This window comes from Stenotrophomonas ginsengisoli, assembly GCF_001431485.1.
GTDB classification, from domain to species: domain Bacteria; phylum Pseudomonadota; class Gammaproteobacteria; order Xanthomonadales; family Xanthomonadaceae; genus Stenotrophomonas; species Stenotrophomonas ginsengisoli.
Genome location: NZ_LDJM01000009.1, coordinates 1 through 48,924, shown reverse-complemented (window position 1 = coordinate 48,924; position 48,924 = coordinate 1). Strand labels below are relative to the sequence as shown.

Sequence of the window (48,924 nt, the reverse complement as noted above, 5' to 3'; positions counted from 1 at the left end):
CGGCATGCCGGCATGCAGCGTCGCGCGCAGGGCCATCTGCCGCAACTGGCCGCCACCGGGCGCTGCGGCGACAATGGGCCGCTACCCATGAACCGGCTCCCGCCATGTCCGATCTGCGCAAGACCCTGCGTACCCAACTGCGCCAGGCCCGCCGCGCCCTGGATGTCCCGACCCGCCTGGCCGCGGCCGATGCCCTGGCCGCGCAGCTGCTGGCCCTGCCCGTTGTCCCGGCGCAGGGTCTGGTGGCCGGCTACTGGGCCGGTGATGGCGAGATTGCCCTGCACCGCTGGCAGACCAGCCTGCCCCCCGGGCTGACCTACTGCCTGCCGATGCTGGCCGGCGAGCAGCTGCGCTTTGCCCCCTGGCGTCCCGGCCAGGCCCTGACCACCAACCGTTACGGCATTCCCGAGCCGGACATCGCCATTGAAGACGCACTGCCGCCGCAGGCCATGGCCCTGGTCATCACCCCGCTGGTCGGCTTTGATGCCCGGTGCCGGCGGCTGGGCATGGGAGGCGGCTGGTATGATCGCAGCTTCGCTTTCCGCCTCGGCCAACCGGCCCCGCCGTATCTGGTGGGTGCCGCCTTTGACTGCCAGCAGGTCGATGCCCTGCCCGGCGCCGACTGGGACGTTCCCCTGGACGCGGTCTGCACCCCTACTGCCACTCATCTTGCGAAGCCCCATCCATGAGTCACCGTACCCGCTACTGGCTGATGAAGTCCGAACCGGACGTGTTTTCCATCGACGACCTGCAGCGCGTCGGCACCGAGCCGTGGAACGGCGTGCGCAACTACCAGGCGCGCAACTTCATGCGCGATGGCATGCAGGTCGGCGACGGCATCCTGTTCTACCACTCCAATGCCAAGGTGCCCGGTGTGGTCGGCATTGCCCGGGTGGCCAGCGAGGCCTATCCCGATGACACCCAGTTCGACCCGGAATCGGAGTACTTCGACCCCAAGGCCACGCGCGAGAACCCGCGCTGGATGCTGGTGGACGTGGGCTTTGAGCGCAAGTTGAACGATGTGATCCCGCTGGAGCTGATCAAGCAGCATGCGCAGGATTTCGGTGAAGGCTTCCCGCTGACCGCCCGCGGCAGCCGCCTGTCGGTGTTCCCGGTCACCGCGGCGCAATGGAAAACCATGCTCGCACTGGAAAAATGATCCCCCGGCCCGGCCGCTTCCAGCGCCGGGCCTTTCACTTTTTGCAATCCTCAACTGTGTGGTGAAGTGATGTCTGAAGCCAAGCGTCTGGCCGCTGAAAAAGCCCTGGAATACGTGCAACGCGACATGGTCATCGGTGTCGGCACCGGCTCCACCGTGGCCTATTTCATTGATGGCCTGGCCAAGCTGCCGTTCCCGATCAAGGCGGCCGTCTCCAGTTCCGAGCAGAGCACCGCGCAGCTGAAAAAGCACGGCATCGAGGTGATGGAACTCAACCACGCCGGCACCCTGGAGCTGTATGTGGATGGTGCCGACGAGTGCGACGGCAACAACAACCTGATCAAGGGCGGCGGCGCGGCCTTGACCCGCGAGAAGATCATCGCCGAGGCCTCCAAGCAGTTTGTCTGCATCATCGATCCGTCCAAGCAGGTGCCGGTGCTGGGCACCTTCCCGCTGCCGGTGGAAGTGATCCCGATGGCCCGCTCGCTGGTGGCCCGCGAGATCCTGCAGCGCACCGGCGGCCAGCCGGTCTGGCGCATGGGCACCACCACCGACAACGGCAACCAGATCCTGGACGTGCACAACCTGGCCATCACCGACCCGGTGGCGCTGGAGCGTGAACTGAACCAGATCCCGGGCGTGGTCGCGGTCGGCCTGTTCGCCCGCCGCAAGGCCGACGTGGTGATCGTCGGCGGCACCCCGCCGCAGGTGATCTGACCCCGGCCCCGGCAGGTCGTCTCCATTGCTGAGACGGCCTGCGCGCACACTGGCCGTGCCTGCTGCCTGCCGCACCGCCATGACCCTGCGCTACCTGTTCGTCGACTTCAATTCCTACTTCGCCTCGGTCGAGCAGTTCGACGACCCGGCCCTGCGCGGGCGCCCGGTGGCGGTGGTGCCGGTGGCCAGCGAAGGCACCTGCTGCATTGCCGCCAGCTACCAGGCCAAGGCCTTCGGGGTGAAGACCGGCACCGGCGTGCGCGAGGCGCGCCAGCGCTGTCCGGACATCGTCTTCCGCCTGGCCCGGCCCGAACGCTACGTGGCCCTGCACCACGCGCTGATGGACCTGATCGGCCGCTGCATCCCGCACGAAACCCCTGCCTCGATCGACGAGGTGGCCTGCGTCCTGATGCTCAACGAGCAGTCCGAGGACGCTGCACGCGCGATTGCCGGGCAGATCAAGGCCGCCCTGCGCCGTGACTACGGCGATGCCATCACCTGCTCCATCGGCATCGCGCCCAACCGCTTCCTGGCCAAGACCGCCGCGGACATGCGCAAGCCGGACGGGCTGACCGTGCTGCACGCCGCCGACCTGCCGCAGGCCCTGCATGGCCTGCAGCCCAACGAGCTGTGTGGCGTCGGGCCCTCGATGCAGCAACGCCTGCTGGCCGCCGGCATCCACACCACCGCCCAGCTGTGCGCAGCCAGCCCGCGCCAGCTCAAGGCAATCTGGGGCGGCATCGGCGGCGAACGCTTCTGGGCCGACCTGCACGGCGTGGATACCCCGCCCCGGCGCAGCAACACCAGCTCGATCGGCCACTCGCACGTGCTCGGCCCGGAGCTGCGCAGCCTGCACGGGGCCCGCGCGGTGGCCGGCAAGCTGCTGACCAAGGCCGCCATGCGCCTGCGCCGTGGCGGCTGGAAGGCCACCAGCCTGCATCTGAACGTGCGTCTGCTCGGGCGCGAGGAACGCCTGGAAAACAGCTGCCGGTTTGCCGCCATCGATGACAGCCAGCAACTGCTGCACCTGCTCTGGCAGCTGCTGGCGCCCCTGCCGGGCATGGCCAGCCGCGCCCATCCGCCACTGGCCATCTCGGTGGCATTGACCGGCCTGCAGGCCAACAGCGGACACAGCCAGGACCTGTTCGAGGACCGCCAGCAACGCCGTCGCCGCGCGCTCAACCAGGTACTGGATGCGGTCAACCAGCGCTACGGCAACAACACCCTGTACTTCGGCGCCCTGCAGCCGGCCATCAGCGCCGGGGCCGCACCGATGCGCATTCCCTTCAGCGTGATTCCGGATGTGGCCGCCGAAGCCGATGCCCACCAGCACCCGCTGTGGCTGCAAGCCCACAACCGTTTCAATGTGATTGCCCAGGCGCAGCACCAGCGCCGTCTTGACGGATGAGCCGGCTCTGGCCGATGGTGTTGCCGCCCCCGTTGCCATGAGCCTGCCGATGAAAGCTGCCTTTGTCTCCGCCATGTTGCTGGCCCTGCTGCCGGCCTGCGCCAGTGCCGGCAGCAGCCCGGCCAGCAACACTGGGCTGCCGTGGGTGGAGCTGGCCGGCCAGCGTTACGAAGTGGAACTGGCCACCGATGACCACAGCCGCGCCCAGGGCCTGATGTACCGTACCCAGCTGCCGGCCGGGCGCGGCATGTTGTTCATCCATGACCGCCAGGAATGGCAGGCCTACTGGATGAAGAACACCCGCATCCCCCTGGACATCCTGTATTTCGACAGCCAGCTGCGTCTGGTCAGCCAGCAGCGCAACGTGCCGCCATGCCCGCCGCGCAGTGACTGCCCGCCCTATCCCAGCGAGGGCCCGGCCCGTTATGTGCTTGAACTCAACGCCGGGCATGCCGCCCGTCTACAACTCCAGAACGGCCAGCGCCTGATACTGGGCCCGGGAATCCCCCCGGCCAACTGATCTGCTGATGATGTTGTCCCTGCCGGACTGGCGCACCCTGGCCGATACCGATGACGAGCAGTGGCCGTTGCTGGCCGCGGTGCTGCGGGTGGCCGCCGATGAAGACCCGCAGCTGGATGTGGCGGCCTGCCAGGCCCAGCTGCAGGGCCATGCCGAGGCCCTGGCCACCGAGGTGGCTTCCATCACCTCGCTGCCGCTGAAGATGGCCGCGATCAACCGCCACCTGTTCCAGGAACAGGGCTACGGCCCGGCCGAGGACTACTACGCGGCCGACAACAACCACCTGCAGCGGGTGCTGGCGCAGCGGCGCGGCAACCCGATCGCCCTGGCCATCGTGCAGATCGAGGTGGCCAACCGGCTCGGCCTGCCGGTGCACGGCATTTCCTTTCCCGGCCATTTCCTCACCGCGCTGGACCTGGGCGATGACGCCATCCTGGCCATGGATCCGTACCACGGCGGCCATCCGCTGGGGCTTGAGCAGATCGAGGCGCTGGCCGCCCAGCACCTGGGCGGGCAGGTGCCGGAGGCCGAACTGCTGGTGCGCCTGCTGATGCCCACCCCGGTGCGTGGCATCGTGCTGCGCCTGCTGCGCAACCTGCAGCGCAGCTGGGGCATGGCCGGGCACTGGGACAAGGTGGCACGCTGTGCCGACCGCCAGCTGTTGCTGGCCCCGGAAAACACCGAGGCCCGGCGCGACCGTGGCCTGGCCTACCTGCAACTGGGCCATACCGCCGCCGCCCGACGCGACCTGGAGCGTTACCTGCGCCAGGAACCGGAGGCCAGCGACAGCCATAAGATCAACGAGCTGCTGCGCAATGTGCCGATCAGCAGCGGGCGCCTGCACTGACCCGGCACGCGGCCCTTCAGTCCAGCCGCTCCATCGCAAAATCGGCCTTGGCCATGCCGCATTCCGGGCAGGCCCAGTCTTCCGGCACCGCCTCCCATGACGTGCCTGGTGCAATCCCTTCCTCGGGCAGGCCCTGGGCCTGATCGTAGACAAAGCCACAGACCTGGCACATCCAGCGCGCGCCCGGGCCCTCGTCCAGCCCCAGTCCGGGCAAATCCAGTTCGGGCAAGTCCAGCATCAGATAACCACCGTTGGCAGGCAATGAGCGATCATTGTCGCTTTCCTGCCGCCCGGCTCAAGCCATGACTGCCGCCCTGGCCCTGCGTGGGGTGTACCTGATCACCCCCGACCAGCACGATACCGCTGCCCTGCTCACCGCCACCGCGCCCCTGCTGGCCGCCGGCGTGGCCCTGCTGCAGTACCGCAACAAGACCGCCAGCGCCGCTCTGCGCCGGGAACAGGCCTGCGCGCTGCAGCGGCTGTGTCAGGACCATGGCGTGCCGCTGCTGGTCAACGATGACCCCGTTCTGGCCCGCGAGATCGGCGCCGCCGGGGTGCATCTGGGCAGCAACGATGGCGACATCGCTGCCACGCGTCAGCTGCTGGGGCCGCAGGCGATCATCGGCGCCTCCTGCTACAACCAGATCGAGCTTGCCCGCCAGGCCGCCGCGGCCGGTGCCAGCTACGTGGCCTTCGGAGCGTTCTACCCCAGCATCACCAAGCCGCATGCCCCACGCGCGGACAAGCAGCAGCTGCACGATGCCGCCGGCCTGGGCGTGGCCCGGGTGGCCATCGGCGGCCTGACCCCGGACAATGCCCGGCCCCTTGTCGATGCCGGCGCCGACCTGCTGGCCGTGGTCAGCGGCATTTACGCCGCACCTGACCCGGTTGCCGCCCTGCGCGCCTACCAATCCCTGTTTTGAAGGATTTCCCATGAACCACAGCCAGTCCTCCGCCCTGTTCGCCCGCGCCAAGACCCTGCTGCCGGGCGGCGTCAATTCGCCGGTCCGTGCGTTCAAATCCGTCGGCGGCGACCCGTTCTTTGTCGCCCGTGCCGATGGTGCCTACCTGCACGATGTCGATGGCAATGCCTATATCGACTATGTCGGTTCCTGGGGCCCGATGATCGTCGGCCACAACCACCCGGCCGTGCGCAGCGCCGTGGCCGCCGCGATTGAAAACGGCCTGTCCTTCGGTGCGCCCTGCGCCGCCGAGGTGACCATGGCCGAAAAGATCACCTCCCTGGTGCCGTCGTGCGAGATGGTGCGCATGGTCAATTCCGGCACCGAGGCCACCCTGTCGGCGATCCGCCTGGCCCGTGGCGCCACCGGCCGCAACAAGATCGTCAAGTTCGAAGGCTGCTACCACGGCCACGGCGACTCCTTCCTGGTCAAGGCCGGCAGCGGCATGCTGACCCTGGGCGTGCCGACCTCGCCGGGCGTGCCGGCCGGCCTGTCCGAGCTGACCCTGACCCTGCCCTACAACGACGTCGATGCCGCCACTGCCCTGTTCGAGCAGCACGGCACTGACATCGCCGGCCTGATCATCGAGCCGGTGGTGGGCAATGCCAACTGCATCCCGCCGCGCGAGGGCTACCTGCAGCACCTGCGCGCCCTGTGCACCCAGTACGGCGCGCTGCTGATCTTTGATGAAGTGATGACCGGCTTCCGCGTCGCCCTCGGCGGTGCCCAGGCCCATTACGGCATCACCCCGGACCTGACCACCTTCGGCAAGATCATCGGCGGCGGCATGCCGGTGGGTGCCTACGGCGGCCGTGCCGAACTGATGAACCAGATCGCCCCGGCCGGCCCGATCTACCAGGCCGGCACCCTGTCCGGCAACCCGGTGGCCATGGCCGCCGGCCTGGCCATGCTCGAGCTGGTCAGCGAGCCGGGCTTCCACGAGCGCCTGTCGGCCAGAGCCGCGCGCCTGTGCGCCGGCCTGGAAGAGGCCGCGCGCCAAGCCGGCGTGGCACTGACCACCAACCAGGTCGGGGCCATGTTCGGCCTGTTCTTCACCACCGAGAAGGTGGACACCTACGCCCAGGCCACCGCCTGTGACACCGCCGCCTTCAACCGCTTCTTCCACGCCATGCTCGAGCGCGGCGTGTTCCTGGCCCCGAGCGCCTACGAGGCCGGTTTCATCTCCGCCGCCCACACCGACGAAGTGATCGAGGCGACCCTGGCCGCCGCCCGCGAGGCCTTCAAGGTGGTTGCCGCCGGCTGACCCAGCCCGGTTGTGCAGCAACGCAAAAGGCCGGCAATGCCGGCCTTTTGTCTGCCTGCTGGCAGCGCGCGATCAACCGAAGGTGAGCTTGCCCTTCATGATGCCCCAGTGCCCCGGGAAGGAGCAGAAGAAGGTGTAGTCGCCGCCCTTCTTCAGCTTGCTGGTGGCAAAGCGCACGCGGGTGGTGGCACCGCCACCGATCATCGGCGTGGCGGCAATCACCCGTGCATCGTTCTTGGGCAGGTGGTTGTCGGCCAGCGGCGCGCGCATGCCGGCCTGCGCCACCGGGGTGAAATCCTTGGTTTCGGTCAGTACCCAGTTGTGGCCCATCACTGCCACCGGGCGGGTGCCGGTGTGACGCAGGGTCAGATCGACCTGGGTGCAGTCAGCGGGCACGTTCAAGCTGGCCGTGGAGAACTGCATGCGGTCATTGCTGTCGATGCTCAGCGCACAGGTGCGTGCATAAGCCTCTGGCGCCACCGCCAGAGCTGCAAGTACCAGCAGGGAGGAAAGCAGTTTCACAGAACACTCCTGACAACGGGGAACGGATAGTTTAGGCAACCGTACCAACCTGGCCATTGATTGCGCTCAAGCGGTTAATACCTGGGACATCTGCCCGGCCCCGCTCACCGTCAGCGCCGGCAGCGACACGGCCCGCCGGGCTGACCGGTGGCCCACCACCTCCCCGGCCGGCCACGACCGGGGAGGCAGGACACTCAGGGCAGCGGGCCCTGTACCGGGCAGGCCGTCAGCTGACCATCACACTGTCCCGGCTGGGCCGGAAGCAGCCCCAGCGCATTGCCCTGCATGGGAGCTGCGCCACTGCCGTAGCGCAGCTGCAGGCCGATACTGCTGCTGCGCATCGAAGCGCTGCCGCGCTCATGGCCCAGCAGCAGCGAGAACAGCCAGCCACTGTCCAGCTGCAGGTCCATGCCGGCCCCCAGCGAGAGCAGGTCGTCGTTGTAGCTGCGCAGGTCCAGCACGTAGTCGCTGGCCGCCGGCCGCATCACGTAATTGATCGTGGCCTGGCCGCGGTTGTCCAGCGCGCTGCGGTATTCCACGGTCCAGTGCGGACGCAGGCTGCCCCAGTCACGGGTGAGCTGGAAGCTGCCCTGCACGCCCAGCGCCAGTGCGTTGTTGACCACGCGCTGGCGGCCGTAGACCAGGTCGAATGCCCCCAGCCCGCTTTCGCTGTAGCCATCCAGGGTGGCGCGGTGCCAGTCGTAACGGCCGTAGCTGGTCAGTGCCATGCCAGCCGGGTTGTGGCGTTCATGGCCGAAGGTCAACGAACCGAACCACTGCTGACCGCTGCGCTGGCCCTGTGCACTGCCCTGGGCCAGGTCGTTCCAGCGCACGCTGTCAAAGTCCAGCCAGCCATTGGCCAGCATGCCGTCAACGAACAGGTTGCCGCCGACCCGCCACAGGCCATACACCGCCAGCGAGCGCTGGTCGGCATCCAGCCGCGAGGAGCTGCTGTCCAGGTCGGTGTCCTGGCGCGCCCAGCTGCCGGCCATGCCCAGCAGCACCTGCTCGTCCACGGCATGGTCAATGCCCACGGTGAGGCCACGGCTGCTGAAGTCTGCGCCGCCAGCCAGGCCTGTGCGTCCGCTCCTGCCGAAGCTGGCGCTGCCGGCCACCCACATACCCCAGCCCTCGGGCAGACGCGGCATTACCGAATCGGCCGCGGCCTTGGGCAGGGTCAGCCCGGGCACGCCCTGGCCACCGGCCTGGGTGAGCGCAAAGCGGAAGTCGTTGCTGACAGAACCGCCACGCACCTGACGCAGGCGGTCACGGATGTTGCCCGACTGGATCTGGGCGAACTGCATGCTGGCGTCGACCTGCGCCTGCAGGCCACTGGCCACGCGCGGATCAGCGGCCGGGTTCGGGCGGGCACTGACCAGCAGCCGCACCTGGATCGCGGCAGCGGTGTAATTGGCCGTCGCCGCCTGGGTCGCCGTCAGCACGGTGACACCTTCGCCGACCAGGGTGACGGTACGGCCGCTGACCGTGGCCACCGCCGGATCGGAACTGCTGAAGCTGAAGGTCCCCGGGCTACTGCTCTGCGGCTCGGGCAGCTCGAAGGCATCCTCGCCGTAGACCTTGCTGATGTCATCGATCCAGCCCAGTTCCGGGGTTGCCAGCGCGATGGCGACATCCAGCCGCACCTGGGCAGCGGCCTGGTAGGTCGCATTGCCGGCCTGGTCGGCGCTCAGGCTGCACTGCCCGGCCGTCAGCATCGTCACCGTGCTGCCCTGCACCTGGCAGACGGTCGGGGTGAGGCTGGCAAACACCACCGGATTGCCCGAGGCACCACCGCTGGCGCTGAGGGCGAAGGTGCCGCCCGGTGCAAACACCGGTGCCTCCGGGGTGGCCACGAACGCCTGGATCAGCTGGCTGCCGGCATCGACCACCTGGGTGAACGCCTGGGTCGTGGTGAAGCCATTGGCATCGGCGACCTGCAGCGAGAACTCGTAGCTGCCGGCGGCGGTCGGAATGCCGCTGACTTCACCGCTGGCCGACAGCACCAGCCCCGGTGGCAGCGTGCCGGCGCCAACGCTGAAGGCGTAGGGGGCGGCGCCGCCCTGCGCGCTGAGCTGCACCCGATACGCCTGCCCGCCGGTGGCAGCGGGCAAAGGATCCACGGTCAGCACCGGGGCACCCACCACCAGCACGTAGCCCTGGGTGGCAGTGAACGGCCCGGTTCCGGTACTGCTGTCGGTGACGGTGATCGCAAAGGCAAAACTGCCGGCCTGGGTCGGCGTACCGCCGAGCGAGCCATCACTGGCCAGTACCAGCCCCGGCGGCAAGGCACCACTGCTGAGGGCATAGCGGTACGGCGCACTGCCACCGCTGGCCGCCAGCGTCTGCGCATAGGCCGCACTGCCGGTTGCAGCCGGCAAGGTGGACGTGGTCAACGACAGCGACGGCGCACTGACGGTGATGCTCACCGTCGCCGCAGCGGTGGTGGTGTAGGCATCACTGGCGGTGTAGCTGAAGCTGTCCGGGCCGGCATGGCCTGGCGCCGGGGTGTAGGTGATGGTGGTGCCGCTGGCCACTGCACTGCCATGGGCCGGGGCCGAGACCACGGCCACCGAGGAGGCCACCCCGGTGATGGCCAGGCTGACCGGGCTGGGGCCTGCACCGTAACCGATGGTGGCGCTCACCGGCGCCACCGCCAGCAGCGGCGCATCCACCTGCAGGGTGTAGCTGCGGGTTGCCGAGAACGGTCCGGTACCGGTGCTGCTGTCGGTGCTGGTGACATCGAAGGCGAAGGTGCCGGTGGCCATCGGCGTACCCGACAGCGTGCCGCTGGCCGACAGGCTCAGGCCCGCCGGCAGGGCGCCGCTGCTGAGCGCATAGCGGTAAGGCGAGGCACCGCCACTGCTGCTCAGGGTCTGCGTATACGCACTGTCTGCCGTGGCCACGGCCAGGCTGGCGGTATCGATCATCACGGTCGGTGCACTGACGGTGATGCTCACCGTCGCCGCGGCCGTGGTGGTGTAGGCATCACTGGCGGTGTAGCTGAAGCTGTCGCTGCCGGCATAGCCGGGCGCCGGGGTGTAGGTGATGGTGGTGCCGCTGGCCACCGCAGTGCCATGGGCCGGTGCCGTGGCCACCGCCACCGAGGAGGCCGCGCCAGTGATGGCCAGGCTGATCGGGCTGGCCGTCCCATAGGCCACGGTGGCGCTCACCGGCGCCACCGCCAGCGGCGGCACCGGCGTGACCGCATTGGACGGGGCCGAGGCCGCACCGGTGCCGTTGGCATTGGTGGCGGTGACCACAAAGGTATAGCTCGTCCCCGGCGTCAGCCCGGTGACGGTGATCGGCGAGCCAGCGCCGGTGGCGGTGAGGCCGCCCGGGCTGGAAATGACGGTGTAGCCAGTGATGGCCGCACCACCATCGAACAGCGGGGCGCTGAAGCCCACACTCACCGCGCTGGCACCGGCGACCGTGGCCGTACCGATGGTCGGCGCGCCGGGAACCACCCCGTTGACGCTGAAGGTCCGGCTGATCCGGGGGGCAGGCAGGTAGCTGGCATTGCCCGGCTGGTCGGCATGGATGGTGCAGCTGCCGGTACTGGCGAACCCGAGCAGGCCACCACTGGTGATCGTGCACACCGCGGGGGTTGCCGAGGTGAAGCTCACCGGCAGGTTGGAATCAGCGCTGGCCGTCAGGGTCGGCGTGGTGCCGAAGTTCTGCGCGCCGGGGTTGGCGAAGGTGATGACCTGCGGCGCGGCCGGCGTCACCGCGTTGGAAGCAGCCGAGGCCGGACCGGTACCGGCCACATTGGTGGCAGTCACCGTGAAGGTGTAGGCCTGCCCGTTGCTCAGCCCGCTGACCACCAGCGGCGAAGCGGCACCGCTGGCCGTGGCGCCGCCGGGATTGGCGGTAACGGTATAGCCGGTGATGCTGCTGCCACCGGTATTGACCGGCGCGCTGAAGCTCACGCTGGCTTGGGTATTGCCCGCTGTAGCGGTGCCGATCACCGGTGCCCCAGGTGCTACCGCATTGACCAGGAACGATTGGCTGATGGTCGTGGCGGCATTGGTCGCGGCATTGCCGGCCTGGTCGGCATTGATGGTGCAGCTGCCGGCGGTGATGAAGGTCAGGGTGCCGCCGCTGGTGATGGTGCATACCCCGGTGGTGGCCGAGCTGAGGCTGACCGGCAAGCCGGAGGAGGCGGTGGCGCTCAACGTCGGCGTGGTGCCGAAGTTCTGCGCACCGGGGTTGCTGAAGGTGATGGTCTGGTTGGCCTTCGGCGTCACGCTGTTGCTCGCGGCCGACGCCGTACTGGTTCCAACGGCGTTGGTCGCGGTCACCGTGAAGGTGTAGGCGGTGCCATTGCTCAGGCCGCTCAGGGTGATGGGCGAGGTGGTGAAACCGTTGCCGCCAGCGGTGATGCCCCCCGGATTGGAGGTGACCGTATAACCAGTGATCGCCGAGCCGCCATTGCTGGCCGGAGCGCTGAAGCTCACCGAGGCCTGCGCATCACCGGCCGTGGCCGTGCCGATGGTCGGAGCGCCTGGCGCCGTTGCAATGGCTACGGTATGTGTCGTGCCGGCGGTGAAAGCGGCCAGGCCGCTGTTGCCAGCCGTATCGCTGATATTGGTGGAGGCGTTGAGGTTGAGCTTGAGCGTACCATTGCCGGTGATGCCATTGACGGTGACGGTGTAGCTGCTGCCGCTGCCGGAAGCGCTGGCGATGCTGCCTGTTGCGCTGCCGGTCCCGACCAGGGTGAAATCGTCGGTGGAAACACCGGTCACCGCCTCACTGAAGCTGGCCGTGAAATTCACCGTGGTATTGGTGGGTAACGCCCCGGCAGCCGGTGCGATGCTGACAACAGTGGGCACAACGCTGTCCACCGTGGCGTTGCTGGTGTCGGCCCGGGTGGTGCTGCCATTGCTGTTGCTGGCGGTGATACTGACATTGCGGTTGCTGGCGGTGATGCCGGCGGCGACCGCCGAGGTGGCGGTCCAGGTGCCAGCACTGTTGGTTGCCGCCACGGCAGCCCCGCCGCCGAACTGGCTGAAATCCACGCTCACCGCGGTAACGCCGCTGTTGTTGTCGCCGCTGGCGGTGTTGTTCCAGCTGGCCGTGACGCTATCCCCCCGCCGGAAGACACCGCCGTTGCCGGTGGCGCCGGCAATGCTGATCCTGGCGTCGGTGACATTCGGCGGCAGGCCACCGGACACGTTGTTGGTCACAGGCCGCCCGCTGAAGTTGGCCGGCGGATTGCCCGCATAGTCGTACAGGTTGCCGTTATCGACATAGTCCAGGGTCACCGTGGTGCCGGCATTGATCGCCGGGCTCACCGTCAGCGACAACTGCGAGCCGGCATAGCTGGCGGCAGTGATCGTGCGCAGCGTGCCACTCTGGTAAAGGCGGAAGTCCTCGCCGTTGCCGTAATAATCAATCGCCTCCGACCAATTGAGGATGACCTGGCTGCCATTGGTCGAGGTCGCCGCGCTGACCAGCGTCGGCGGCGTGTTGTCGGGCATCGTGCAGGTGATGGTGATATCGATGCTCTGGCCATCGGCCAGGTACTGGAAATTGAAGAAGCTCAGCGGGCTGGTGGTGCAGCCCCGGGCCTGCATCGCCCCGCTGTCCATGTAGGTCACCGTGAACCAGCCCGGCGTGGTACCCAGGTCAACTGGCAGGTTGCTGACATTGCCATTGAGCTCCAGCCAGGCCACCCCGACCGCGTTGTTCTGGTCGCCATTGCCCGGGCTGCGCCGGAACACCAGCGCACCCGGCGCCGAGTTGCCATTGGCCAGATACGCGGCATGGCTCTGGTAGGTGACACGCGCGGTGATCGCCGCCTGCGCCGAGGCCACCACCAGCAGCGGGAACAGGGCAAACGCGAGGATCAGGAACCTGCGGAGGAACGGCATGCGTGAATCTCCGAAAACACGAACAAGAAGGGGTAGAAACCGGTGACCCTGCGGGCAACAGCCAACCCGCAAGGCAGAAAGACAGGCAGCAACAGCACAACACCAGCACCCCACCCGCAGATCCAGACAGGGTTTACCGCGGCAAGACAGGTTCAACCGGGGCTACAGCGCTGGCCCTGACTGATGGAGCCCCTGGCGTATGCAGGCCGCAAAGGAGGGAGGCAGGACGTCAGTGCCTGTACGCTGTGCGCACAGCGGGCCGGCGATTGCCTGGCCTGACGCTTGCCCGGCAACACGCCATCACGCCGCGCTGCGAAAGCGCAACCGGCAGATGAACGAAGTGTGACCCAGCGCGCATTCTAATCGCATCCGGCAAAACCATGCCAGCACAACAGGTAGGCGGCTGTCCGGGAAGCGATCCGTACCCATGGGGCTTGCACCCAGGTCGGCGCTTTCAATGCCCCCGGGAGCTGGCCAGGACGACCGCTTGGCTTACAGTGCCGGCTGCACGTTTCCTTTTCGATGGCAGGCCTGACATTTCCCCTCCCCGTCTGTTGCTGCTGGATTTTGATGGTGTGCTGGCCGACTTCCATCACCCGACCCTGGTGACGCAGCTGGCCCGCCAGCTGGGCCGTGATCCGGCGGTGGTCGAGGCCGCACTGCACCGTGCGGCGGCCAGTCCGTCCACCGCTGGCGCCCTGCCCTGGCAACGGCTGGGTGAACAGCTACAGCAGGCGCTGGGCGCAGAGCAGTGGCTGCAGGCGCGCCTGGCCGCCACCTCGCTACGCCAGGAGTGCCGCTGGCTGCTGCAGCAACTGCGCGGGAACTGCGCGCTGGCCGTGCTCAGCAACAATCCACAGCTGCTGGCCGGACCGATCGCCCAGGCCCTGGCGCTGCCCGGGCTGGATGCCAGCCGGGTACTTACCTCCGGCGCGTTGGGGCTGCGCAAACCCGATCCAGCCTGCTTCCAGCGCGCGCTGCAGCAGCTGGAGGGCGAACCGGCCAGCACGCTGTTCATCGACAACCTGTTTGTCAACGTGCGCGGGGCCCGTGCCGCCGGGCTGATGGCCGACACCGCCCACCACACCCAGTCCTTGCGCAAAGTGCTCAAGCGCCACCAGCTGCTGCGCTGAACAGCACCGGCCCACAAAAAAGGAGGCCAATGGCCTCCTTCTTTTATGCATGCAATGGTGCGATGTGTTGCCTCAGCGCGCGGCGAGGTAAGCGGCAAGTGCCTTGCGTACGCGGGCCAGGCCTTCGGCCAGCTCCTCGTCGGTGATGTTCAACGCCGGCACAAAGCGCAGCACGCTGGCACCGGCCAGCAGGATCAGCACCTGCTGTTCGGCAGCCAGATCCAGCAGCTTGCCGGCATCGGCGGCGTATTCGTCCTTGAGCACGGCGCCCATCATCAGGCCCATGCCGCGCACTTCAGAGAACAGGCCGAACTCGGCATTGATCGCCTCCAGCCCGGCCCGCAGCGCGGCCGACTGGCGCGCCACATTGGCGTGGATTTCGGCGCTGGACAGCTTGGCCAGGGCGACGCGGGCCACGGCGGTGGCCAGCGGGTTGCCGCCGAAGGTGGTGCCGTGCGAGCCCACCCCCATGGCGCTGGCCACCTTCGGGCCGGCCAGCATCGCGCCGATCGGGAAGCCGCAGCCCAGGGCCTTGGCCAGGGTCACGATGTCCGGGGTCACGTTCCAGTTCCAGTGTGCGAACAGCTGGCCACTGCGGCCCATGCCGACCTGGATTTCGTCAAACACCAGCAGCGCGTCGTGCGCATCACACAGTTCACGGGCGCGCGCCATGAATTCCGCGCTGGCCGGGACCACGCCGCCTTCGCCCTGCACCGGCTCGAACATCACCGCGGCCACGTCTCCGCTGGCCATCGCTTCTTCCAGCTGGGCCACGTCGTTGAAATCGATGTAGCGGAAGCCACCCGGCAGCGGCTCGTAGCCGGCTTGGTACTTGGGCTGGGCGGTGGCGGTCACCGTGGCCAGGGTGCGGCCGTGGAAGCTGCCACGGCAGGTCACGATGGTGCGCTTGGCGGCATCACGGCCGGCGTTGGAAGCCCACTTGCGGATCAGCTTGATCGCCACCTCGTTGGCTTCTGCGCCGGAATTGCAGAAGAACACCCGCTCGGCGAACTTCGACGCGCCCACCAGCTCCTCGGCCAGGCGCAGGGCCGGTTCGGTGTAGAACACGTTGGACACGTGCCACAGCTTCTCGGCCTGGGCCAGCAGGGCGGCCTTCAGGTCGGCATCGTTGTGGCCCAGCGAGCACACTGCGATGCCGGCGGCCAGGTCGATGAACTCACGCCCTTCCACGTCCCAGACGCGCGCACCCTGGCCGCGCTCCAGCACCAGCTGGCGCGGTGCATACACCGGCAGGTAGTAGGAAGACTTGGACAGCAGGTCGGCGGTGTCAGCACTCATGGCGGTAACGGGCTTGATGGGAAAGTAGCCATTGTCCTCCATTCCCCGCCCTGCGGCACAATGCCGGCCATGAAACTTTTCACCACCCCCCAGCTGAACCCGGCCAGCGAGACCGGCTGGCGCAAGCGTTGGTTTGACATCATCCACCGCCACGACACCCCGCCCTCGCGCGCCTTCGACGTGGCCCTGGTGCTGACCATCATCGCCAGCGTGGCGGTGATCATGCTCGACAGCGTGCAGGCCATCCACCAGCGCTTCTCCGGCTGGCTGTACGGGGTGGAGTGGTTTTTCACCATCCTGTTCACCGCCGAGTACGTGCTGCGCCTGAAGGTGGTGCTGCGCCCCCACCGCTACGCGCTGAGCAGCTGGGGCATCATCGACCTGGTCTCGATCCTGCCGGCCTACCTGTCGCTGTTCATCCCCGGCGCCCAGGCCCTGCTGGCAGTGCGCTTCTTGCGCGTGCTGCGGGTGTTCCGCATCCTCAAGCTGACCCGCTACATCGACGAGAGCGGCGTGTTGATCGGCGCGTTGTGGCGCAGCCGGCGCAAGATCCTGCTGTTCCTGTTCACCGTGATCACCGTGACCGTGGTCGCCGGCGCCCTGATGTATGTCATCGAAGGCCCGAAAAACGGCTTCACCTCGATCCCGCACAGCATGTACTGGGCGATCGTGACCATGGGCACGGTGGGCTACGGCGACATGGTCCCGCATACCCCGCTGGGGCGCCTGCTGACCTCGGTGCTGATCCTGATCGGCTATTCGATCCTGGCCGTGCCCACCGGCATCTACACCGCCGAACTGGCCAACGACATCCTGCGCCGGCAGCGTGACGACAACCGCCCCGACCACCGCGGCTGCGTGATCTGCGGCAGCGAGGACCATGTCTACAAGGCCCGCTACTGCAACCAGTGCGGGCATGAGCTGCCCCAGCACTTCGGCCAGTAATTGCCGGGCCGGGCGCGCAAAGCGGCGGACCGCAGGTTTATGCGGGGGCGCGTCAGCCACCCTCAGATCTGACAGCTGACGCCGGCCGGCAACGCTGGCTGCAGCAATGGCAGCTGCACCCGCACAAGGCGGGCGGCAAGGGCATCACTGGCGCGGGCCGCGGCCTTCGTTGTCTTCCCAGTGCAGCAGTTTGCGGGTGACAAAGCGGTACACCGGCTTGCCGCTGGCAAACCACAGCTCGCGCAGCCAGGAGCGGCGCTTGAGCACCCGCCGCTCCACTGCGGTGATGGCCTGCGGGCAATAGGTGCGCTTGTGCTTGAGCAGGTGGCGCAGGTCCTCGCGGGCAAGCAGGCGCATCCAGCGCGAACGCGGCTTGCCGAGCATGGCCAGCTGGAAATCGATGATCCCCGGGCTGCCATCGGCCTGCACCAGCCAGTTGGCTTCCTTGGCCAGGTCGTTGTGGACGATGCCGCGCCGGTGCAGCTGCTGCAGCAGCCGCCGGGCCTGGCGGAAATAGGCCTGGTCGCCGTGCGGCGGGCGTTTGAACATCGCCGCCCCGTCCATGAAGCTGCGCTCCAGGTGCACACCGTCCCAGTGCAGCAGGCGCGGCGTGGCCGGCATGTCACCCAGCGCTGCCAGCGCCCGTGCCTCGCGCCGGGCCAGCCACCAGGCCGGCAGACGCAGCCACAGCGGGGTCACACTGAGGTCACGGCGGATGAAGCGACGCGTGTCCTGCTGCACCAGCAGGATGCGGCCGAAGCTGTCGGCCTTGAAGACGGTGATGGAAGGTTCACTGCACATGGCCGGCAGTGTAGACAAGGATCGCCGCTGAATGGGAGTGACGTGCATGCAGGCAATACTGCCTCGCATCGATATACTTTTTCGATGAATGCTTCCTGGATTGATGGGCTGCTGGCGTGGATCGCCGCCAACCCCGTAATGGCCGGTGTGGTCGTCTTCGCCATCGCTTTTTGCGATTCGGTCATTGTGCTGGGCGCCATCGTGCCGGCCCTGCCGCTGTTGATCGCCGTGGGTGTGCTGATCGGCCTGGGTGAGCTGTCCGGCCCGTACACGGTGCTGTGTGCCACCCTGGGTGCACTGGCCGGCGACGGCCTGAGCTATTGGGTCGGGCGCCGCTGGGGCGACCACCTGCGCGGTGTCTGGCCCTTCTCCAAGCATCCGCAACTGCTGGAACGCGGCGAGCTGATGTTCCGCCGCAATGCGTTCAAGTCGATCCTGATCGCCCGCTATGTCGGCGCCATCCGCCCGTTCGTGCCGGCCGTGGCCGGCATGGCCAGGATGCCGCTGGACAAGTACCTGCGCGCCAGCCTGATCGCCGCCGTCTCCTGGGCCGTGCTGTTCCTGTTGCCCGGTTGGGTGCTGGGCCAGGCCTACGAGGCCGTGGCGGCGGTGGCCGGGCGCCTGCTGGTGGTGCTGGCCGCACTGGCGGCAGTGCTCGGCCTGGTCTGGGCAGTGGTGCTGTACACCTATCGCTGGTCGGCCGAACGCCTGGACGGCTGGCTGGCCACCCTGTTGGCCTGGTCCGGGCGCCACCCGCTGCTGGGCCAGTTCACCGTCGGCGTGCTCGACCCCCAGCGGCGCGAGGCCGTGCCACTGGCGGTGCTGGCAGTCATGCTGCTGGCCCTGGGCTGGGGTGGATTTGCCCTGCTGATGACCGTGGTCAGCCACGGCGAGCCGTTGCAGCTGGACCTGGCCGTGCACCAGGCCATGCTCTCCTTGCGCAACCCGCTGGCCGACTACCCGCTGGCCGCGCTGGCCTCGCTGGGTGACTGGCAGGTGCTGCTGCCGGCCATCGCCGCCGGCATGGGCTACCTGGCCTGGCGCCGGCGCTGGATGGCCGTGGTGCACTGGCTGCTGGCCCTGGCCTTCGGCCTGGCCCTGACCGAACTGCTGACCGCCACGGTGGACATGGTGCGCCCGGCCGAGGCCAGCAGCGGTTTCGGCTTCCCGTCCGTGGCGGTGACCATGAGCACGATCACCTTCGGCTTCTTTGCCGTGTTGATCGGCCGCGAGTTGCCCGGGCGCAACCGGGTCTGGCCATATCTGGTGTCCGGGGCGATCGTCACCACGATTGGCTTTGCCCGTCTGTACCTGGGCGCGCACTGGCTCAGCGATGTGTTCGGCGGGATGCTGTTCGGCCTGTTCTGGCTGCTGGTGCTGGGCATCGCCTACCGCCGTCGCTTCAACCGCGGCTTCTGGATCACCCCGGTGTGCTGGCTGTTCTACGGCGCCTTCCTGGCCGCGGCCCTGTTCTATGCCCCGCGCGACCTGGACAGCAAGCTGGCCAAGTTCGAGCCCAACAGCCCGGCGGCCATCAGCCTGCCGCTGGAGGCCTGGCATGACCAGGGCTGGCAGCAGCTGCCGGCGGTGCGCAACGAGTTTGATGATGACCAGCGCTGGCCACTGGATGTCCAGCTGGTTGGCCCGCTGGACCAGGTTGCCCAGCAATTGCAGGCGGCCGGCTGGCACCGCCAGAGCCAAGCCGGCTGGGAACAGGCCCTGCACATGCTCGACAGCGACAGCGCCCCGGACCAGGTGCCGGTATTGCCGGCCACCCTGGATACCCGGGTCGAATCATTGCTGATGCTCAAGGCCGGCGATCAGGCCGACCAGGTTCATGCCCTGCGCCTGTGGCGTTCTGATGTGCGCCTGCAGCCGGGCAACCAGCCGTTGTGGCTGGGTACTGCCCAGACCCTGCAGTTCCAGCGCCACTGGAACCTGGTCGGGCTGTGGCGCCCGGTCCCCGGCCCGGTACCGGCCATCCGTGCGGTGGAACAGGCCCTGCAGCCCTGGCAACCGGTGATCGGCACCCATCCGGGCAGCGGCCTGCCGGTACTGCGCGCGCAGTTGCCGGCCGATGCCGGTATCGGCACTGCCACAAGCACTGAGAACACGGCCAGCACGCCTTGATCCAATGACCGCCCCCCCCGGCCCGGGGCCGCAGGCCTTCAGTCCGGGATCCAGCCCAGCAACAGGTCCAGGCGCTGGTGCACATCATCGGTCTGCAGCAACTGCAGGCGCTGTTCTTCTTCCAGCGGCAGCAGCTCGGCCAGGCGCCAGCCAACCCAGCCGGCCTGGTCGAACAGTTCCGGCCCGGCCTTGGCATACGGGCCGCCGACCTGCTCGATGATGCGCTCCAGCAGCAGTGACAGCAGCGCATGCTGCGGGCGCACCTCGTCATCACTGTCGGCCGCACACCAGCGCACCTGGCCAACCACCAGGCCGTTGTCACGCACCGCTACCTGCTGGACCTGGAAACGCCTGCTGCCACGCAGGCGCAGCAGCAGCATGCCATCGGCGCCGGTATCGAAATCCTCGATCTGCGCCTCCACTCCCCAGGCCGCCGGGGTTGCCGGAGCGCCGACCTCCTCCCCTTCCAGGATCAGGCAGATGCCGAAGGTGCTGTTGTCCCGGCTGCACTGGCGCAGCAGCTCCAGGTAGCGGGGCTCGAACAGGCGCAGGGTGATGCCTGCCCCGGGCAGCAGGTTGCCGTGCAAGGGAAACAACGGCAGGGGCGACAGTGGACTGACCATGACCGGTACATCTGCAGGACACTCAGGTGCCAGCATAACCCCGGCACGTGGTCAGCGCAGCTGAGCCCGGCCAGGCTCAGGCCTGGGCGGCCTGCAGCTGGGCCAGCAGGCGCCGCGGGGCGTTGTCAAAGCCGCCGTTGGACATGAACACCACATGGTCACCGGCGGCCAGCTGGCTGGCCAGGGCTGCGATCAGGGCATCGCTGTCCGGCACCGCCACGGCCTGGCCGCGCACGTTGGCAATCACCGCAGCGGCATCCCAGGCCAGCTCGGGCCGGTGCAGGAACACCACCGCATCGGCCAGGGCCAGCGACGGTGCCAGGGCCTGGGCATGCGCGCCCAGCCGCATCGAGTTGCTGCGCGGCTCCATCGCCACCACGATCCGCGCCTGGCCCACGCGTGCGCGCAGCCCGGCCAGGGTGGTGGCAATGGCCGTGGGGTGATGGGCGAAATCGTCATACAGGGTGATCCCGCCGACCTGCCCCACCACTTCCAGGCGGCGCTTGATGCCACCAAAGCCGGCCAGGCTGTCCAGCACGCTGGCCGGGTCAACGCCCACCGCATGCACCGCCGCCAGCGCGGCCAGTGCATTGAGCACGTTGTGGTTGCCCAGCAGCGACCAGCGCACCTGGCCCAGTTCCACGCCGTTGTGGAGCACGCTGAAGACACTGCCGTCGGCCTGCTCCAGGCGGGCCTGCCAGGTCAGCCTGGCCTCGAAGCCGAAGGTGTCCACCGGGGTCCAGCAGCCCATCGCCAGCACCCGGGCCAGGTTGGCATCGGCGGCATTGACGATCAGCCGGCCCTTGCCCGGCACGGTACGCACCAGGTGGTGGAACTGGCGCTCGATCGCGGCCAGGTCCGGGAAGATGTCGGCGTGGTCATATTCCAGATTGTTGAGGATGGCCACCTGCGGGCGGTAGTGCACGAACTTGCTGCGCTTGTCGAAAAACGCGGTGTCGTATTCGTCCGCCTCGACCACGAAAGCCTTGCCATTGCCCAGCCGGGCCGAGACGCCGAAGTCCGGCACCACGCCGCCGATCAGGAAACCCGGCTCCTGCCCGGCCTGCTCCAGCAGCCAGGCCACCAGCGAGGTGGTGGTGGTCTTGCCATGAGTGCCGGCCACCGCGATGGTGGTGCGCCCGGGCAGGACATGCTGGGCCAGCCACTGGGCACCGGAGGTGTAATCCATGCCCTGGTCCAGCACATGCTCCACCGCCGGGTTGCCGCGCGACAGGGCATTGCCGATCACCACGCTGTCGCAGCCGCTGTCGATGTTCCCGGCCAGGTAGCCCTGGCGCAGGACGATGCCCAGCTGCTCCAGCTGGGTGGACATGGGCGGATACACCGCCTGGTCACTGCCCTGCACCGTGTGTCCCAGTTCGCGGGCCAGTGCGGCCACGCCCCCCATGAAAGTTCCGGCAATGCCGAGGATATGGATCGTGCTCATCGGCGCATTGTCCTCCATTGCCCGCGCCAAGGGCAGGTGCCGGGTGGATGTCAGGAATTTCCTTACCGGGTGTCAGACCAAATACTGATAGCCAGCATTCTTCACCGCTTGGATACTTTGCTGAAGTCAGCACGACCGTCAATGTAATGCCCCTCCCCTGGGCATGATCCCCAACGGCGACGATCCAGGCCCTGAGCAAGCCCGCTGACGGCCGATCCCCGGTACCACGGCGTTTCCCCACGCCATTCCCCACCGGGACGGCACAAAAAACCCCCGCTGCAAAGCGGGGGTTTTTTGTTGCTGCCGACGCCGGGCTTACTTGCCCAGCGCAGTCATGATGCGGGCGAACACCTCATCCAGGCTGCCCACGCCATCCACCTTGGCCAGCGAACCACGGCCTTCATAGAAGCCGATCACCGGTGCGGTGGAATCGCTGTACACCTGCAGGCGCTTGCGCACCGATTCGGGGTTGTCGTCTTCGCGGCCTTCGGCCTTGGCACGGCCGGCAATACGCTCGACCAGCAGCTCGTTGGCCACGTCCAGCTGGACCACGGCCTGCAGCGGCTGGTTGATGTCGGCCAGCAGGGCTTCCAGGGCGTTGGCCTGGGCCACGTTGCGCGGGTAGCCATCCAGGATGAAGCCATTGGCCACGTCCTGACGCGACAGGCGCGAACGGATCATGCCCAGCAGGATCTCGTCGGACACCAGCTCGCCACGGGCCATCACTTCCTTGGCCGCCAGGCCCAGTTCGCTGCCGGCTGCCACTTCGGCACGCAGCAGGTCACCGGTGGAGATGTGGGGGATCTGCAGTTCATCCTTCAGGCGGGCTGCCTGGGTGCCCTTGCCAGAACCCGGCGGGCCCAACAGAACCAAACGCATATGCGCACTCCAAAATTAGGGGAGGGAAAGATACGGCGCGCCGGCGGGCCAGTACCCCGCCCTGCCGCACCGCAAGATGGTCAGCTTACCGCATCGTCCCACCCCGGCGCTTGGCCGGATCGCGGCGCGGCCACACACTCAGCGGCAACGCCCCTGCACCTGCCAGCTGGCCCGCCACTGCGGCAGTGCCGATGGTGCCCGCGCTGCCTGGCCCTGCTGCAGCTGGTCCAGGTAGACCCGCACCTGTCCCTGGCCATCGCGGCCGGCCGCCTGCACCTGCCCTTGCCGGTGCCACATGCTCAGCTGCATGGCCATGCCCGGACAGGCCGCCGACGGCACCACGATCTGCTCGTCCAGCTGCCAGCCTTCGCTGGCCGCTGGCGCATCACCGATGCCGGTGAACACTGCCCGCCGCGGGCAGCGCTCATGGGTGGGCACGGCCTGCAGCGCATAGGGCTGGTCGGCGCGCCCGGTGAACACCCCCTGCAGGCGCACGCAGGCCTCCGGGATCTGGCGCAGGGTGTGGGCAACGCCATCGGCCTGCGGGCTGGCGGGCGGACGCTGCGGGCGGGCCTGGGGGGCGGCGGCCGCGGCCGAGAGGGCAACCAGCAGCGACAGGCCAGTGGCCGAAGACAACAAGCGATTCATGCGCATCACAACTCCGCGGGCAGGCGGTGGACCGGCCCACAGCCTTCACCGTGACGCCTGAACAACACGGCAAGGCTTGCCTCATGCAGCGCAGCATTGGCCAGCGTAGAATTGCCGGTCACACCTGTTCATCCCAATACTGGAGCCGCACATGGGCCTGGAGCTCGTCTCCCCCGGCAAGAATCCGCCGGAAGAAATCAACGTCATCATCGAAATCGCCAAGGATTCGGAGCCGGTCAAGTACGAAGTGGACAAGGACACCAACGTCCTGTTCGTTGACCGCATCCTGTCCACCCCGATGCGCTACCCGGCCAACTACGGCTACGTTTCCAACACCGTCTGCGGTGACGGCGACCCGGCCGACGTGCTGGTGCTGCTGCCGCACGGCCTGATCCCGGGCTCGGTGGTGCGTTGCCGCCCGGTCGGCGTGCTGAAGATGAGCGACGAGGCTGGCCAGGACGAGAAGCTGATCGCCGTGCCGGTGACCAAGATCTTCAAGGACTACGCCCACATCAACGATGTCAACGACGTCGAGCAGGGCATCAAGGACCGCATCACCCATTTCTTCGAGCACTACAAGGATCTGGAGAAGGGCAAGTGGGTCAAGGTTGAAGGCTGGGGCGATGCCGCCGAAGCCAAGCAGATCCTGGTCGAGGCGCTGGCACGCTACGCCGACGCCAAGTAAGGCTGAACCGCACCGACAGGCAGGCTTGCCACACGGTGCGCTGCATCACAAAACAGGGGGCTGCGCGCAACAGGCAGCCCCCTGTTTTGGTTTAAAGTCATGGGGTTGACGGCTGCCGTGTTGCGCGGCCGCAGGGGAAATACTTTGCATATTCTGCTTGTAGGGGACGAGGCCGCCTTGCCGGCCGAGCTGGCTGAATTCATCCATGCCTGGGGCGAACAGTGGGAAGTCACGCGCGCCGCCGATGGCAATGCAGCCGTGGCCGAGCTGGCCTCCAGCCCGATCGATGCACTGATCGTGGCGCCACATGTGGTCGGCCTGCCGCCGACGATGCTGCTGCTGCAGGCACGCACGCTGCGGCCGGAGGCGATCCGCATCGCCCTGGTCTCCGAGCAGCATGCCGGGCGCCCGCCCTCGGCACGCCTGATCGGCCTGGCCCACCGCTTCCTGCCCTCGCCGCTGGCACCGGAATCCCTGCTCGAAGCACTGAGCAGCGTGGAAGAGCTGCGCGAGCTGCTGGACAGCGAACACCTGCGCAACAGCATCGGCCGGATCGAGAAGCTGCCCTCCCCGCCGACCCTGTACCTACGCCTGACCGAGGCACTGGAGCAGGACAACGCCATCGACAACGGCCAGATCGCCGACCTGGTTGCCGCCGACCCGGCCATCGCGGCCAAGGTCCTGCAGCTGTCCAACTCGGTGTTCTTCAACAGTGGCCGCACCATCACCGACCTGCGCACCGCCGTCACCCGGCTGGGCCTGGGCACCCTGCGCGACCTGGTCCTGGCCAGCGAGGTGTTCTCCTCCAGCATCATTTCCGAGCAGCAGCGCGCCCACCTGCAGCAGCGCGCCATGATGTCCGCGCGCCTGGCATCGCGCCTGCTGCCGGCCTCCAGTGCCGAGCTCGGCGCCACCGCTGCCCTGCTGGCCGACATTGGCCTGCTGCTGCCCGGCGTGGTCGACCAGCGCCATGTGGGCAGTGACAGCGACGCCCTCGGCCATGCCGACGCCGGCGCCTACCTGCTCGGCCTGTGGGGCCTGCCGATGCCGATCATCGAAGCCGTGGCCTTCCAGCTCAGCCCGCAACGCTGCAACAGCCGCAGCTTCTGGGTCACCGGTGCGGTGCACGTGGCCAACAGCCTGATCCGCGGCGAACCGGTCAACACCGCCTACCTGCAGCAGACCGGCAGCCTGGACAAACTGCCGCAATGGCAGCAGCAGGCCGATGCCCTGCTCGGACTGGCGGCCAACCCGGCCTGAGCAAGCCACCCGGGGCACTGAAAAAACCGCGCCATGGCGCGGTTTTTTCATGCCTGTTGCCCGGCCCTGTGCCTGCGGCGCCGGCCGCAGACCATCGCCCGCGTCGGCAGGCAAACAAAAGGGGCGGGCCTTGCGGCCCGCCCCCTCATCCAGCGCTCAGATCAGAACGATCAGAACTTCTGGGTGTACTTCATGTACATGAAGCGACCGATGTCGAAACCACCGTAGTAGGAGTAGTTCGAGTTCGGCTCGCTGTACTGCAGGGCGCCGCTGTGGTCGAACACGTTGTTGGCACCCACCGCGATGGTGGCATTCCACGGGGCCTTGTAGCTGACCTGGATGTCGTGGAAGGTGTTCGAACCGGTGGTGCGCTGCGGGTCCCACTCGCCATTGGCGTAGCGGTCAGCCAGGTCACACCAGCCAGCGTCCAGCGAGATGCAGCCTTCCTTCATGCCGGAGTAGTAACGGCTGGTCCAGTTGACGGTCCAGTCGCCCAGGTTCCAGTTGACACCGAAGTTGGAACGCACGCGGAACAGGCCCGGCGAACCGACGCTGCCGATGGTGATGTCTTCACCGGCCGAGTTCTGGTTCTGCTCGTCGTACTTGCTCAGGTAGCTGGTCTGCCAGTCGAAGCTGAAGTTACCGTAGGCGGTTTCCGGCAGACGGTACTTCACGCCCAGATCGAAACCTTCGGTTTCCATCTGGCCCAGGTTGGCCAGGCCGTAGAACATGCCATCGATGTGGCCATCGGCAGCGCGGTTGACGCCTTCGCAACGGCTGGTGTTGCCCAGCACGTAGCAGTCACGCAGGATACGATCAACGCTGTCGCTGATGATCATGTCGCTGATTTCGTAACGGTACCAATCCAGGCTGATGTCCAGGCCGGCGACGAAGCGCGGGCTCCAGACCAGACCCAAGGTGGTGCTTTCCGAGGTTTCCGGCTTCAGGTTGGCGTTGGAGCCGCTGATGAACTCATCCGGGGTCTGGCACGGCCAGGAACCGCAACCAGCCATGTTCTGGTTCAGCTGCACATAGGTCGGGGAAACGCCGGCAGCGGTACAAGCCGCATTGCCAGCCACCGAACCCGGAGCACCGACCGAGCACGGATCGATATACGACTCGAAGCTCGAGCCGGTACCGCCGTACAGGTTGTCGATCGACGGTGCGCGGAAGCCTTCAGCGAAGGTACCGCGGACCAGCAGCTCGTCCATCGGGCGCCAGGTGAAGCCGATCTTCGAGTTGGTGGTGTCGCCGAAGTTGCTGTAGTCGGAGTAGCGCGAAGCCACGTTGACGGTCAGCTCCTTGGCGAACGGCAGGTCAGACAGCACCGGGATGTTCAGTTCCAGGTAAACCTCGTCCAGATCGTACTCACCGGCAGTGGTGGTCGATGCCAGGCCCGAAGAATAACCAGACTGGGCGAAGGCGTCCGGCACGAAGCGACCTTCTTCCTTGCGGTGTTCCACACCCACTGCGAAGCCCAGGTCACCGGCCGGCAGCGTCATGATCGAACCGGCCAGGTCGGCGGTGAACATGGTGGTCTTGGTGATACCGGTATCGGTATAGGTCGGGAACAGGAAGTTCTGCACGTTGCGGTCAGCCAGCGAACCGGCACCGGCCACGCCGTACGGCAGCAGCGGGTTCCAGGCATAGCAACCGGCGATCGGGCTGGCAGCGGTGCCGCAACGGGCAACGCCGTCGGCATCGATGAACGAAGCACCCAGGGCCTGTTCCGAAGCCAGCAGGCTCATGTCACCACGAGCGGTCTTGGTCAGCTCGTTGCGGTTCCACATCGCACCGACGTTCCAGTCGAAGGTACGACCGGCGGCATCGAAGTAACCGGACAGGCTCGGCGCGAAACGCAGGGTCTTCAGGGTGCTGTCGGTGGTACGCGGCATTTCCCACAGACGACGGCGGAAGGTCATGTCCGAGCCCAGCACGTTGAACGCGCTGTCCGCGGTCAGCGGGGTGCCCATGTTGCGCGACTGGTACGGGTAACCGGCGATCTGCTGCTCGGTGTTGCGCTCGTTGTACAGGATGTCGGCGTTGAAGCTGACCGCATCGGCCAGATCGTAGTTGCCGTTGATGTACACCGACTTACGCTCGATACCGGTCATGAGCATCATCTGCTCATTGCCGTTGACGTTGTCTTCAGTGGTCATCGGACGGTAGTCGTTCTTGTTGGCCGGGTCGCCGCCTTCAGCCAGGGTGAACCACTTGGCATCGTCGTTGGAGACGTAGCCCGGCTCATCCTTCTTCAGGTTCGGGGTGCTGCACGGATTGCAGAACGAACCCTTTTCGTTGGTGGCACTCCAGTAGTCCGGAGTGGTGCCCGGGCCCAGGGCGCCGTCACGCGAGAACCAACGGTCCTTGGCCCACACCGGCTCCTGCTTGGAGTATTCGGCCGACAGGGTCAGGCCGCCACGCTCGCCTTCGGCGCCCATGGTGAACGAATAGGTGGTGGTGTCGCCGTCGCCGTCGTCGTACTGGCCGACGTAGACCTGGGCTTCAGCGCCGTCAAAGCGCTTGCGGGTGATCACGTTGACCACGCCACCGATGGCGTCCGAACCGTAGATGGCCGAAGCGCCATCCTTCAGGATCTCGATGCGCTCGACAGCGGCCATCGGGATCTGGCTCAGGTCCTGGTAACCGGCAGTGGTTGCGCCCAGGCGCTTGCCGTTCATCAGCACCAGGGTGCGGGTGGCGCCCAGGTTGCGCAGGTCGATGTAGTAACCACCCACGTTCTCGCCCGAAGCCAGGGCTTCAGCGCGCGAGATGGCCGGCGAACCAGCCGAGGTCAGGTTCTGCAGGACGTCGGCCACCGAGGTGAAACCCTGCTGTTCCAGGGACTCACGGGTCAGGGTGACGATCGGCTGCTGGGTCTCGATGTCGGCACCGCGGATACGCGAGCCGGTGACTTCCATGCGGTCAAGGGTGGTGGCACCAGCGGCGGCGCTGTCCTGCGCACTGGCAAACGACGGGGCCAACACCATGGCGATGCCGGCCGGCAACAAGCCCAGCCGGACCGCAGAATTACGGAACTTCATGTTTCTCTCCAAAGTCGTGAAGGGCGCTCAACGAGCGCCGCACTTCACATTACGGTCAGGCGCGCGCGGCAACTTTGCGTGAGGCACCAGCAATCTTTGCCGAACCTGTCAGCAAGCTTTCCCGATAGCGCGATGCCGACGTGCCGAACTTGGCACGGAAGGCACGGGCAAAGCTGCAGCAGTTGTCAAACCCGCTGGAAGAAGCCACTTCACCGATCATCATGTCGGTTTCGCGCAGCAGCAGGGCCGCGCGTTCCAGGCGCAGGCGCGCCGACAGCGATTGCGGGCTTTCCTCGTACAACGACTGGAAGGTCTTGGACAGATACCAGGAGGAGAAGTTGGTCAGTTCGGCCAGCTCGCCGATGCGCACCACACGGTGGCTGTTGCCCTCCAGGTACATGCGTGCGCGCTGCATGCGACCGAACACCTGGCGCTTGCGCAGGCGCGAACGGCCCGGGCAGCGCTGCACCACATCACCCAGATCGCTCTGCAACGATGCCAGGTGCAGCAGCACCGGACGCAGCGCCATTGCCGAGCCATCCGCACGCGCCGCTTCACGCCACAGGCGCAGGGCCACCCGCGTCTCGTTGCGGTTGACCACACCACGGCCGGCATACACGCCGCAATCGGCCAACTGGTTCAGCGCACGCAGCGCATCGCTGTCCAGGCTCAGGCCGACCACCAGGCCATCGCGGCCACTCTGGATCATCGGCCGGGATTCCTTCTCGAAGGCAATCCACTGGCAGGCATGCAGACGGAAGCGACCTTCCTTGGACTCGACCCAGGAACTGCCGCGCAACTGCATCCACACGGTCATGGTCTGGCCACTGGTCTGCACCGTGCCCAATCGCGATGCCCCCACGCAGACCGGCATCTGGCCGTCCTCGATGAGCTTGTCCAAGTTCAGGGTCTGGCCGCGATCGGCCCAGGAAATCTGTCGCATGAGATCACTACATTTGCAAAAACTTGGCGCTCGTTTTGCCAAGTTCGAGAGGTAGTGTCAGGAAAATCCTACGAAGCCGCTCCGATGTCTTTCCGAAATCCCGCACGAAGCATTTCCGAATGCAATTTAATCTATGGAATCAACAGCTTGGATGGAACTGAAAGCTGACCAGAAGCTGTATCGGGCAACAGCATCAGGCCGATATCGCCCCCTTCCAGAGGCGGAACCGCCATCACCACCGCGCCATCAGGGGCTGTGGAGAAGCCGCCATTGCTCGCGGCCACCAACGCATCCAGGCAACGCAGCACCGGCTGCCCATCAGCGCTGGCCGGCGCAAGCTGACGCAGCGCATTGCGGCAACCCGCGCTGACCTGGCTGTACCAGATGCGCCCGTCAGCGGCGACCTGCCAGCTGCGGTAACGCCAGCGGGTGGGCCATTGCGCATTGACCACCTCCAACCGGCCACTGGCCGCATCCCAGGCAAACAGGCCCGGCGTCGCGAAGCGGCTCACCAGCGCACGCTGGCCATGGCTGTCCCACTGCACCTGGCTGACGCCATCAACCCGGGCCAGCTCGCGCCAGGGCGTGGCACTGCGGTCAAACAGGCGCAAGCGCCCGTGGTCATTACCGCCGTCCAGCACCAGCAGCTGGTTCGCCTGGCCGGTATAGGCCGCCTGCAGGACATCGTCCGCCGGCACCGGCAGGTGCACCACCGCACCGCTGCTGCTGACCTCGTACACCGCGCCGCGCTGTGCCGTGTCCTTGCCGATCACCAGGGCACGCTCACCACTGGCCTCCCAGACCGCACGCTGGCGCACATCCGGCTGCAGGCCGAGCACCAGGCGCAATGGACCACGGCCATCGCCGCGCCCCAGCCACAGCGCCGGCACGCCGTTGCGGTCGGAAACCAGCAGCAACTGACTGCCATCAGCCGACAGTGCCGGCATCAATTCACGCCCGACACTGGGATACAGCGCCTGCGCCGGCTGCCCGGGCACGAAACGCTGCAAGCTGCTCTGCGCCCTCCATTGCATGAAGGACAGCACCGGTGCCTGGCGCGCGGCCGCCGGCAACTGGCCGCTGGACACGCCCAGGTCCTGCCACATACCCGGGGCCTGGATATCCAGGCGCTGCAGACGGGTCTGCATGCCAATGCGCCGGCCGGCCACCACATGGCGGCTGTCATGCAGCCAGGTCAGGCCGCGGATGGGCGCCAGCTCGGCGTCCAGGGCGGTGACCGGGCCACCACCGGCCGCCATCAGGTACAGGCGACCGAACTGCGGATTGCGCGCAAACACCAGCCAGCGGCCATCCGGCGAGATGCGTGGACTGGAATCCAGATCCCCGGGCTGGCGTGGATAGGCCAGTGCCTGCCAGCGTCGCTCGGCAATGTGGAACAGGCTGATCCCGGCACGCTCCCCGGTATCGGCAAAGCTGCCCAGGACCAGGGCCCGGCCATCGGCGCTGAAGTCGAAGCTGAGCAGTTCGGCCTGGCTGCAATCGAGCAGCGGCTCGGGGGCACGGGTGCCATCGGCCGGCACCAGCATCAAGCTGCAGCTGCCATCGGCCTTGAACCGGGCAAAGGCAATCTGGCTGCCATCCGGCGACCAGACCGGCAGGCGGTCACTGGCACCGGCCGGCACCTCGGCCAGCACCCGGGTGGGGCTGTTGGCAAAGCGCTGGCGCACGTGGATCTGCGATTGCCCACTGCCGATGGTGGCGGTATAGGCGACCCAGTCACCGGCCGGTGACAGCGCGGGATAGGTTTCGGTGGCCAGGCTGGAGGTCAGCAGGCGGTAAGCACGCGCCTCCGGATCCACTTGCGGTGACACCGGCGCTTGTGAGCGCTGCTGCCACAGCAGCCAGGACAGCAGGGCGATCACCAGCAGCAACACCACGGCAAGCCCGGCAAACAACCAGCGGCGCCAGCGACGCCAGCGCCGGCGCTTGTGCCCGTCGGGCGCTGTTGCCGGCGTGGAAAGCGGGGCCGCAGACGGCTCCGCCACAACCTCGCTGGCCAGCAGCACTTCCCCCTGCGCCGGCACCAGCAGGCGGTAACCGCTGCGGGCAATGGTCTCGATGTACGGCTCGCTGCCATCGGCAGCGGCGAAGGCCTTGCGCAGCTGGGTGATGGCCTGGGTCAGCACATCATCGGTAGGCGCCGAATCGGGCCAGACGCTGGCCAGCAGCGCCTCGCGACTGACCACCTGGCCGGCCTCGGCCACCAGCTGGCGCAGTACGGCCAGCGCCTTGGGCGTTACCCGGCGCAGCCGCGGCGAGGCCGGGCCGCTGATCTCGCGCGATGCGGTCTCCACCCGGCACTGGCCCACCAGCAAAACCGCCGGCAAGACCGGCGGCAGGGATGACGCATTCATTGACCGCCCCCGCCATCCGGGGTCCGGTGTGCGCAGGGCAGGCCCCTGATCAGGGCAGCGGCGCAAGCGCCAGAGGCAGCAAACAGCATCGGCATGTACAGCAAATGATTCACAACCGCGTGAGGATAGCCTAACGATTGTTAATCGCAGCCGACGTGCCTGCGGTCACAGCAGGCACCTCTCTCTCGCCGACGCATACTTCTTATACCGCTTCACCATTCGCGCCCTCATGGCGCGTTTTTTTTGGCATCCCTGCCCTTGCCCCGTCGGCCATACAGCTCAGGCGAGTTCCCCTGCACGGCGGATCAAGCCTGCCAGCTCGGCCGTTTCCCGTTGTGGCAACAGCCCCAGTTCCCGCTGCAGCACATCTTCAAGCTCACCGTAACTGGCCAGGGCCAGCTGTGCCTGCCCCATTGCGGTGTACAGCGTCATACGTTGCCGGTGCAGTGTTTCATCCCAGGGATCGACCTGGATCTGGCAACGCACGCATTCCAGTGCCAGCCGCCAGTTCCCGGCTTGCTGGGCGCTGTGGCGCAGACGCTCCAGTGCACGACGCCATTGCTGCTGGCACCACTGACGGGTACTGACCAACCAGAAGCAGAATTGATCGCCCACCTCCATGTCCCAGCCTTCCAGCAGTTCGCCGCATTCCAGCAGCCATTGCATCGAGGCGGTGGCATCGATACCTGCACATTCTCCCTGAGCCAGTTGGTCAATCCACTGCAGGTCACTGAGCGGGCAGGAACTGTCCAGATCCAGGCGCACCCACTCCCGTGTGGTCAGCAGCAGCCCGGGCCCGATCACCTGCGTCAGTTTGCGGCGCAGGTCACACAGCACCTGACGCAGGTTGGTCAACCCGGCTGCCTGGGCCAACCCGGGCCAGAGCAAGGCAGCCAGTTCGCTGCGCTGGTGGTTGCGGCCCGGCTCCAACAGCAGGTAGGCCAGCAGCGCCCAGCCCTTGCGATACATCAGCCGTACCTCCCCTTCGGAGCTGTTGCACAGCGAGGGCCCCAGCAACTGCAGCGGAGGCGGGTGTGATCCGGTCGGCAGCAAGCGACTGCCGGAATGCAACATGGCCCCACCTGTGTACTGCATATTCATGCCTGCGTTCCCGGATATGCCACCAGAGGGGCTTATCTACACAACCGGTATCGGCATCACATACCTATCACAACGCGCTTGCGTTGCCGCAGGACACGACCTGCCTGCAACACCACGCCCAGACAGCCGCACCACGCAGAAACCGCGCAGGTACCGTAGCGACAATGGTTTCAGCCACAACAAAGTCACGGTTTCCGCTGCAACCATGCAGCCGCAGCAAGGCCTTGCCGCGACTGCAACCACTGCGCCCAATCCCGATCACAGCGATGCTTGACAGTGGCAAAACGGCTGTGTTTCCCTCGAACCATGCTGCAACGCCACATGCCCCTGCCGACCATGCCCACAGCGCCGATCAAGGCCGCTGGCGTACTGGTACTTCTACTCATTACTCGACCAACAGGTGCGGGGCTCTCCGGCGTGTAAGCAGCAATGCCAGGATCAAGTCAAAAACCCCGCACCGTTCCCGGTGCGGGGTTTTTCATTTCCAGCCTTTCTTTCAGTTGAAACCATGACCAGCAAACACCCACAACCCAAACGCCAGCCCTGCTCGCCGCAAGCCAGCCGTGCAGCCTGTGGCACGTGTGTGTGCGCTTTCGATCCAGCCGTTGCGTGACCTGCGCCACGGCTGTTTTTTTGACTTCACCAAGGACCAACGCACCATGAGCAGCAACGACAAGCCCCAGATCAAGATCGCCGTTGTCGGTTACGGCAGCCAGGGCCGCGCCCACGCAATGAACCTGCGTGACTCCGGCTTTGATGTCACCGTTGGCCTGCGCCCGGGTGGCCCGACCGAATCCAAGGCCCAGGCCGATGGCTTCACCGTCAAGCCGGTGGCCGAAGCGGTGGCCGACGCCGACCTGGTCGCCGTGCTGACCCCGGACATGGTGCAGAAGAAGCTCTACAACGATGTGCTGGCCGGCAGCATGAAGCAGGGCGCCTGCCTGCTGTTCGCCCATGGCCTGAACGTGCATTTCGGCATGATCACCCCGCGCAAGGACCTGGACGTGGTGCTGGTCGCGCCCAAGGGCCCGGGCGCGCTGGTGCGTCGCGAGTATGAAATCGGCCGCGGCGTGCCGTGCATCTATGCCGTGCACCAGGACAAGAGCGGCAACGCCGAGCAGTTCGCCCTGACCTACGCCGGTGGCCTGGGCGGCGCCCGCGCCAACATCATCAAGACCACCTTCAAGGAAGAAACCGAAACCGACCTGTTCGGCGAGCAGGCCGTGCTGTGCGGTGGTGCTTCCAAGCTGGTCCAGGCCGGTTTTGAAACCCTGGTCGAAGCGGGTTACCAGCCGGAAATCGCCTATTACGAAGTGCTGCACGAGCTGAAGCTGATCGTGGACCTTTTCTACGAAGGTGGCGTCACCCGCATGCTGGAATTCATCTCCGAAACCGCCCAGTACGGCGACTTCGTCTCCGGCCCGCGCGTGATTGATGCCTCGGTCAAGGCACGCATGAAGGATGTGCTGACCGACATCCAGAACGGCACCTTCACCAAGAACTGGGAAGCCGAGTACGACGCCGGCCTGCCCAACTACAAAAAGTTCCAGCAGGCCGACAAGGACCACCCGATCGAGAAGGTCGGCCAGCAGCTGCGCGCCAAGATGGTCTGGCTGCAAGCAGAAAACGCGTAATCGCACGCGGCCCCCACCCGCTACAGGCAAAGGTCACACATGAACATCCAAGCACCAAGCACGCCGCGCAATGGCGCCCGCTGGTTGACCCAGGCACTGGAAGCCGAAGGCGTGGATACGCTGTTCGGTTACCCGGGCGGCACGATCATGCCCTTCTATGACGCCCTGGTGGATTCATCGCTCAAGCACATCCTGGTACGTCACGAGCAAGGCGCTGCCCTGGCAGCCAATGGTTATGCGCGTGCCAGTGGGCGAGTGGGTGTGTGTGTGGCCACCTCCGGGCCGGGGGCCTCCAACCTGGTCACCGGCATTGCCGATGCGATGCTCGATTCGGTGCCGATGGTGTGCATCACCGGCCAGGTGCCCACCACCCTGCTGGGCACCGATGCCTTCCAGGAGCTGGACGTGTTCGGCATGACCCTGCCCATCGTCAAGCATTCCTGGCTGGTGCGCAGTGTCGATGAGCTGCCGGCCGTGGTCGCGGCGGCCTTCCGCATTGCGCGCGAAGGCCGTCCGGGCCCGGTGCTGATCGACATGCCCAAGAACGTGCAGCTGGCCGATGCCAGCCACCTGCCCGCGCATGTGCCGGCGGCGGTGCCGGCCATCCCGGCGCCGCAGGCCAGCGACATCGAGCGGGCCCTGGCCGCCATTGCCACGGCCGAGAAGCCGGTGATCTACGGCGGTGGCGGCATTGCCCTGGCCGGCGCGGTGGATGGCTTCCGCCAGCTGGTGGCCGACACCGGCATCCCCACCGTGCTGACCCTGCGCGGGCTGGGCTCGCTGCCGGCCAATGACCCCCACTACCTGGGCATGCTCGGCATGCACGGCACCCGCGCGGCCAACATGGCGGTGCAGGAGTCGGACCTGCTGATCGTGGTCGGTGCCCGCTTCGATGACCGCGCCACCGGCAAGCTGACCGAGTTCGCCCCGTTTGCCCGCGTCATCCACATCGACGCCGATGCCTACGAGATTTCCAAGCTGCGCAGCGCCGACATCGCGGTGCCCGGCAACGTGGCCGATGCCATCGCCGCCCTGGGCGCCGCGCGCAGTGACTGCGCGCCCTGGCGGGCACGCTGCATCGGCAACCGCGAGCGCTTCCCGGCCCGCTACGACGCCCCGGGCAACAGCATCTATGCGCCGTCCCTGCTCAAGCGCCTGAGCGAACTGGCCCCGGCCGATGCGGTGATTGCCTGCGACGTGGGCCAGCACCAGATGTGGGTGGCCCAGCACTGCCGCTTCAACCACCCGTCCAACCACCTGACCTCCGGTGCCCTGGGCACCATGGGCTTCGGCCTGCCGGCGGCGATGGGCGCGCAGTTCGCCTGCCCGGACCGCACCGTGATCCTGGTCAACGGCGATGGCGGCTTCATGATGAACGTGCAGGAGCTGGCCACCATCGCCCGCTGCCGCCTGCCGGTGAAGATCATCCTGCTCGACAACGCCTGCCTGGGGATGGTGCGCCAGTGGCAGGAGCTGTTCCATGCCGAGCGCTACAGCGAGATCGACCTGTCCGACAACCCGGACTTTGCCGCCCTGGCCCAGGTGTTCGGCATCCGTGCCAGCCGCATCGATGACCGTGGCCAGGTCGAACAGGCCCTGGCCGAGCTGCTGGCCAGCGATGGCCCGGCCCTGCTGCACGTGGCCATCGACGCCCGCGCCAATGTCTGGCCGTTGGTCCCGCCCAACAACGCCAACTCCAACATGCTCGATTCCAACCCGGCCCACCGTGCCCAGGAGACCCCCAATGCAATTCCGGCTTGACCTGCAGATCAGCGCCGCCGAAGGCGCGCTGGTGCGTGTGCTGGGCATGATCGAACGCCGCGGCTTCACCGCCAGCAGCGTCCAGGCCCAGCGCCAGGCCGATGGCAGCTGGCAGCTGCAGATGGAGGTGAGCGGGCAGCGCCCGGGCCACACCCTGGCCCTGCAGCTGGGCAAGATCTACGACTGCCTGGCCGTCAACGTCAGCCCGCTGGCTGCAGAGTGCGCCGCATGAATACCGTCCACGCCCCTGCTGCCACCGGCCAGCGCCGGGCCCGGCGCCGGGGGTGTCTTCTTCGCCGCTGTGCGCAGAACCGGCCGCGTCATGCGTGAGCAGACCGCCCCGCTGGAGCCGGAGGTAGGCCAGGCACACATCAGCGTGGCCGATGTACTGGCAGCAAAGGCACGCCTGCGCCGTTACCTGCCCGATACCCCGCTGCACCATGCCGAGCGTTTCGGCGTGTGGCTGAAGCTGGAAAACCTGCAGCGCACCGGCTCCTACAAGGTACGTGGCGCGCTCAATGCGCTGCTGGCCGGGCTGGAGCGTGGTGATGACCGCCCGGTGGTCTGTGCCTCGGCCGGCAACCATGCCCAGGGTCTGGCCTGGGCGGCCTGGCGCCTGGGCGTGACCGCCATCGCGGTGATGCCCACCGCAGCCCCGGCCACCAAGGTTGCCGGGGTCAAGCACTGGGGCGGCACCGTACGCCTGCACGGCAACAGCTACGACGAGGCCTATGCCTTCGCCCTGACCCTGGCCCAGGAAAACGGTTACCGCTTCCTGTCCGCCTTCGATGATGTGGATGTCATCGCCGGCCAGGGCACCCTGGGCCTGGAACTGGCCCCGCATGCACCGGACGTGGTGATCGTGCCGATCGGCGGTGGCGGCCTGGCTTCCGGCGTTGCCCTGGCGCTGAAGTCGCAGGGCGTGCGCATTGTCGGCGCCCAGGTCGAAGGCGTGGACTCGATGGCCCGGGCCATTGCCGGCGACAACCGTGCCATCGACCCGGTGCCGACCCTGGCCGACGGGGTCAAGGTCAAGATTCCCGGCTTCATCACCCGCCGCCTGTGCGCGGCCCTGCTCGATGACGTGGTCATCGTGCGCGAGGCCGAGCTGCGCGAGACCCTGGTGCGCCTGGCCCTGGAAGAACACCTGATCGCCGAAGGCGCCGGTGCCCTGGCCCTGGCCGCCGGCCGTCGCGTCGCCGGCAAGCGCAAATGCGCGGTCGTATCCGGCGGCAACATCGATGCCAGCGTGCTGGCCGGCCTGCTCTCCGAAATCCGCCCGCGGCCGCCGCGCAAACCGCGCCGACGCACCCCGGACCGACTACGCAGCGGCCAAACCGGCCGCGCCATCGCCCCCAATTTTCCGCATACTTCCCTTATTGCCACCGCCGTCGAGGAGACACCCAGGTGACCACCGACCGAATTCGAATTTTTGACACCACCCTGCGCGACGGCGAGCAATCCCCCGGCTGCAGCATGAGCCCGCAACAGAAGCTGGTGATGGCACGCGCCCTGACCGAACTGGGCGTGGACATCATCGAGACCGGCTTTGCCGCCAGCTCCCAATCCGACCGTGAGGCCCTGAGCCTGATCGGCGCCGAACTGAAGACCCCCGTGCTGGCCACCCTGTCGCGCTGCCTGCCCGGCGACATCCAGACCTCGGTCAAGGCCCTGGAAGCGGCTGCCCGCCCGCGCCTGCACGTGTTCCTGTCCACCAGCCCGCTGCACCGTGAGCACAAGCTGCGCATGAGCAAGGAGCAGATCCTGGAATCGGTGCACAAGCATGTCAGCCTGGCCCGCGGCTACATCGATGACATCGAGTTCTCGGCCGAGGACGCCACCCGTACCGAGCTGGACTTCCTGACCGAAGTGACCCAGGTGGCCATCGCCGCCGGTGCCACCACGATCAACCTGCCCGATACCGTGGGCTTTACCACCCCGGAAGAAATCCGCCACATGTTCAGCCACGTCATCGCCAATGCGGCCGGCGCGGACAAGGTGATCTTCTCGGCCCACTGCCACAACGACCTGGGCCTGGCCGTGGCCAACTCGTTGGCCGCCATCGAAGGCGGTGCACGCCAGGTGGAAGGCTCGATCAACGGTATCGGCGAGCGCGCCGGCAACTGCGCCATCGAAGAAATCGTGATGGCGCTGAAGGTGCGCAACGCCTTCTACGACCTGGACACCGGTATCGACACCCGCCGCATCGTGGCCACCTCGCAGCTGCTGCAGCGCCTGGTCGGCATGCCGGTCCAGCGCAACAAGGCCATTGTCGGTGCCAATGCGTTTGCCCATGAGTCGGGCATCCACCAGCACGGCATGCTGCGCAACCGCAACACCTACGAAATCATGCGCCCGGAAGATGTGGGCTGGGAGTCCTCGCAGATGGTGCTGGGCCGCCACAGCGGCCGCGCCGCGGTCGATGCCCGCCTGCGTGCACTGGGTTACTGGCTGGAGGAGGAAGAACTGGCCCTGGTGTTCGAGCAGTTCAAGACCCTGTGCGAGGAGCAGCGCGTGGTCACTGACATCGACCTGCAGTCGATGATGCAGGGGGGTACCGCCCACAACGGCTACCGTCTGTCCTCGATGACCATCTCCGATGTCGGTCAGAAGGCCAATGCGCTGATCGAACTGTCCGACCCGGAAGGCCACCGCGTCAGCGAGACCGCCACCGGCGACGGCCCGGTCGACGCCCTGTTCTCGGCCCTGGCCGCCGCCACCGGCGTGGTGCTGCAGCTGGACAGCTACCACGTGCACAGCGTGGGCATCGGCGCCGATGCGCGGGGCGAGGCCAACCTGAGCGTGCGCCATGAAGGCCAGGCCTATGAGGGCACTGGCACCAGCCGTGACGTGATCGAAGCCAGCGCCTTGGCCTGGCTGGACGTGGCCAACCGCCTGCTGCGCCAGCAGCAGGCCGACAAACAGGCCGCCACCGCCAGCGCCTGATCGTCCATGCGCTGACTCCATCCACAGGCCGGGCAATGCCCGGCCTGTGTGTTTGTGGTCGATGTGCTCGCTGGCGGCAGATTCCCCACTTGCTGTTGGCCACACTTGTGGCCGACTGCACAGCAGCGCTGTTGCCCATGGAAGAGGCATCGGTCAATCTCTGCGCTTGTCTGATCGGAGTGCCCGAGAACATGAGCAGTATCAACAAACAGCAGGCCGCAGCCATCGTGGATGCCTTGCTGGCTCCGCGCACGGCGGAAATGGACGCTGCCCGGACCAAGCGCGAGCAACAACGCGAACAAGCCCGGGCACTGCACCAGAAAAAGCGCGGCTTGGCGATTTTGTCAGTGATCAGCGGCACCATCGGCATCGCCGTTGCCCATTACACCGGCCAGGGCCTGGCGCAGGGCTACATCTGCGGCGCACTGCTTGGCATGGGCATCGGCAGCCTGGCTTGCGGCATGTGGCGCAGGCCCGCGCGCAACTGACCTGCCCTGCGAAGGCCCGGCCCAGCCAACGGCGCGGGCATCACGCCTGGCTCAATCAAGCAGCTGCCGCTGTGGGCACGCATCGCCAACAATGACGTCAAGCATTACGCTTTGATCCTGTGCACCTGTGCACCTGTGCCCCTGCGACCACGCCCGATGCCCTCCCTGCGCAAGCTGCCGCTTTACCTGCTGATGGCCCTGCTGCTGGCCGGGCTGTTGCTTGCCATGGAGCTGTACACCGGCAGCAGCCGTATGGCCCTGGGCAAGGAGCTGGAGAGCTCGGTCGGTGCCGGCGGCAGCCTGCTGCTGCCCTGGCTGTACAAGCTCAGCCCCGACCTGGCCCAGTGTGTCGGCGCCATGTTCCACGCCCGCCAGCAGTGGGGATGGTCGTGGCCGGCCGCCGTGCTGTACGGCTTCCCCGGCATCGTGCTGGCCATCCCGATACTGCTGGGCGGGCTGGGCATGCTGGTCTGGGCACAGATCGACAAGCGCCTGCGCGCACGCCGCGTAGACGCGCCGGCCACAGCCGATGACCGCGCGGCGGACAACAACGGGCAACGCCGGCAGGACTGAGCTGCCGGCATCGATGCCTTGCCCGCGGCTCAGGGCTTGATCGCTATCTTCAGCACGCCATCGCGCTGGTTGGCGAACAGGTCATAGGCCTCGACGATGTCATCGAGCTTGCGCTGGTGAGTGACCAGGGCGCCCAGGTCCAGGCGGTTGGCCTGGATCACGTTCATCAGCCGGCGCATGCGCTCCTTGCCCCCCGGGCACAGCGCGGTGCGGATGGTGTGGTCGCCCAGGCCGGCAGCAAAGGCGGACATCGGGATTTTCAGGTCCTCCGAATACACGCCCAGGCTGGACAGGGTGCCGCCGGGCTTGAGCACCTTGATTCCCTGCTCGAAGGTCAGCTGGGTGCCCAGCGCCTCGATCGCGCTGTCCGCACCGCGCCCGCCGGTGAGTCGGTGCACCTCGCTCACCACATCGACATTGCGGAAGTTCAGGGTCACATCGGCGCCCATCCTGCCCGCCATGGCCAGGCGCTCGTCATTGCCATCCACGGCAATGATGGTGGTGGCGCCGAGCAGGCGCGCACCGGCGGTGGCGCACAGGCCGATCGGGCCCTGGGCAAACACCACCACGGTGTCGCCGATGCGGATATTGGCGTTTTCCGCACCCTTGAAGCCGGTGGACATGATGTCCGGGCACATCAGCACCTGCTCGTCGGTCAGCCCGTCCGGCACCGGGGCCAGGTTGGCCTGGGCATCGGGCACCAACAGGTATTCGGCCTGGGTACCGTCGATCAGGTTGCCGAAGCGCCAGCCGGCCGTGGCCTTGTAGCCATGGCAACGGCAGCGCTCGCCATCCAGGTAGCTACCGTCCTGGCTGGCCACCCCGTCCTGGGCGGCATAGCTGTTGAAGTTCGGGCAGATGGCACCGGCAATCACCCGCTGGCCTTCCTGGTAGCCACGCACCGCACTGCCCAGTTTCTCGATCACCCCCACCGGCTCGTGGCCGATGGTCAGGCCCTTGGCCACCGGGTACTCGCCCTTGAGGATATGCACGTCGGTGCCGCAGATGGTGGTGGTGGTGATACGGATCAGCGCATCGTTGGGGCCGACATCCGGGATCGGCTTGTCCACGATCTCGATCCGGCCCTTCTCGACAAACACGGCAGCTTTCATCATGGTCATGGCTAGGCTCCAACAGCAGTGGGTGACCCGGCCATTGTCGGCACAACCAAAGTTATGACCTTGATACGGATCAAATTCCGCCAGCCAGTGCGGGCCGCTTGCCGTGCCGTCCTGGTTGACGTACACAGGCAGCACACCTGACTGCCGATCGCCTGCCTGCGCTGCATCCAATCCGTTGCCAGTGGCCGCAGACAGACCAGCCCCGACCACCGCAGTTCCACACCGAGGTGCCGATGAAACCCGTCCTGCTGTTGACCGCCCTGTTGCTGCCTGCAGGCAACACCGCTGCACGCGAGCGCCCCATCACCTCGTGCACCAAAGCGCCACTGCTGGCGGTATTCCAGCAGGAGCGGCCGGACCACATCCTGGCCGATGACGCCGATGACAAGCCGCAGGCACTGGCCCGGCTGCCGCGTTTTGACCGCAACATCTGGCTGCGCTCGGGCAGCGAGCTGGTCTGCGTGGTGGTCGCCCTGGACAGCAGCGGCATGCCCCAGGAGCTGGCCGTCAGTTATCCGGCCGGCTATGCGCTCAGCGCCGAACAGGAGCAGCAGATCCTGTCGGTGCAGTGGTCCCCGGCCCGGGTGGATGGCCAGCCCCGGCCCGCGCTGCTGAACATGGATTTCCGCATCCGCTGAGCCGGCGGTATCGCCTTGTCTGCGCCACAAAAAAGCCCGCCTTGCAGCGGGCTTTCTCATGCACAGCGTTGGCGCGCTTACAGCACCATCGCCGCGATCCAGCCGAAGGCCAGCAACGGCAGGTTGTAATGCAGGAAAGTGGGCACCACCGAGTCCCAGATGTGGTGGTGCTGGCCATCCACGTTCAGGCCCGAGGTCGGCCCCAGGGTGGAATCGGAGGCCGGCGAGCCGGCATCGCCCAGCGCACCGGCGGTGCCGACGATGCACACCGTGGCCATCGGGCTGAAGCCCAGGGCCAGGCACAGCGGCACGAAGATGGCGGCAATGATCGGCACGGTGGAGAACGAGGAGCCGATGCCCATGGTCACCAGCAGGCCGACCACCAGCATCATCAGCGCACCCAGGCCGCGGCTTTCGCCGATCAGGCTGACCGAGCTGTCCACCAGGCTGGTCACCTGGCCGGTGGCGGTCATCACCTCGGCAAAGCCCTGGGCGGAAATCATGATGAAGCCGATCATGGCCATCATCTTCATGCCCTCGGTGAACAGGTCATCGGCCTCGCGCCAGCGCACCACCCCGCTCACGGTGAACACCACAAAGCCCAGCAGCGCGCCGACGATCATCGAATCCAGCCACAGCTGCACGGCAAAGGCCACCGCCACCGCCAGCCCGGCCACGGCCAGGGTGCGCGGGTTGTACTGCACCTGGTTGCGCTCGGTCTGGCTGATTTTGGCCAGGTTGTAGACCCGCTTCTTGCGGTAGCTGAAAAGCACCGCCACCAGCAGGCCGAACACCATGCCCAGGGCTGGAATCAGCATGGCCTGGGTGACATTGACCCCACTCACATCCACCCCGGCCTTGGTCACATTGGCCAGCAGGATGTTGTTGAGGAAGATGTTGCCAAAGCCCACCGGCAGGAACATGTACGGGGTAATCAGGCCGAAGGTGATCACACAGGCAATCAGGCGACGGTCGATCTGCAGCTTGCTCAGCACGTACAGCAGCGGCGGCACCAGCAGCGGAATGAAGGCGATATGGATGGGCAGCACGTTCTGCGAGGCCACCGACACCGCCAGCAGCAGGGCGATCAGCAACCATTTGACCGAGGCAGTGGCTTTTTCGCTGTGCTGGCGACCGACCATGGCCAGAATGCGGTCGGCCAGGGCATGGGCCAGGCCTGACTTGCCGATGGCCACCGCGAACGCGCCCAGCAGCGCATAGGACAGGGCCACCGTGGCCCCGGCGCCCAGGCCCTTGTTGAAGGCGGCCAGGGTGGCCTCCATGCCCAGCCCGCCGAGCAGGCCGCCGGCCAGCGCGCCGATGATCAGCGCCACCACCACATGGATCCGGCACAGGCTCATCACCAGCATGATGCCCACCGCCGCAAGAACTGCGTTCATTGAAGACTCCGCCACCAAAAAAGGCCGCGACGCGGCCTGCAGGCGCCCACCATGCCGCAGCGCAGCAAGGCTGTCAAAAACACCGGGCAACCTGTGGCCCGGCCGCCGGGCAGGCGCGGCACCACATGCCCGGCGCGGCAAAAAAACCGGCCTGCCGCTGGCAATCATCCAGCCGCATCACCCCACGCCGCAGTGCGCGCCGGGTGGGTTCACAATTCCAGAGTGGTCTGCGCCAGCAAGCGGTACGGTTCTTCCGGGGCGGCCTGGCCGGAGCGTGCCACGCGGCGCTCGTGCAACTCGATGCTGACCCGGGTAATGCCCGCCGGCAGCGTCAGCCGATAATCGCGCTGGTAGTTGTAGCCGCGAACCAGCGCCCCCTCCTTGCCGGCGACGGCCGCCAGCTGCAGGTAATGCTGGACGATCAGGTGGTCACCCTCGCGCCGCTGTTGCTGCTGGCTCGCCCCGATCCGCCGGGCCGACAACCCTGCCGAGGAAAAGTTGCCCTGCACCCGGTACTGCAGCTGCCCGGCTGCCGTGTCCGTGATCTGCACCGCCGGCGCCAGCCGCTGCGTCACTTCCACAAACCCCTGCGGCCTTGCGCCGGGGCCGTTGTTGCCCTGGCCTTGTTCACGCGGTGCCGGCTCGGCCAGCACCGGGCTGAGCACAAAGCGCTCCGATGTGCTGCAGCCGGCCAGGCCCAACAACAACAGCCAGCGCCATCGTCTGCCCATCCATTCCATATGTACTGCCATCTGCCGATCCTGGCCCATCCTGACAGCTATCCCGCCTGACGCCAGCCCTGCCATCAAACCGTCGCAGCCGGCAGTCAAGCCTGTACGGCAGCGGCCAGGGCCACCGCCGTTGGCACGTGCGCCAGGGTCAGCTGAAATCCAGGGTCTTTTCGAAGGACTTCAGTTCATGCCGGGCCAGGGCCAGGTTGGCCTTGGAACGGTCCAGCACCACGTACAGGAACAGCTCCGGGTTGGTCTCCAGCGGGCGCAGCAGGTGGTACTGGTTGCCCAGCGAGATCAGCACGTCTTCCAGCGCATCACGCACGCCCAGGTTGGCCATCACCTTGCGCTTGGCCCGGATCACCTCGGTATTGCCGGCCGCAGCCAGGCCCAGGTCGATATTGCCGCCACCGGCCGTGGCCATGGACATGCCACTGTCGCTGTCCACCAGCGCCGCGCCGACGAAACCGGCCAGATTGTTCAGGTCGGACAGATTCAATTTGCCATTCATTTGCGTATCCCCAGGTAGTCGCAACGTGTCCCCGCGCACATTTCGCGATGAACGTGCGCTGTATTCACATTGCCAAGACCGGGCCGTCTTCACATTCGAATTCGTCCTGAATTTTGTCGCGATCGTCCCAAACCATGATGCTCGACCCACTTTCCAGTGTGCTTTCGCTGCTCAACCCACGCAGCGCCCTGACCACCCGCCTGGAACTGGGCGGCGACTGGTGCCTGGCCTTCCCGGCCTACGAGGGCATCAAGTTCAATGTGATCCAGCAGGGCCAGTGCTGGCTGCAGGTGGAGGGCATAGACGAGCCGATGCAGCTGCAGGCCGGCGATGGCTATCTGCTCACCGATGGCCGCCCCTACAAGCTGTACAACCGCCCCCGGCTGATTCCCCGCGATGCCCGCGCCCTGCTCTCGGAGATCGACGAAGGCGTGGTGAGCTGCGGCGGCCACGAGGTGATCGTGCTGCGCGGCAAGTTCACCTTCGACCAGACCCACTCGCCCCTGCTGCTGGAAGCGCTGGACCCGGTGATCCGCCTGCCGGCCGCGCATGCCTCGGTGATCCAGTGGACGCTGCAGCAGCTGTGGCAGGAAGTGCGTCACCCCGGCCCCGGCACTGCCCTGACCGTGGACCACCTCTCCCACCTGATGCTGATCCATGGCCTGCGCGCCTTCCTCGAGCAGGGCGGCACCCCCTCGGCCAACTGGCTCAACGCCCTGGCCGACAGCCATATCGGCCCGGTACTCAACCAGATGCACGCCCACCCGGCCATGCCCTGGACCCTGGACCTGCTGGCCAGCCACGCCAGCATGTCGCGCACCCGCTTCACCGAGCACTTCAAGAAACTGGTCGGCGTGCCCCCGCTGACCTACCTGCTGCGCTGGCGCATCCGCCTCGGCATGCGCCTGCTGCGCCGCTCCACCTACAGCGTGGCCCGCATCGCCGAAGAACTCGGCTACGAATCGGACAGCGCCTTCAGCCAGGCCTTCCGCCGCGAAACCGGCCTCTCCCCCCTGCGCTACCGCAAAGCCCCCCGCGTCGAACTGCAGACCCAACCCGCCCCGCTGGCACCGGCCAGCAAGGCCGCCTGAGCCACAGCGCCCGGGACTGCAAGTCCTCAGTACCCGGAGGCTGCATTACCACCGTGCCCATCAGCACCCGCTGTGGGCTCTGCATCAATCAGAACGTAGCAGTGCTGCGCAGATACACATCCAGCGTGCGGGCATGAGCGTAATCACGCATGCGTTGACTGTGATGTTCGACAAATGCCGCTGGCGAAAACATGGCCTGCGCCCGCTCGGCATCACCTGCCGCCGTCAACCGTGACCGCACGAAAGCCTCGAACTGCGCCGCACAGCTGGCATGTGCTGCCGTTGCCACTTCCGTCGCCGTGGCCCGCTGCGCGGTCACCGCCTTGGCATAACGTTCGGCGTAATCGGCCTGGCACTGCAGCAGCGCCAGCGCCTGCGCATCCTCGCCATACAGAGGATCAGAAGAGGTTGCGGCCAGCGCACACGGCGCAGCCAACGCAACCACTGCACCCAGTACTACGTTACTCAACGTCATTGCCATCTCCTTGAATAGTTGAGCGTGTGAAGTTAACCCATGGCTATCTCCGCTGCACGACTGAGATCACAGAAGTGCACCCAGACTCGTGATTTCAGAAGCAAATCGCAACAGCCAATCAACCCAACGGATATGCACAATTGCCGTTGCCGTTGCCGTTGCCGTTGCCGTTGCCGTTGCCGTTGAGCTTTCGCTTTCCTGCCCGAGCCGTAAAGCGTGCCGAGCATCGCAGCGGATCAACGAAGAAGGTGTGGGATGTCTGAGCGCAGCGAGTTCCCACGCCGCGTTGAGCCGCGAGAAGCACAGGGCACCGATGCGGCCCCACCGCATCGGCACGCGTCCCGGCGAGAAGCGGTTTTGCTTCCTTTTGCCAAGACAAAAGGAAGCCACACGCGCAGCGTGTGGAAGCTGTTACCTGCTTCAAACCCGTAAGCCAACCTGACCCCGTTCGCCGCAGCGGATCAACGAAGAAGGCGTGGGATGTCTGAGCGCAGCGAGTTCCCACGCCGCGTTGAGCCGCGAGAAGCACAGGGCACCGCTGTGGCCACAGGCCGCAGCGGCACGCGTCCCGGCGAGAAGCCGTTTTGGTGACTTTTGCGGCATCAAAAGTCACCCGCACGCGCAGCGTGTGGAAGCTTTGCTTCAAGCACGGCACTCGCTACCTCAGAAAGGCCTCTCTGACCCGGGTTTTCCTGACCCGGGTTTTCCGAGTTTTTTGCGAGTTTTCTTGGATCGCTTATTTGGCAGTGTGACCTTTGCGGCTGCAAACGCTATTCAGCGTACCAATGTCTGCTCAACGTCAACCGCAAACCCAGCGGCAGATACTGTTAACCGGTATAAACGGTTGAGCCAAGCCGCCGCCAATCGCCCCGGATGCATACCGATATGCAGGGACCGTGACAAGTTTCACGCAAACAGCGCTGATTGCTTGACCCTGCCGGCAATTCCATCCAGCGTGGCAAGGCACCAGCCCACCCGCATAGCAGGTAAAAGGCGATGAGTGATCCCACACAAGCCGCATTGAAGCAGCAGATCGCAGCGCATCTGGATGGCCTGGCGCTGGACGAGGCACATCGCCCCCGCATTGAACAGGCACTGGAAAATGCCGTGCATGGCAATCCGTTGGTCAAACGCATCGATGACATCACCCAGGTCGGCCAGCAGATATTCGCGGTTTACCGCCCACACGGCGATCTGCCCCCGGTGTACCGGGCCAGTATCCATCTGGAGCAGGTTCTGACACAGCCGCAACCCGACCCGGCAGTACGGGATGGCTGGCTGACCGATCCAGACATCGTGCGCAACGAGGTGGCAGGTCTGGGCCGCGGCCGTCTTAATCAGGTGCATGCTGTGGTGCTGCATCGGACCGAATCGGCCACCGCCGACAGCGCCCTGCGCGCGTTTGCCAGCGGCCGCGACGGGGTGCAGTACGGCACCCATTTCCTGGTCGACAAGGACGGCACCATTTACCAGACCGCCAGCCTGGAACAGCGCACACTACATGTGGGAAAGATAAAGTCGCGCTGCGTCGAGGAGGCCAGCTGCTCACCCGAGGAGGCCGCGCTGGCCAGGCAGCGGGGCTGGAGCCCTACCGCGACCTACAACCATGAAAAAGCCAAGGATTATCCTCAGCGCTACCCGCTCAACGAGGACAGCATTGGCATCGAGGTGGTGGGCCGTCATCTGGGCGGCAAGTGGGAAGCGCCCACCGCAGCCCAGCAAGCCTCGATCAACCGGCTGATAAATACCCTGCAGCAACACTACGGGATAGGTGACCGCGATGTTTACGCCCACGATGTCATTTCCAACAAGACTGCTGGCGAAGGCGCTGGCCTGTACACCCCTGCTGCTGAGCCTGAGCCTGAGCGCCTGCAGCAGCCATCCAGCCCCAGCCGCTGATGGCAAAACCGCGCTGCAGGTGCTGAGTACCACGCCGGCACAGCTGATGGACCACCCCGAATCGGGCGGCAAGGGATTTCCTGATGCCTGCAAAGCCTGGCAGTTGAGCCGTGAGCAGGTGGCACAGTTCTTTGCGGCCGCCACCGAATACCCGGAATTGCCACACCGCAGCTTTGACCACCTGCCCTGCGAGATCACCGGCACGCTGATCGCTCACGGCGAGCGCTGGCACTACCGCATCAATGCCGCCGGCACGGCCAGCTGGACCGGTGATGGCCCTACGCGTTACTTCGGTTGCAGCGCCCCCGCCTGCGCGCCCCTGGCCCTGCTGATGCCCGACAACGGCGAGCCCTGAGCAGCTGCTGCAACCGTCTGTCCCGGCAGTACCGCTGGCCGTCGCCTCATGCGCGACTTTGCAGACCAATCAAGGGTCATTGCCGTTGCCGTTGCCGTTGCCGTTGCCGTTGCCGTTGCCGTTGCCGTTGCCGTTGCCGTCGAGCTTTCGCTCTCCTGCCCGAGCCGTAAAGCGTGCCGAGTATCGCAGCGGATCAACGATAAAGGCGTGGGATGTTTGAGCGCAGCGAGTTCCCACGCCGCGTTGAGCCGCGAGAAGCACAGGGCACCGATGTGGCCGAAGGCCGCAGCGGCACGCGTCCCGGCGAGAAGCCGTTTTGGTGACTTTTGCGGCATCAAAAGTCACCCGCACGCGCAGCGTGTGGAAGCTTTGCTTCAAGCACGGCACTCGCTACCTCAGAAAGGCCTCTCTGACCCGGGTTTCCCTCGCCGCCTCGAAAAGGCGACTCTGACCCGGGTTTTGGAACAGCAATATCAACAGGTCAGGACTGTCCCCTGACTACCCTGTCCACGAAAACGGGCCACTTCACTCTGACCCGGGTTTCGGTGACTTTTGCGGCCTCAAAAGTCACCCGCACGCGCAGCGGGCGGAAGCTTTGCTTCAAGCACGGTAGTCGCCACCTCAGAAAGGCCACTCTGACCCGGGTTTCCTGTGGAAGCTTTTACCTGCTTCAGACAGACAAGCCAACCTGACCCTGAGGTTTCCCGCGTTTCTGCCCT

General features: G+C 66.6%; 43 protein-coding genes. 24 read left to right on the top strand and 19 right to left on the bottom strand.

Going from position 1 to position 48,924, the window contains the following annotated elements:
* The first annotated feature begins 104 nt into the window (after window positions 1-104).
* The 6 genes from ABB30_RS03490 to ABB30_RS03465 all read left to right on the top strand — a co-directional run bounded on the left by ABB30_RS03490 (window position 105) and on the right by ABB30_RS03465 (window position 4,651).
* Window positions 105-689 carry a 5-formyltetrahydrofolate cyclo-ligase gene (locus tag ABB30_RS03490; protein WP_057636923.1) on the top strand — a complete coding sequence of 195 codons (585 nt, stop codon included), beginning with the start codon at window positions 105-107 and terminating at the stop codon, window positions 687-689.
* A complete protein-coding gene (locus ABB30_RS03485) occupies window positions 686-1,159 on the top strand; it encodes an EVE domain-containing protein (protein WP_057636922.1) in 474 nt (157 codons plus the stop codon). Before ABB30_RS03490 ends, ABB30_RS03485 begins: the two co-directional genes overlap by 4 nt.
* A gap of 69 nt (window positions 1,160-1,228) precedes the next feature.
* Window positions 1,229-1,876 carry a ribose-5-phosphate isomerase RpiA gene (gene rpiA / locus ABB30_RS03480; protein WP_057636921.1) on the top strand — a complete coding sequence of 216 codons (648 nt, stop codon included), beginning with the start codon at window positions 1,229-1,231 and terminating at the stop codon, window positions 1,874-1,876.
* A 79-nt stretch (window positions 1,877-1,955) separates the two neighbouring features.
* Entirely contained in the window at window positions 1,956-3,284 is a 1,329-nt protein-coding gene (locus tag ABB30_RS03475) for a Y-family DNA polymerase (RefSeq protein WP_057636920.1), read from the top strand.
* Between the two features lie 49 nt (window positions 3,285-3,333).
* Window positions 3,334-3,804 (top strand): DUF192 domain-containing protein, encoded by a 471-nt coding sequence (locus ABB30_RS03470; protein ID WP_083489661.1) that lies wholly within the window; start codon window positions 3,334-3,336, stop codon window positions 3,802-3,804.
* Between the two features lie 7 nt (window positions 3,805-3,811).
* Window positions 3,812-4,651, top strand: coding sequence for a SirB1 family protein (locus ABB30_RS03465; protein ID WP_152980538.1), 840 nt, complete (start codon window positions 3,812-3,814; stop codon window positions 4,649-4,651).
* A 16-nt stretch (window positions 4,652-4,667) separates the two neighbouring features.
* Here the strand turns inward: ABB30_RS03465 and ABB30_RS03460 are convergent, their stop codons facing one another.
* Window positions 4,668-4,823, bottom strand: a complete 156-nt coding sequence (locus tag ABB30_RS03460; protein WP_211263442.1) for a rubredoxin — start codon at window positions 4,821-4,823, stop codon at window positions 4,668-4,670.
* Between the two features lie 130 nt (window positions 4,824-4,953).
* Between ABB30_RS03460 and thiE the strand changes: the two genes are divergently transcribed.
* Window positions 4,954-5,574: a thiamine phosphate synthase gene (thiE, locus tag ABB30_RS03455; protein ID WP_057636918.1), complete on the top strand. Its 621-nt coding sequence runs from the start codon at window positions 4,954-4,956 to the stop codon at window positions 5,572-5,574.
* Window positions 5,575-5,584: 10 nt separating this feature from the next.
* A complete protein-coding gene (gene hemL, locus ABB30_RS03450) occupies window positions 5,585-6,877 on the top strand; it encodes a glutamate-1-semialdehyde 2,1-aminomutase (RefSeq protein WP_057636917.1) in 1,293 nt (430 codons plus the stop codon).
* Between the two features lie 72 nt (window positions 6,878-6,949).
* Here hemL and azu read toward each other — a convergent pair whose 3' ends face one another.
* Window positions 6,950-7,399, bottom strand: a complete 450-nt coding sequence (gene azu / locus ABB30_RS03445) for an azurin (RefSeq protein ID WP_057636916.1) — start codon at window positions 7,397-7,399, stop codon at window positions 6,950-6,952.
* Window positions 7,400-7,593: 194 nt separating this feature from the next.
* Window positions 7,594-13,269, bottom strand: coding sequence for an autotransporter domain-containing protein (locus ABB30_RS03440; RefSeq protein ID WP_057636915.1), 5,676 nt, complete (start codon window positions 13,267-13,269; stop codon window positions 7,594-7,596).
* 497 nt (window positions 13,270-13,766) lie between these two features.
* Between ABB30_RS03440 and ABB30_RS03435 the strand changes: the two genes are divergently transcribed.
* Entirely contained in the window at window positions 13,767-14,402 is a 636-nt protein-coding gene (locus ABB30_RS03435; RefSeq protein WP_161808821.1) for an HAD family hydrolase, read from the top strand.
* 72 nt (window positions 14,403-14,474) lie between these two features.
* On the opposite strand, the gene ABB30_RS03430 is transcribed toward ABB30_RS03435, so the two are convergent.
* Window positions 14,475-15,701 carry an acetylornithine/succinylornithine family transaminase gene (locus ABB30_RS03430; protein ID WP_057636927.1) on the bottom strand — a complete coding sequence of 409 codons (1,227 nt, stop codon included), beginning with the start codon at window positions 15,699-15,701 and terminating at the stop codon, window positions 14,475-14,477.
* A gap of 69 nt (window positions 15,702-15,770) precedes the next feature.
* On the opposite strand from ABB30_RS03430, the gene ABB30_RS03425 reads away from it, so the two are divergent.
* A complete protein-coding gene (locus ABB30_RS03425) occupies window positions 15,771-16,646 on the top strand; it encodes an ion transporter (RefSeq protein ID WP_057636926.1) in 876 nt (291 codons plus the stop codon).
* 144 nt (window positions 16,647-16,790) lie between these two features.
* Here ABB30_RS03425 and ABB30_RS03420 read toward each other — a convergent pair whose 3' ends face one another.
* A complete protein-coding gene (locus tag ABB30_RS03420; protein ID WP_057636913.1) occupies window positions 16,791-17,447 on the bottom strand; it encodes a phosphotransferase in 657 nt (218 codons plus the stop codon).
* Window positions 17,448-17,531: 84 nt separating this feature from the next.
* Here ABB30_RS03420 and ABB30_RS03415 point away from each other — a divergent pair, with 84 nt between their 5' ends.
* Window positions 17,532-19,577, top strand: a complete 2,046-nt coding sequence (locus ABB30_RS03415) for a bifunctional DedA family/phosphatase PAP2 family protein (protein ID WP_057636912.1) — start codon at window positions 17,532-17,534, stop codon at window positions 19,575-19,577.
* A 38-nt stretch (window positions 19,578-19,615) separates the two neighbouring features.
* Here the strand turns inward: ABB30_RS03415 and ABB30_RS03410 are convergent, their stop codons facing one another.
* The 4 genes from ABB30_RS03410 to ABB30_RS03395 all read right to left on the bottom strand — a co-directional run bounded on the left by ABB30_RS03410 (window position 19,616) and on the right by ABB30_RS03395 (window position 23,174).
* Entirely contained in the window at window positions 19,616-20,200 is a 585-nt protein-coding gene (locus ABB30_RS03410; protein ID WP_057636911.1) for an LON peptidase substrate-binding domain-containing protein, read from the bottom strand.
* Between the two features lie 76 nt (window positions 20,201-20,276).
* A complete protein-coding gene (gene mpl / locus ABB30_RS03405) occupies window positions 20,277-21,647 on the bottom strand; it encodes a UDP-N-acetylmuramate:L-alanyl-gamma-D-glutamyl-meso-diaminopimelate ligase (RefSeq protein WP_057636925.1) in 1,371 nt (456 codons plus the stop codon).
* 315 nt (window positions 21,648-21,962) lie between these two features.
* Window positions 21,963-22,526: an adenylate kinase gene (locus ABB30_RS03400; RefSeq protein WP_057636910.1), complete on the bottom strand. Its 564-nt coding sequence runs from the start codon at window positions 22,524-22,526 to the stop codon at window positions 21,963-21,965.
* 138 nt (window positions 22,527-22,664) lie between these two features.
* The gene (locus ABB30_RS03395; protein WP_152980537.1) at window positions 22,665-23,174 is read right to left on the bottom strand and encodes a hypothetical protein; all 510 of its coding nucleotides are present in this window, start codon (window positions 23,172-23,174) and stop codon (window positions 22,665-22,667) included.
* 151 nt (window positions 23,175-23,325) lie between these two features.
* Here ABB30_RS03395 and ppa point away from each other — a divergent pair, with 151 nt between their 5' ends.
* Both ppa and ABB30_RS03385 read left to right on the top strand, forming a co-directional pair.
* Window positions 23,326-23,859 (top strand): inorganic diphosphatase, encoded by a 534-nt coding sequence (gene ppa, locus ABB30_RS03390; protein WP_057636908.1) that lies wholly within the window; start codon window positions 23,326-23,328, stop codon window positions 23,857-23,859.
* Window positions 23,860-24,003: 144 nt separating this feature from the next.
* A complete protein-coding gene (locus ABB30_RS03385) occupies window positions 24,004-25,119 on the top strand; it encodes an HDOD domain-containing protein (protein WP_057636907.1) in 1,116 nt (371 codons plus the stop codon).
* Window positions 25,120-25,289: 170 nt separating this feature from the next.
* On the opposite strand, the gene ABB30_RS03380 is transcribed toward ABB30_RS03385, so the two are convergent.
* The 4 genes from ABB30_RS03380 to ABB30_RS03365 all read right to left on the bottom strand — a co-directional run bounded on the left by ABB30_RS03380 (window position 25,290) and on the right by ABB30_RS03365 (window position 32,555).
* Window positions 25,290-28,163, bottom strand: a complete 2,874-nt coding sequence (locus ABB30_RS03380) for a TonB-dependent receptor plug domain-containing protein (protein ID WP_057636906.1) — start codon at window positions 28,161-28,163, stop codon at window positions 25,290-25,292.
* Window positions 28,164-28,218: 55 nt separating this feature from the next.
* A complete protein-coding gene (locus tag ABB30_RS03375; protein WP_057636905.1) occupies window positions 28,219-29,106 on the bottom strand; it encodes a helix-turn-helix domain-containing protein in 888 nt (295 codons plus the stop codon).
* A 131-nt stretch (window positions 29,107-29,237) separates the two neighbouring features.
* Complete coding sequence (locus ABB30_RS03370; protein ID WP_083489658.1) at window positions 29,238-31,481, bottom strand: winged helix-turn-helix domain-containing protein; 2,244 nt, start codon at window positions 31,479-31,481, stop codon at window positions 29,238-29,240.
* Window positions 31,482-31,760: 279 nt separating this feature from the next.
* Window positions 31,761-32,555, bottom strand: coding sequence for an AfsR/SARP family transcriptional regulator (locus ABB30_RS03365; protein ID WP_057636903.1), 795 nt, complete (start codon window positions 32,553-32,555; stop codon window positions 31,761-31,763).
* A gap of 641 nt (window positions 32,556-33,196) precedes the next feature.
* Here ABB30_RS03365 and ilvC point away from each other — a divergent pair.
* The 7 genes from ilvC to ABB30_RS03330 all read left to right on the top strand — a co-directional run bounded on the left by ilvC (window position 33,197) and on the right by ABB30_RS03330 (window position 39,984).
* Window positions 33,197-34,216, top strand: a complete 1,020-nt coding sequence (gene ilvC / locus ABB30_RS03360; protein WP_275452393.1) for a ketol-acid reductoisomerase — start codon at window positions 33,197-33,199, stop codon at window positions 34,214-34,216.
* Between the two features lie 39 nt (window positions 34,217-34,255).
* A complete protein-coding gene (ilvG, locus tag ABB30_RS03355) occupies window positions 34,256-35,977 on the top strand; it encodes an acetolactate synthase 2 catalytic subunit (protein ID WP_057636902.1) in 1,722 nt (573 codons plus the stop codon).
* Window positions 35,961-36,209, top strand: a complete 249-nt coding sequence (locus ABB30_RS03350) for an ACT domain-containing protein (protein WP_057636901.1) — start codon at window positions 35,961-35,963, stop codon at window positions 36,207-36,209. Before ilvG ends, ABB30_RS03350 begins: the two co-directional genes overlap by 17 nt.
* A gap of 90 nt (window positions 36,210-36,299) precedes the next feature.
* Window positions 36,300-37,388, top strand: a complete 1,089-nt coding sequence (locus ABB30_RS03345) for a threonine dehydratase (RefSeq protein ID WP_057636900.1) — start codon at window positions 36,300-36,302, stop codon at window positions 37,386-37,388.
* Window positions 37,385-38,923, top strand: coding sequence for a 2-isopropylmalate synthase (locus ABB30_RS03340; protein ID WP_057636899.1), 1,539 nt, complete (start codon window positions 37,385-37,387; stop codon window positions 38,921-38,923). The genes ABB30_RS03345 and ABB30_RS03340 overlap by 4 nt, the downstream gene beginning before the upstream one ends.
* A 137-nt stretch (window positions 38,924-39,060) precedes the next feature.
* Complete coding sequence (locus ABB30_RS03335) at window positions 39,061-39,411, top strand: hypothetical protein (RefSeq protein ID WP_152980536.1); 351 nt, start codon at window positions 39,061-39,063, stop codon at window positions 39,409-39,411.
* Window positions 39,412-39,567: 156 nt separating this feature from the next.
* A complete protein-coding gene (locus tag ABB30_RS03330; RefSeq protein ID WP_057636897.1) occupies window positions 39,568-39,984 on the top strand; it encodes a hypothetical protein in 417 nt (138 codons plus the stop codon).
* A gap of 29 nt (window positions 39,985-40,013) precedes the next feature.
* Here the strand turns inward: ABB30_RS03330 and ABB30_RS03325 are convergent, their stop codons facing one another.
* On the bottom strand, window positions 40,014-41,105 hold the full coding sequence (locus tag ABB30_RS03325; RefSeq protein ID WP_057636896.1) for an NAD(P)-dependent alcohol dehydrogenase: 1,092 nt from the start codon (window positions 41,103-41,105) through the stop codon (window positions 40,014-40,016).
* Between the two features lie 233 nt (window positions 41,106-41,338).
* On the opposite strand from ABB30_RS03325, the gene ABB30_RS03320 reads away from it, so the two are divergent.
* On the top strand, window positions 41,339-41,743 hold the full coding sequence (locus ABB30_RS03320) for a hypothetical protein (protein WP_152980535.1): 405 nt from the start codon (window positions 41,339-41,341) through the stop codon (window positions 41,741-41,743).
* Between the two features lie 77 nt (window positions 41,744-41,820).
* Here the strand turns inward: ABB30_RS03320 and ABB30_RS03315 are convergent, their stop codons facing one another.
* The 3 genes from ABB30_RS03315 to ABB30_RS03305 form a co-directional block, all read right to left on the bottom strand.
* The gene (locus ABB30_RS03315) at window positions 41,821-43,143 is read right to left on the bottom strand and encodes a Na+/H+ antiporter family protein (protein WP_057636894.1); all 1,323 of its coding nucleotides are present in this window, start codon (window positions 43,141-43,143) and stop codon (window positions 41,821-41,823) included.
* 209 nt (window positions 43,144-43,352) lie between these two features.
* Entirely contained in the window at window positions 43,353-43,895 is a 543-nt protein-coding gene (locus ABB30_RS03310) for a hypothetical protein (RefSeq protein WP_152980534.1), read from the bottom strand.
* 127 nt (window positions 43,896-44,022) lie between these two features.
* A complete protein-coding gene (locus ABB30_RS03305) occupies window positions 44,023-44,385 on the bottom strand; it encodes a hypothetical protein (protein ID WP_057636892.1) in 363 nt (120 codons plus the stop codon).
* A gap of 137 nt (window positions 44,386-44,522) precedes the next feature.
* Between ABB30_RS03305 and ABB30_RS03300 the strand changes: the two genes are divergently transcribed.
* Window positions 44,523-45,476 carry an AraC family transcriptional regulator gene (locus ABB30_RS03300; protein ID WP_161808820.1) on the top strand — a complete coding sequence of 318 codons (954 nt, stop codon included), beginning with the start codon at window positions 44,523-44,525 and terminating at the stop codon, window positions 45,474-45,476.
* An 88-nt stretch (window positions 45,477-45,564) separates the two neighbouring features.
* On the opposite strand, the gene ABB30_RS03295 is transcribed toward ABB30_RS03300, so the two are convergent.
* A complete protein-coding gene (locus tag ABB30_RS03295) occupies window positions 45,565-45,957 on the bottom strand; it encodes a hypothetical protein (RefSeq protein WP_152980533.1) in 393 nt (130 codons plus the stop codon).
* 990 nt (window positions 45,958-46,947) lie between these two features.
* On the opposite strand from ABB30_RS03295, the gene ABB30_RS03290 reads away from it, so the two are divergent.
* Together ABB30_RS03290 and ABB30_RS03285 are read left to right on the top strand one after the other, a co-directional pair.
* Window positions 46,948-47,850 carry a peptidoglycan recognition protein family protein gene (locus ABB30_RS03290; protein ID WP_083489656.1) on the top strand — a complete coding sequence of 301 codons (903 nt, stop codon included), beginning with the start codon at window positions 46,948-46,950 and terminating at the stop codon, window positions 47,848-47,850.
* A gap of 46 nt (window positions 47,851-47,896) precedes the next feature.
* A complete protein-coding gene (locus ABB30_RS03285) occupies window positions 47,897-48,205 on the top strand; it encodes a hypothetical protein (RefSeq protein ID WP_152980532.1) in 309 nt (102 codons plus the stop codon).
* Window positions 48,206-48,274: 69 nt separating this feature from the next.
* Here ABB30_RS03285 and ABB30_RS16095 read toward each other — a convergent pair whose 3' ends face one another.
* Window positions 48,275-48,583, bottom strand: coding sequence for a hypothetical protein (locus tag ABB30_RS16095; RefSeq protein ID WP_152980531.1), 309 nt, complete (start codon window positions 48,581-48,583; stop codon window positions 48,275-48,277).
* Between the last annotated feature and the right edge of the window lie 341 nt (window positions 48,584-48,924).

Bases quoted from the DNA above. Each gene is read 5' to 3' on its own strand.
- ABB30_RS03430 (WP_057636927.1), bottom strand. From the start codon at position 15,701: ATGAGTGCTGACACCGCCGACCTGCTGTCCAAGTCTTCCTACTACCTG.
- ABB30_RS03370 (WP_083489658.1), bottom strand. From the start codon at position 31,481: ATGAATGCGTCATCCCTGCCGCCGGTCTTGCCGGCGGTTTTGCTGGTG.
- ABB30_RS03285 (WP_152980532.1), top strand. From the start codon at position 47,897: ATGGACCACCCCGAATCGGGCGGCAAGGGATTTCCTGATGCCTGCAAA.
- hemL (WP_057636917.1), top strand. From the start codon at position 5,585: ATGAACCACAGCCAGTCCTCCGCCCTGTTCGCCCGCGCCAAGACCCTG.
- ABB30_RS03465 (WP_152980538.1), top strand. From the start codon at position 3,812: ATGATGTTGTCCCTGCCGGACTGGCGCACCCTGGCCGATACCGATGAC.
- rpiA (WP_057636921.1), top strand. From the start codon at position 1,229: ATGTCTGAAGCCAAGCGTCTGGCCGCTGAAAAAGCCCTGGAATACGTG.
- ABB30_RS03400 (WP_057636910.1), bottom strand. From the start codon at position 22,526: ATGCGTTTGGTTCTGTTGGGCCCGCCGGGTTCTGGCAAGGGCACCCAG.
- ABB30_RS03470 (WP_083489661.1), top strand. From the start codon at position 3,334: ATGAAAGCTGCCTTTGTCTCCGCCATGTTGCTGGCCCTGCTGCCGGCC.
- ABB30_RS03410 (WP_057636911.1), bottom strand. From the start codon at position 20,200: ATGGTCAGTCCACTGTCGCCCCTGCCGTTGTTTCCCTTGCACGGCAAC.
- ABB30_RS03310 (WP_152980534.1), bottom strand. From the start codon at position 43,895: ATGGCAGTACATATGGAATGGATGGGCAGACGATGGCGCTGGCTGTTG.
- ABB30_RS03415 (WP_057636912.1), top strand. From the start codon at position 17,532: ATGAATGCTTCCTGGATTGATGGGCTGCTGGCGTGGATCGCCGCCAAC.
- ABB30_RS03315 (WP_057636894.1), bottom strand. From the start codon at position 43,143: ATGAACGCAGTTCTTGCGGCGGTGGGCATCATGCTGGTGATGAGCCTG.
- ABB30_RS03350 (WP_057636901.1), top strand. From the start codon at position 35,961: ATGCAATTCCGGCTTGACCTGCAGATCAGCGCCGCCGAAGGCGCGCTG.
- ABB30_RS03395 (WP_152980537.1), bottom strand. From the start codon at position 23,174: ATGAATCGCTTGTTGTCTTCGGCCACTGGCCTGTCGCTGCTGGTTGCC.
- ABB30_RS03320 (WP_152980535.1), top strand. From the start codon at position 41,339: ATGAAACCCGTCCTGCTGTTGACCGCCCTGTTGCTGCCTGCAGGCAAC.
- ABB30_RS03365 (WP_057636903.1), bottom strand. From the start codon at position 32,555: ATGTTGCATTCCGGCAGTCGCTTGCTGCCGACCGGATCACACCCGCCT.
- ABB30_RS03375 (WP_057636905.1), bottom strand. From the start codon at position 29,106: ATGCGACAGATTTCCTGGGCCGATCGCGGCCAGACCCTGAACTTGGAC.
- ABB30_RS03460 (WP_211263442.1), bottom strand. From the start codon at position 4,823: ATGTGCCAGGTCTGTGGCTTTGTCTACGATCAGGCCCAGGGCCTGCCC.
- ppa (WP_057636908.1), top strand. From the start codon at position 23,326: ATGGGCCTGGAGCTCGTCTCCCCCGGCAAGAATCCGCCGGAAGAAATC.
- ilvG (WP_057636902.1), top strand. From the start codon at position 34,256: ATGAACATCCAAGCACCAAGCACGCCGCGCAATGGCGCCCGCTGGTTG.
- ABB30_RS03305 (WP_057636892.1), bottom strand. From the start codon at position 44,385: ATGAATGGCAAATTGAATCTGTCCGACCTGAACAATCTGGCCGGTTTC.
- ABB30_RS03490 (WP_057636923.1), top strand. From the start codon at position 105: ATGTCCGATCTGCGCAAGACCCTGCGTACCCAACTGCGCCAGGCCCGC.
- ABB30_RS03300 (WP_161808820.1), top strand. From the start codon at position 44,523: ATGCTCGACCCACTTTCCAGTGTGCTTTCGCTGCTCAACCCACGCAGC.
- ABB30_RS03290 (WP_083489656.1), top strand. From the start codon at position 46,948: ATGAGTGATCCCACACAAGCCGCATTGAAGCAGCAGATCGCAGCGCAT.
- ABB30_RS03440 (WP_057636915.1), bottom strand. From the start codon at position 13,269: ATGCCGTTCCTCCGCAGGTTCCTGATCCTCGCGTTTGCCCTGTTCCCG.
- ABB30_RS03485 (WP_057636922.1), top strand. From the start codon at position 686: ATGAGTCACCGTACCCGCTACTGGCTGATGAAGTCCGAACCGGACGTG.
- ABB30_RS03325 (WP_057636896.1), bottom strand. From the start codon at position 41,105: ATGACCATGATGAAAGCTGCCGTGTTTGTCGAGAAGGGCCGGATCGAG.
- ABB30_RS03425 (WP_057636926.1), top strand. From the start codon at position 15,771: ATGAAACTTTTCACCACCCCCCAGCTGAACCCGGCCAGCGAGACCGGC.
- thiE (WP_057636918.1), top strand. From the start codon at position 4,954: ATGACTGCCGCCCTGGCCCTGCGTGGGGTGTACCTGATCACCCCCGAC.
- ABB30_RS03295 (WP_152980533.1), bottom strand. From the start codon at position 45,957: ATGGCAATGACGTTGAGTAACGTAGTACTGGGTGCAGTGGTTGCGTTG.
- ABB30_RS03420 (WP_057636913.1), bottom strand. From the start codon at position 17,447: ATGTGCAGTGAACCTTCCATCACCGTCTTCAAGGCCGACAGCTTCGGC.
- ABB30_RS03345 (WP_057636900.1), top strand. From the start codon at position 36,300: ATGCGTGAGCAGACCGCCCCGCTGGAGCCGGAGGTAGGCCAGGCACAC.
- mpl (WP_057636925.1), bottom strand. From the start codon at position 21,647: ATGAGCACGATCCATATCCTCGGCATTGCCGGAACTTTCATGGGGGGC.
- ABB30_RS03330 (WP_057636897.1), top strand. From the start codon at position 39,568: ATGCCCTCCCTGCGCAAGCTGCCGCTTTACCTGCTGATGGCCCTGCTG.
- ABB30_RS03335 (WP_152980536.1), top strand. From the start codon at position 39,061: ATGGAAGAGGCATCGGTCAATCTCTGCGCTTGTCTGATCGGAGTGCCC.
- ABB30_RS03475 (WP_057636920.1), top strand. From the start codon at position 1,956: ATGACCCTGCGCTACCTGTTCGTCGACTTCAATTCCTACTTCGCCTCG.
- ABB30_RS03380 (WP_057636906.1), bottom strand. From the start codon at position 28,163: ATGAAGTTCCGTAATTCTGCGGTCCGGCTGGGCTTGTTGCCGGCCGGC.